The sequence below is a fragment of the Cedecea sp. NFIX57 genome, from assembly GCF_900177785.1.
Taxonomy (GTDB): domain Bacteria; phylum Pseudomonadota; class Gammaproteobacteria; order Enterobacterales; family Enterobacteriaceae; genus Cedecea; species Cedecea neteri_C.
On record NZ_FXAS01000031.1, the window covers coordinates 1 to 42750 of the forward strand.

General features: G+C 55.6%; 41 protein-coding genes and 1 tRNA gene. 19 read left to right on the plus strand and 23 right to left on the minus strand.

All coding sequences use genetic code 11. From position 1 onward, the window contains the following. Positions 1-251 precede the first annotated feature (251 nt). Positions 252-758: a G/U mismatch-specific DNA glycosylase gene (gene mug, locus B9Y90_RS20730; RefSeq protein ID WP_039289964.1), complete on the minus strand. Its 507-nt coding sequence runs from the start codon at positions 756-758 to the stop codon at positions 252-254. Positions 759-884: 126 nt separating this feature from the next. Here mug and B9Y90_RS20735 point away from each other — a divergent pair. After that, positions 885-960, plus strand: a tRNA-Ile gene (locus tag B9Y90_RS20735). A gap of 261 nt (positions 961-1221) precedes the next feature. Here the strand turns inward: B9Y90_RS20735 and B9Y90_RS20740 are convergent. From B9Y90_RS20740 to B9Y90_RS20750, 3 genes are all read right to left on the minus strand, one after another. Next, entirely contained in the window at positions 1222-1521 is a 300-nt protein-coding gene (locus tag B9Y90_RS20740) for a DUF1889 family protein (protein ID WP_039289962.1), read from the minus strand. Between the two features lie 168 nt (positions 1522-1689). Then, positions 1690-3381 carry a methyl-accepting chemotaxis protein gene (locus B9Y90_RS20745; protein ID WP_085542400.1) on the minus strand — a complete coding sequence of 564 codons (1692 nt, stop codon included), beginning with the start codon at positions 3379-3381 and terminating at the stop codon, positions 1690-1692. 297 nt (positions 3382-3678) lie between these two features. After that, a complete protein-coding gene (locus B9Y90_RS20750; protein WP_085542429.1) occupies positions 3679-4128 on the minus strand; it encodes a cupin domain-containing protein in 450 nt (149 codons plus the stop codon). A gap of 422 nt (positions 4129-4550) precedes the next feature. Between B9Y90_RS20750 and B9Y90_RS20755 the strand changes: the two genes are divergently transcribed. After that, positions 4551-5369: a creatininase family protein gene (locus B9Y90_RS20755; protein WP_085542401.1), complete on the plus strand. Its 819-nt coding sequence runs from the start codon at positions 4551-4553 to the stop codon at positions 5367-5369. Between the two features lie 27 nt (positions 5370-5396). Here the strand turns inward: B9Y90_RS20755 and B9Y90_RS20760 are convergent, their stop codons facing one another. Beyond that, entirely contained in the window at positions 5397-6296 is a 900-nt protein-coding gene (locus tag B9Y90_RS20760; protein ID WP_085542402.1) for a LysR family transcriptional regulator, read from the minus strand. A 124-nt stretch (positions 6297-6420) separates the two neighbouring features. Between B9Y90_RS20760 and B9Y90_RS20765 the strand changes: the two genes are divergently transcribed. From B9Y90_RS20765 to B9Y90_RS20790, 6 genes are read left to right on the plus strand one after another with little or no spacing between them, the layout of a single operon-like run. Continuing rightward, a complete protein-coding gene (locus tag B9Y90_RS20765) occupies positions 6421-7428 on the plus strand; it encodes a BMP family protein (RefSeq protein WP_254902723.1) in 1008 nt (335 codons plus the stop codon). Positions 7429-7442: 14 nt separating this feature from the next. Then, complete coding sequence (locus B9Y90_RS20770) at positions 7443-8999, plus strand: ABC transporter ATP-binding protein (protein WP_085542404.1); 1557 nt, start codon at positions 7443-7445, stop codon at positions 8997-8999. Beyond that, entirely contained in the window at positions 8983-10098 is a 1116-nt protein-coding gene (locus B9Y90_RS20775; protein WP_085542405.1) for an ABC transporter permease, read from the plus strand. The genes B9Y90_RS20770 and B9Y90_RS20775 overlap by 17 nt, the downstream gene beginning before the upstream one ends. Then, entirely contained in the window at positions 10095-11036 is a 942-nt protein-coding gene (locus B9Y90_RS20780) for an ABC transporter permease (RefSeq protein WP_085542406.1), read from the plus strand. The genes B9Y90_RS20775 and B9Y90_RS20780 overlap by 4 nt, the downstream gene beginning before the upstream one ends. A 3-nt stretch (positions 11037-11039) precedes the next feature. Continuing rightward, positions 11040-11468 carry a cupin domain-containing protein gene (locus B9Y90_RS20785; RefSeq protein ID WP_085542407.1) on the plus strand — a complete coding sequence of 143 codons (429 nt, stop codon included), beginning with the start codon at positions 11040-11042 and terminating at the stop codon, positions 11466-11468. Then, a complete protein-coding gene (locus tag B9Y90_RS20790) occupies positions 11468-12232 on the plus strand; it encodes a cysteine hydrolase family protein (protein WP_085542408.1) in 765 nt (254 codons plus the stop codon). Before B9Y90_RS20785 ends, B9Y90_RS20790 begins: the two co-directional genes overlap by 1 nt. A 49-nt stretch (positions 12233-12281) precedes the next feature. Here B9Y90_RS20790 and B9Y90_RS20795 read toward each other — a convergent pair whose 3' ends face one another. The 3 genes from B9Y90_RS20795 to B9Y90_RS20805 all read right to left on the minus strand — a co-directional run bounded on the left by B9Y90_RS20795 (position 12282) and on the right by B9Y90_RS20805 (position 15680). Beyond that, positions 12282-13712: a 6-phospho-beta-glucosidase gene (locus B9Y90_RS20795; protein WP_085542409.1), complete on the minus strand. Its 1431-nt coding sequence runs from the start codon at positions 13710-13712 to the stop codon at positions 12282-12284. Between the two features lie 10 nt (positions 13713-13722). Beyond that, positions 13723-14616: a beta-glucoside kinase BglK gene (gene bglK / locus B9Y90_RS20800; protein WP_085542410.1), complete on the minus strand. Its 894-nt coding sequence runs from the start codon at positions 14614-14616 to the stop codon at positions 13723-13725. A gap of 356 nt (positions 14617-14972) precedes the next feature. After that, the gene (locus B9Y90_RS20805) at positions 14973-15680 is read right to left on the minus strand and encodes a GntR family transcriptional regulator (protein ID WP_039289953.1); all 708 of its coding nucleotides are present in this window, start codon (positions 15678-15680) and stop codon (positions 14973-14975) included. A gap of 195 nt (positions 15681-15875) precedes the next feature. Between B9Y90_RS20805 and B9Y90_RS20810 the strand changes: the two genes are divergently transcribed. The 3 genes from B9Y90_RS20810 (at position 15876) to B9Y90_RS20820 (ending at position 19409) form a co-directional block, all read left to right on the plus strand. Then, positions 15876-16190, plus strand: coding sequence for a PTS sugar transporter subunit IIB (locus B9Y90_RS20810; protein WP_039289950.1), 315 nt, complete (start codon positions 15876-15878; stop codon positions 16188-16190). 133 nt (positions 16191-16323) lie between these two features. Then, entirely contained in the window at positions 16324-17646 is a 1323-nt protein-coding gene (locus B9Y90_RS20815) for a PTS sugar transporter subunit IIC (RefSeq protein ID WP_039289947.1), read from the plus strand. Positions 17647-17735: 89 nt separating this feature from the next. Further along, positions 17736-19409: a carbohydrate porin gene (locus B9Y90_RS20820; protein ID WP_085542411.1), complete on the plus strand. Its 1674-nt coding sequence runs from the start codon at positions 17736-17738 to the stop codon at positions 19407-19409. Between the two features lie 57 nt (positions 19410-19466). Here the strand turns inward: B9Y90_RS20820 and B9Y90_RS20825 are convergent, their stop codons facing one another. Beyond that, complete coding sequence (locus tag B9Y90_RS20825) at positions 19467-20051, minus strand: histidine phosphatase family protein (protein WP_039289942.1); 585 nt, start codon at positions 20049-20051, stop codon at positions 19467-19469. 221 nt (positions 20052-20272) lie between these two features. On the opposite strand from B9Y90_RS20825, the gene B9Y90_RS20830 reads away from it, so the two are divergent. The 5 genes from B9Y90_RS20830 to B9Y90_RS20850 all read left to right on the plus strand — a co-directional run bounded on the left by B9Y90_RS20830 (position 20273) and on the right by B9Y90_RS20850 (position 23953). Beyond that, entirely contained in the window at positions 20273-21367 is a 1095-nt protein-coding gene (locus B9Y90_RS20830; RefSeq protein ID WP_085542430.1) for an adenosylhomocysteinase, read from the plus strand. A 123-nt stretch (positions 21368-21490) separates the two neighbouring features. After that, positions 21491-22081 carry a cytochrome b gene (locus tag B9Y90_RS20835; RefSeq protein WP_085542412.1) on the plus strand — a complete coding sequence of 197 codons (591 nt, stop codon included), beginning with the start codon at positions 21491-21493 and terminating at the stop codon, positions 22079-22081. Positions 22082-22097: 16 nt separating this feature from the next. Beyond that, positions 22098-22634: a tetratricopeptide repeat protein gene (locus B9Y90_RS20840; RefSeq protein ID WP_085542413.1), complete on the plus strand. Its 537-nt coding sequence runs from the start codon at positions 22098-22100 to the stop codon at positions 22632-22634. Positions 22635-22712: 78 nt separating this feature from the next. Then, positions 22713-23159 carry a sigma-70 family RNA polymerase sigma factor gene (locus tag B9Y90_RS20845; protein ID WP_039289932.1) on the plus strand — a complete coding sequence of 149 codons (447 nt, stop codon included), beginning with the start codon at positions 22713-22715 and terminating at the stop codon, positions 23157-23159. Continuing rightward, positions 23156-23953, plus strand: a complete 798-nt coding sequence (locus tag B9Y90_RS20850) for an anti-sigma factor family protein (RefSeq protein WP_085542414.1) — start codon at positions 23156-23158, stop codon at positions 23951-23953. Before B9Y90_RS20845 ends, B9Y90_RS20850 begins: the two co-directional genes overlap by 4 nt. 13 nt (positions 23954-23966) lie before the next feature. Here the strand turns inward: B9Y90_RS20850 and uxuR are convergent, their stop codons facing one another. From uxuR to B9Y90_RS20915, 12 genes are all read right to left on the minus strand, one after another. Further along, positions 23967-24749, minus strand: a complete 783-nt coding sequence (gene uxuR, locus B9Y90_RS20855) for a Uxu operon transcriptional regulator (RefSeq protein ID WP_085542415.1) — start codon at positions 24747-24749, stop codon at positions 23967-23969. Positions 24750-24823: 74 nt separating this feature from the next. Continuing rightward, positions 24824-26008 carry a mannonate dehydratase gene (gene uxuA / locus B9Y90_RS20860; RefSeq protein ID WP_085542416.1) on the minus strand — a complete coding sequence of 395 codons (1185 nt, stop codon included), beginning with the start codon at positions 26006-26008 and terminating at the stop codon, positions 24824-24826. A gap of 256 nt (positions 26009-26264) precedes the next feature. Further along, positions 26265-26477, minus strand: a complete 213-nt coding sequence (gene cspE / locus B9Y90_RS20865; RefSeq protein ID WP_008459989.1) for a transcription antiterminator/RNA stability regulator CspE — start codon at positions 26475-26477, stop codon at positions 26265-26267. Between the two features lie 571 nt (positions 26478-27048). Then, entirely contained in the window at positions 27049-28080 is a 1032-nt protein-coding gene (locus tag B9Y90_RS20875) for an NADP-dependent oxidoreductase (protein ID WP_039289912.1), read from the minus strand. Between the two features lie 86 nt (positions 28081-28166). Further along, on the minus strand, positions 28167-29012 hold the full coding sequence (citG, locus tag B9Y90_RS20880; RefSeq protein WP_085542418.1) for a triphosphoribosyl-dephospho-CoA synthase CitG: 846 nt from the start codon (positions 29010-29012) through the stop codon (positions 28167-28169). After that, positions 28990-29529 carry a citrate lyase holo-[acyl-carrier protein] synthase gene (gene citX, locus B9Y90_RS20885; protein WP_085542419.1) on the minus strand — a complete coding sequence of 180 codons (540 nt, stop codon included), beginning with the start codon at positions 29527-29529 and terminating at the stop codon, positions 28990-28992. Before citX ends, citG begins: the two co-directional genes overlap by 23 nt. Before the next feature lie 5 nt (positions 29530-29534). Beyond that, positions 29535-31058 (minus strand): citrate lyase subunit alpha, encoded by a 1524-nt coding sequence (gene citF, locus B9Y90_RS20890; RefSeq protein WP_085542420.1) that lies wholly within the window; start codon positions 31056-31058, stop codon positions 29535-29537. 10 nt (positions 31059-31068) lie between these two features. Beyond that, positions 31069-31944 carry a citrate (pro-3S)-lyase subunit beta gene (gene citE, locus B9Y90_RS20895; protein ID WP_039289901.1) on the minus strand — a complete coding sequence of 292 codons (876 nt, stop codon included), beginning with the start codon at positions 31942-31944 and terminating at the stop codon, positions 31069-31071. Beyond that, a complete protein-coding gene (gene citD / locus B9Y90_RS20900; protein WP_085542421.1) occupies positions 31941-32234 on the minus strand; it encodes a citrate lyase acyl carrier protein in 294 nt (97 codons plus the stop codon). Before citD ends, citE begins: the two co-directional genes overlap by 4 nt. A 24-nt stretch (positions 32235-32258) precedes the next feature. Then, a complete protein-coding gene (gene citC / locus B9Y90_RS20905; protein ID WP_085542422.1) occupies positions 32259-33302 on the minus strand; it encodes a [citrate (pro-3S)-lyase] ligase in 1044 nt (347 codons plus the stop codon). A 4-nt stretch (positions 33303-33306) separates the two neighbouring features. Next, positions 33307-34176 (minus strand): fumarylacetoacetate hydrolase family protein, encoded by an 870-nt coding sequence (locus B9Y90_RS20910; RefSeq protein WP_085542423.1) that lies wholly within the window; start codon positions 34174-34176, stop codon positions 33307-33309. A gap of 23 nt (positions 34177-34199) precedes the next feature. Continuing rightward, on the minus strand, positions 34200-35564 hold the full coding sequence (locus B9Y90_RS20915) for a 2-hydroxycarboxylate transporter family protein (RefSeq protein ID WP_008460515.1): 1365 nt from the start codon (positions 35562-35564) through the stop codon (positions 34200-34202). A 304-nt stretch (positions 35565-35868) separates the two neighbouring features. On the opposite strand from B9Y90_RS20915, the gene B9Y90_RS20920 reads away from it, so the two are divergent. Both B9Y90_RS20920 and B9Y90_RS20925 read left to right on the plus strand, forming a co-directional pair. Further along, positions 35869-37485, plus strand: a complete 1617-nt coding sequence (locus tag B9Y90_RS20920) for an ATP-binding protein (protein ID WP_085542424.1) — start codon at positions 35869-35871, stop codon at positions 37483-37485. Between the two features lie 11 nt (positions 37486-37496). Continuing rightward, positions 37497-38186: a response regulator gene (locus B9Y90_RS20925; RefSeq protein ID WP_085542425.1), complete on the plus strand. Its 690-nt coding sequence runs from the start codon at positions 37497-37499 to the stop codon at positions 38184-38186. A 121-nt stretch (positions 38187-38307) separates the two neighbouring features. Here B9Y90_RS20925 and B9Y90_RS20930 read toward each other — a convergent pair whose 3' ends face one another. Together B9Y90_RS20930 and B9Y90_RS20935 are read right to left on the minus strand one after the other, a co-directional pair. Continuing rightward, complete coding sequence (locus B9Y90_RS20930) at positions 38308-38802, minus strand: hypothetical protein (protein WP_085542426.1); 495 nt, start codon at positions 38800-38802, stop codon at positions 38308-38310. 244 nt (positions 38803-39046) lie between these two features. Then, a complete protein-coding gene (locus B9Y90_RS20935) occupies positions 39047-40567 on the minus strand; it encodes a methyl-accepting chemotaxis protein (protein WP_085542427.1) in 1521 nt (506 codons plus the stop codon). 304 nt (positions 40568-40871) lie between these two features. Between B9Y90_RS20935 and proP the strand changes: the two genes are divergently transcribed. Continuing rightward, a complete protein-coding gene (gene proP, locus B9Y90_RS20940) occupies positions 40872-42377 on the plus strand; it encodes a glycine betaine/L-proline transporter ProP (protein ID WP_085542428.1) in 1506 nt (501 codons plus the stop codon). Positions 42378-42750 lie beyond the last annotated feature (373 nt).

Here is a 42750-nt window from a genome sequence, read left to right on the forward strand (position 1 = left end):
TTAAACTCTTCAGGATAACGCTTACCGCTCATGGGCACCTCTCTTTAAGTCATCTTAAATGACTCTGAGGTGTCTGTTAAACCTGTGGCGATTCATCCAAACACAGCTGCTCTCCCTCTGGGAGCTTCTTTTAATTCCCTCTCTCCCTCCGGGAGCTTCCTTTAATTCCCCCTCTCCCTCTGGGAGCTTCTTTTAATTCCCCCTCTCCCTCTGGGAGAGGGCCGGGGTGAGGGAAAACGGCAACACCTTATTTACCGCCCACGCACCGTCAGCGACTCATTCAGCTCTCTATAAGCCTCCACCAGATTATCCACCGTGATGCGGCTCAAGCCGCTCGGGTTAGGCAAAATCCATACCTCGGTATCACCCAGAGTAACTTCCTGCCTTCCCCACTTCGCACCACGCTGCCGGAAAGCCTGCTCAAACGCCTGCTTGCCCAGGATCGCCAGCGCTCCCGGCTGGTACTCCTGCATCTTTGTGATCAGCTCTCGCCCACCGTCACGCAGCTCCTGTAGCGCCACTTCGCTTGCCTGAACCGTTGGCCGCTCAACCAGTTTCGTCACGCCGCAGCCGTAGGAAAGAAGCAATTGCGCCTCCTCAGGCTTAAGCTGTCGGTCAGTAAATCCCGCGAGGTGAAGCACTTTCCAGAAGCGATTGGCAGGATGCGCAAAAGGCAGCCCGAGATGAGCGGATGATTTTCCCGGATTAATACCGCAAAACACGACCCGAAGGTCAGGCTGAAGGATATCGCTAACCATTGTATTTCTCAGCTGAATGAATGGAGTAGGAAGTATAAGGGATTGATTAGCCATTGTTTATAAAACAAGCACACGTCACTTAAGCGCTGGATCGTCACCGCCAGTTACATTATAATTCAGCGCCACGGCCCCTTAGCTCAGTGGTTAGAGCAGGCGACTCATAATCGCTTGGTCGCTGGTTCAAGTCCAGCAGGGGCCACCAAATTTTAGCTTCAAAATCATATGATTAAGCCACTTTTAACGAAGTGGCTTTTTTGTTTCTGTTTTTCAGTGGCGCTGAAATGACGATAGATATTTAGCGCAACTTCCCTGATAAACATAAAAAACCCGCACAAGGCGGGTTCTTTTACATCCAGAGCGGGCTTGACTGTAAGCATAACTGTTTTAGTTTCACCCACTTTTTTAGATTTTCGGATATTCAGTCGTCAGCCTTTTTGCTTACCATGATGACGAAGTAGCCAGCTCACACCAGCGCCCGCAGCTCTTCCTTCATGTAGGCAGAAAAGTATTCAGGGTTTTTAATCACGAGGCGGTTACCGGACTCAACCTTGTCCGCCCAACCGGCAACTTTTTTCGTGAAGTCGGTGTTCCATCCCTCCTGAACACCACGAGCCGTAACGTCGGCAGCACTTGCCGGGACGCCCAGTTGCTTCAGATACCTAAACATTCCCTTCGCGGTGCTCTCATCCATAGGGTGTGGCACGGAGGCCGAAGTGTTCATACCGCCAATGAAGTCTAATGCTTTATCAATCGCTGCTTGCATAATTTATCCTTAAAATTAAGCACTTAATTAATAAGACTCTAGATCGCGATATTCAATGTACCACCAATTTTGATTCATTTTTTCAGGGTCAGTCACGTTTAAGGCCTCTTCTCGCCTCACCCATATTCGGATTTGGCTGCTCTGCGTCCTGCAGGCAGCCAATGAAGATCAGAACTGTTCCCAGTTATCTGCACCGCCATCGTTCGTGGCAAGCTCAGGCCTGCGAGTGGCAGAAGCCGGTACGGGCTTAGCCTGGCGGGCGTTTGCCGCGGCAATGACCTGTCCGGTATTAAAGATACTCATCAACTGCACCAGACGAGTAGCCTGATCGCTGAGGCTCTCAGCTGCGCTGGCAGATTCCTCCACCAGCGCCGCATTCTGCTGGGTGACCTGATCCAGTTGAGTAATGGCCACGTTGATCTGAGCAATCCCCTGCCCCTGTTCTTCCGTCGTCACGCCGATTTCAGAGATCAGCCCGGCCACGCGGTGGGACTGTTGCACCAGGTCATCGATCGTCGTTCCCGCCGAACTCACCATATCCGATCCTTTTGTCACAGTACGCATGCTGTCCTCAATCAGAGCTTTGATCTCACTGGCTGCCGAAGCGGAGCGCTGTGCCAGCGAGCGAACTTCCCCGGCAACGACCGCAAAACCGCGCCCGGATTCCCCTGCACGAGCGGCTTCCACGGCAGCATTCAGCGCCAGAATGTTTGTCTGGAATGCGATGCCGTCAATAACGCTAATGATGTCGCCAATTTTCTGTGAGCTTTCGCTAATTTCACGCATCGTCAGCACCAGGTTATTAACAGCATTCCCGCTTTGCGTGGCCGTTTCGCTGGCCGAGTTGGCCAGGCGAGTCGCAGTACGCACCGTCTCGGCATTCTGCTGAATGGTCTGGCTCATTTGTTCCATCGAAGCGGCCGTTTCCTGCAGGCTGGCCGCCTGCTCTTCGGTGCGTTGGCTGAGGTCGGTGCTACCAGCCGCAATCTCGCTGGCACCCACAGAGATAGAATGGCTGCTGTCTCGCACTTCACGCACAACCCCGAGCAGACGGCTACGCATCTCATCCATAGCCGCGAGCAGACTTCTGGTGTCCCCTTGCTTCAGTTCAACGGCGGTATTGAGCTGACCCTCAGAAACTTGTTTGGCCACGGAGACGGCATAAACTGGCTCTCCGCCAAGCTGGCCTTTCACCGCTCGCCCGATGCCCCAGGCAATTAAAGAGCCAATCACGGCGCTGATAATCGTAATAATCAACAGCAGGTTACCGGCAAAATGCGCTTCTTCAACATAACCACGGGCCATGTTTACCGTGCTACCGGAATGATCGCTGATCATCTCGCTGAGCGCATCGAGTACCCTGGCCTGTGGACCCACCACCTCGCTGATGACTAACGCACGGGCGGCATCATACTGCCCCGCCGCGCTGACGCTCATCACCTTGCGCAGCGCCTGGGAATAGGCCGGGCGAACATTGTTCAGGTTGTCGAACAGCTCGCGAGAACGCTTGAGCCTCAGCGCCTTATCCAGCTGCTTCAAGAGGGCGTTGTTGTCCACGATACGCTTTTCGAGTACCTGGTTAGTTTTTGTAATGTAGTCCCGGCTCTCGGCTTCGGTATGCGGCAGCGTGGTGAACAACGCCATATCACGAATATCGTGGGCATTGTCCGTAATATTATCCTTAATCTTTACGATCAGCAGTAAATTCACCAGCCGGACATTAGCGGCGTAATTAAGGTTATTTCCAACAGAAACCAACTGCATTCTGGCAAATAATGCGACAAAGAATCCAATGGCGATGACCAGCGCAAAGCCAGCCCCCAGCATGGTACTGAGGCGCATATTCTTCAGTTTGTTCATAAATCCCTCTGAGCTTTCATGGTTATATCGCAGGCAATAAGAGGAGGTAATCGGGAGAAATCACATCAACGGTTGCGACGGTATCTTTGATAGTTATCGGATTTTCTATCGGCAGATGGGAAGACTTCTTTAGTCATTATTTATCACTCACGGACAACAGAAAACAATGACATCGAGATGACAAACAATGATCAGTTTAATATTTTAAATAAAATTAAAACTACTATTTTTAGGGGTGGCAGCCCCGTCCATTCTGTGATTAACGGGGCTGAAATTAACGTTTTATCTGTGCAGAAATTATTTATCCGCGATGAAGTGATCGTCTTCACCTACCGGAATATAAACTCGTACCCACTCCTTGCCATCAACGATATCCCAGCTGTGTCCTTCGCCTGCGGTATCGGCCGCAAGCAGTACGGTGCCTGGCTCGATGATGAATGTAGAGCCGTCGCTAACCTTAAACTTCAGCTTGCCTTTCAGGGTAACCACATACTGTTTCTTCGGTGCCGGATGAACCCCTTTCTGCCACTCTTCAAAGGTATTGCTAAAATAGAGGTTTTCAGAAGAAAGTTTTGCCAGCGAGGGAATTGAGCCTTTTACAAACGCAGAGTGATTATCAGCCGTGTTAATTAATTTTACCGCCGGAATACGGTGTTCACTGGCATCCGTTTTTGTGACTTCGGCATGTCCAAGCATTGAAATAAACAAGCCTGCGGTGGCCAACATAAGCCGTGTTATTTTTTTCATAATCGTGTCCAGAGTTAATTTCAGCCAGCAATTTTCCGGGGAATAAATCACCGTAACAAAATTCCAGGTTAGTACATCAGAGGCAATCAATTTCGTCAATATCACGCACAGCAAGTTTATTTAGTTAATAAATTAAATATACATAAAGAAAATAGCCATGTGTAAACACCAGGCTACTCCTTAATTATTTAGTTAAATCGAACACAAACTAACTTGTCTTTAAGCTAAAAAAGAATGATTAAGAACTAAATAAGCCAAATACAGCCTGTGATAACCGCAATTTAGCTTACGGCCAGGGAAAAATAGTTTTCGTCGTCATAACTGATCAAAATTCCGTTCTCAAAAAGGCAACGCAACGCGCCATTTTTGCTGCTTTAACGATACCGCTGAGTATGGCAGCTTAAAGGAAAAGGAGACGCCCTATGAAACTGCCCTCTTCCCCCTGGTGGTGGGATCTTTCCACCCGCGAATTCAGCGAGCTGGAGATGCACAATATTGTCGCGGTGTTACCTGTTGGCGCCGTGGAACAGCACGGCCCCCACCTTCCGGTGCGGGTCGATGCCGCCATCAATGCCGGTATTATCCAGCGAGCGGTAGAACATCGCCCCGCAGGTCTGCCCGTACTGTTTATGCCCGCGTTACCCATCGGCAAGTCTGACGAACATCTGGCTTACCCCGGCACACTCACGCTGCCTTACGAAGTGCTGGGCCAGGTGTGGTTTGACGTGGCCAAAAGCGCATGGCGCGCGGGCGTCCGCAAAATCATTTTCTGGAATTCCCACGGCGGGCAGCCACAGCTGATGGAAATCGTCTGCCGTAAGCTACGTGTGGAGTTAGGGATGTTAGCCGTTGGCGCCAGCTGGTTTCGCACCATCGATACTGCCGATCTTTACAGCGAAGCAGAACGCCAGCACGGCATTCACGGTGGGGAATCCGAAACCAGCGTGATGCTGCATCTCCACCCTGATTTAGTGCACATGCAGCATGCGGATAATTTTGTCTCGGCTTCCGTAGCGATGGAAGCCACAGGAGGCATCCTCACGCCAGAAGGCGGTGTGAGCTTTGGCTGGATGGCCCAGGATCTGCACCCTTCAGGCACCACAGGAAATGCCGCCGCCGCCGATGCAGAACGAGGCGAAATTGAGGTTGAGCGCGCCGCCCATGCCCTGCTGCAGCTGGTCGAAGAGGTCAGCCAGGCCGATATCAACCTGCTAACCCCACACACCGCTTTTAGTCGCTGAATACGCCGCCCGGCTTCCCGCCGGGCGCTACTCCATCTGCAGCATCATGCCTTTTAGCGTTTCGGCCAGTACGCTGCCGATGGCGCTGGTGCCCCTATCGTGGCCTATCAGCATCAGGGTTTGCGTTTGCTGGCCCAGCTCCCGCACCGGAATATAGATCAATCGTCCACTCCGCAAATCGGTTTCGATATCAAACGGCGTCAGGAACGTCAGCGCCTGGTCCATCATCGCCGACTGGCGCATCACCTCAATAGAGTTGGTTTCAATCACCGGCTGCAGCGCCACCATCGCGCGGGCAAACACGTCGTTCAGGTAAGGCCGAATCACCGTTGAATCATCAGCGATGACCATGGGGTGCGGCATGCAGTCGCTTAACCGCAGGTTACTTCTGTCCGCCAGCGGATGCCCCGGCGCAACAACCGCGCCCAGCCTGCCCGTCACGCTGGCAATGCTGCGCAGCGCCGAGCGCATTTCAAAATCAAAACCAAGCCCCAAATCTACATCGCCAGAGGCCACCGCACTGGTAATGTCCTCGCCGCGTGTCATCTGCTGCAGGTGCAGCTTTACCCGTGGGTTAGCGCGGCGGAAATCAGCGGCCGCCCTCGGGATCAGGTTAGCCGCCAGCCCGCTCATCATCGCCACCGTCACTTCCCCACGCCGCAGCCCCTTTAGCTCCTCAATTTTAATCTGCGCCCATTCAAGCTCTTTAAAGCTCTGACGGACATGGTGAATCAGCGTTTCACCCGCGGCCGTGAGGATCATTTTACGCGGCAGACGCTGGAACAACGGCGTGCCCAGCTCTTCCTCCAGCGCCAACAACTGACGGTTGATCGCCGAAGCGGAAATATGCAGGCGCTCTGCGGCCTTGCGGATCGAACCGCTGCGCGCCACCTCATCAAGATAAACCAGTAAACGATATTTCAGCATCAGGGCTCCTGCGTTGCCTAAAAGGCATCGGTGAGTACGAAAATACGTGCTTTTAAGATATCGCTAAGCGCGGCATAACTGAAGCCATCAGCACGTCTCCATCAACCCTTTTGGGAGAGAAATAATGGCAGGCATCACCCGCAGAAACTTCGCAAAAATGCTGGCAGGCGCCGTGGTATTACCGGTCCTCGCCCCCGTCATGTCACGCTCTGCCCTGGCGGCGGCAAAAGAATTCAAAGTGGCACTGCTGCTGCCGGGCACCATTTCAGACGGCGGCTGGAATTCTCTGGCGTACCAGGGCCTGCAAAGCCTGAAAAAATCCGGCATCAAAGTGGCCTGGAGCGAAAGCGTACCGCAGGCACAAATGGAACAATCGATCCGCGGCTATGCGGACGATGGCTACAACCTGATTATCGGCCACAGCTTCGAGTACGGTGCGGCGTTTACTGAAATTGCGCCGGACTACCCCGATACCGACTTTTTTGCCTCCACTTTTAAACCCGCAGAGGCAGCACCAAAGAACGTCGAGTACATCAACCTGGCCTATATCCAGGCCGCGTATGCCGCAGGCGCGCTAGCCGCATTAATTTCTGACAAAGGCAAAGCCGTAGGCTTTGTTGGCGGCGGCGATAACCCAACCCAGCAGGGCATGATGCGCGCCTTTATCCTCGGGGCGGAAAAAACACGTTCCGGCATCAAGGGACTTGGCGTTGTGACCGGCGATTACGGCAACGCGGCAAAAGGGCGAGAGGCCGCCACGGCCATGATCACCAATGGCGCAGACGTTATCTGGCATGCCGCTGACGTCACCGGCCTCGGTGCGCTTCAGGGTGCGATTGCCGCGAATGTCAAAGCCATCGGCTGCTACACCGATCAAAAAGCGGTCTCCCCGGCCCACATCGCCTGCAGCTTCAAGCAAAACGTCGACTGGGTTGTGGAGCAGGTCGGCAGCGCGGCGGCAGGCCACGCCTTTAAAGGTGGCGAAGAGTGGGCGCCCAGCGTCGCCAAAGCCTGGTCGGTTATTTACGGCGATGCCTCCCACAACGCCAGCTTAGTGAGCGACAGCGCCTGGCAAGCCTTCCAGAAAATCTGGCAACAGCTTGATACTGGCGCGTTATCCGCCACAGCATGACCTGGAGCCAACAGATGAACATAGCTGCGCCAGAGGTGCGGGTGGCGTTAAATCGCATCACCAAGAGGTTTGCCCGCGTTACCGCCAACGACAACGTCTCGATGACCATCGAAGCCGGTGAGATCCACGCCCTGCTGGGCGAAAACGGCGCAGGAAAAAGTACCCTGATGCAAATCCTCTACGGCCTTTATCAGGCCGATGAGGGCGACATTGTGGTGGCGGGCAAAAGCGTGAAGTTTCGCGACCCGAGCGACGCCATCGCCTGCGGCATCGGCATGGTTCATCAGGAATTTATGCTGGTGCAGCCGATGACGGTGGTCGAAAACGTGGTGCTCGGCCTGAAGGAAAACGCCAGCGGCGTGCTCAACCTGAAGGCCGCCGCCGCCAAGCTGCAGGCGCTGTCGGATAAGCATGGCCTGGCCATTGATCCCTGGGTGCAGGTGCAACACCTTTCCGTTGGCGTGCAGCAGCGGGTTGAGATCCTCAAGCTGCTGTACCGTGACGCGCAGGTGCTGATTCTGGATGAGCCCACGGCCGTGCTCACGCCGAAAGAAAAAGAAGGCCTGTTTGCCACGCTGAAATCGCTCTGTACCGAAGGACGATCCGTGGTGATCGTGACCCATAAGCTCTATGAAATCATGGCGATTGCCCACCGTGTTTCCGTGATGCGGGCGGGAAAAATGGTGGAAACCGTGTCGGTATCTGACACCTCTGAAACCGATCTGGCTCGCCGCATGGTTGGCCGAGACGTTGTACTGCGCGTCGAGAAAACGCCCTGCAATCCAGGCCACAACGTGCTGCACGTGGACAGCATCGCCCTGCGCGACGAAACCGGGCAGCAAAAAATCTGGCGCGCATCGCTTAAAGTCGCGGCGGGTGAGATCCTCGGTATTGCGGGCGTGGAAGGCAACGGTCAGTCGGAGCTGGCAAGTGCCCTGCTCAACCTGATGCCGATAGAAGCCGGGCGTATTCTGCTGGAAGGGGAAGATATCTCCGACGCTACGCCCGCCCAACGCCGTCAGAAAGGCATCGGTTTTATTCCCGCCGACCGCCGGGAAGTGGGCTCGTTTATCACACTTTCGCTGGAAGAAAACGCCATGCTGGGCTCCCAGCGCAGCTTCACCAAAGCCAAAGGCTGGCTGCTGGATCGCCTTAAAATAGCCCGCCACGCCAAAGAGATCATTGCCCGTTTTGACGTTCGTGCCCCGGACGCCCAGTTCGAAGCGGGCAAGCTTTCAGGCGGCAACCTGCAAAAGCTGATCCTCGGGCGCGAAGTTGCGCAGAACCCCAAATTACTGATCGTTGAACAGCCAACCCGTGGGTTGGACGTCGGCGCCGTTGAAGCGGTTTGGGCGGGTCTGTTGGCAGCGCGGGATAGCGGCTGCGCGATTGTGCTGATCTCCGCCGAACTCGAAGAAATTATCAATCTCTCGGACCGTATTGCCGTGATGTACAACGGGCAAATTGCGGGCGAGATGGAGGCGGCACACGCCACGCCAGCCCTCCTTTCTGAACTGATGGCCGGTGGCAGCCCGACTCACGCGGAACCGCAGCATGACAAAGTGGCTTGAACGACGCCTTTCTCCGGCACAATCCCCTTCGGCGCTGGCGCTGACCAGCTTCGGCGGCATTCTCGCGGCGTTTATCGTCGGCGGGCTGCTGTTTTTGCCCTTCGGCGCGAATCCCTTTACCGCTTATGGCTTCCTGTTTAGCGAGGCCTTTGGCTCCGCGCGCGGCTTCGGCCTAAGCCTGGTGCAGGCCACGCCGCTGATGCTTATCGCGCTGGCAACGCTGGTCATCTGGCGCGCGGGGCTGGGCTACATCGGCTTTGAAGGCTGCTTCCTTGTCGGCGCAACGGCGGCAAGCTGGATAGCGCTTTCCGGTACGCCGCAGGGTCTGCCCTGGAAACTGCCGGTCGAACTTTACTGGCCGATTGTCCTGCTGGGGACGTTTATCGCCGGCGCGCTTTGGGCTGGCTGGGTAGGCGCTCTGCGGGTTCGCTTTGGCGGCAACGATGTCCTGATTTCGCTGATGGCGAATTACGTCGCCATTTTTTTAGTGCAGTACCTGGTGTCCGGCCCGATGCGTGCCCCGGGCGACCTGCCGCAAACGCCCCGCCTGCCGCAGGACACCTGGCTGCCGTTTGTGCTCAGCGGGATGAAAACCCACTGGGGCATCGCCATCGCCATTATCGCCACGCTGTTTACCTGCTGGCTGATGCGAAGCACGCCTGCAGGCTACGAAATCAGCCTGGCCGGACTGAATCCAAAAGCGGCCCGCTACGGCGGCGTAGACGTTGCCCGTCGCCAGATGAGCGCGGTTTACCTGGGCGGCGGCTTTGCGGCATTTGCCGGGCTGTGCGCAGTACTTGGCGTACAGCACCGCCTGATGGATGGCATTTCCGGCGGCGTCGGCTTTATCGGTGTGGTGGTGGCTCTGCTGGCGCGGCTGAACCCGCTGCTGGTGATCCCTACCGCCATTTTGTACGGCGGGCTACAGGTGGGCGGCGGCGCCATGCAGCGTGAAACCGGTTTGCCCACCTCGGTGGTGCTGATTCTGCAAAGCCTGGTGGTGCTGATGATTCTGGCGGGCGACGTCCTGCGCTATTACCGCCTTCGCTTACCCGTTCGAACCCTCGGGCAGGATGCTTTAGTGGAGAAAAAATCATGAGCGCCATGACACACCTTGATACCGCCTTTTTCATCGGCTGGCTGGCCGCGGCTATTCGCCTTGCAGGCCCGGTCTTACTTGCGGCTCTCGGTGAGATCTACGCCGAACGCGCAGGCGTCCTTAACATCGGGCTGGAAGGCACTATTTTGCTGGGTGCGCTCAGCAGCTATCTTGCAGCCGCCTATACCGGCTCGACGCTGCTCGGCTTTTTTGCCGGTGGCATGGGCGGGCTGCTGGTCGGCGTATTACTGGCCGCCCTGTATTTACGCGCCCACGCAAGCCAGATTGTGGTGGGGATTGTCTTTAACATTCTTGCGGCGGGCCTGGCCTCCTGGATTTATTCCCTGGCAATGGGCAGCAACGGCACGGCGGCGATCCCGATGTTTGCTGCCTGGCCGGTGCCGCTGCTATCATCCCTGCCGTTTATCGGCCCGATACTTTTTACCCAGCCCTGGCCGCTCTATCTCACTCTCGCCCTGGTGTTTGTCGCTCACTTTGGCCTGTTCCATACCCGCTTTGGCCTGGCGCTGCGCGCCGTGGGTGAAAACCCGAAAGCCGCCCATGCCGCCGGGCTTAACGTGCTGAAACTGCGTACCTGGGGGGTGCTGTTTTCCTGCCTGGGGGCGGGGCTTGCCGGCAGCTATCTGGTTACCGCGCAAATCGGCCTGTTCCGCGACAACGTTGTCAGCGGCCAGGGATTTATCGCCTTAGCCATCGTGATTTTTGGCCGCTGGAGTCCGCTGAAAGCCCTGCTGGCCGCCTTTATTTTTGGCGCTGCCGATGCGCTGCAGCTCTCTTTGCAGATCTTTGAAAGCTCGCTGCCGCCGCAGGTTCTGCTGGCGCTGCCGTACCTGCTCACTATTCTGGCGATGTCCGGCGTGGTGGGGCGAACCATTCAGCCTCGCGCCCTGACGCAGCCTTACCGCAAGGAGTCATAATCGATGAATCATTTCCGCCTTACCGACGTGTCCAGCGCCCAGGCTTTTCGCATCAGCCCGACGGACAGCAACTACTTTGCCGTGCTGTTCGACAAGCATCAGGACGGCATCGAAAACGTGTTTGTGGTTGAAATTTTTACCCCCGGCGGTGCCACGCCGCCTAACGTACACGCCGAGGCGCACGAGTTTTTCTACGTGCTTTCCGGGGAAGGTATCGCCCGCTGCAACAATGAAGAAACCGCAATCCGCAAAGGCGATGCTCTTCTGCTGCATCCGGGCAACGAACACGCTATCCGCAACACCGGCGCAGGAAAGCTGTATACGCTGACGGTGATGACACCCAACGAAGGTTTCGCCGAACTGATCCGCCGCGGTATCCCCGTTACGCTGGATGAGGAAGACTTCCGGGTGCTGCAAGGGGAAGCGAAGTAATGGCTGGTTATCCCCTCGGCAGCGCCCCACATAATCAATGGCGGGTGACAAGGAAAAGCGTGAACATGGTGCGAACTGGCCGCGCTTCAAGGCCGGTCTCTCTGGAAAGCCGTGGGCGCGAGATCTCGTTCGATCTGGCACACAGCGCGCTGATCGTTATCGATATGCAAAATGATTTCTGCCACCCCGAAGGCTGGCTGGCGCACATTGGCGTGGACGTGACTCCAGCTCGAGTGCCGATTGCCCCTCTGAGCAAACTGCTGCCCTCGCTGCGCACAGCCGACGTGCCGGTGATTTGGCTTAACTGGGGTAACCGCCCGGACAGGCTTAATCTCAGCCCCGCGCTGCTGCATGTTTATAACCCGGACGGCACCCAAACGGGCCTGGGCGATCCGCTGCCTGAGTCCGGCGCACCGGTGCTTCAGGCGGGCAGCTGGTCGGCAGAAGTCGTGGAAGAGCTCACGCCCGCCACCGACGACATTCGCATTGATAAATACCGGATGTCCGGTTTTCAGGATACGGTGCTGGACAGCGTGTTGAGGAACCTCGGCATCACGACCCTGCTGTTTGCAGGCGTGAACCTTGACCAGTGCGTGCTGTGTACGCTGCAGGACGCCAACTTCCACGGCTACGACTGCTTGTTGCTGGAGGATTGCAGCGCCACAACCTCGCCGGAATACTGCGTGGAGGCCAGCCTGTATAACGTGCAGCAATGCTTCGGCTTTGTGGTCAACTCCGGCGAGTTGCTGGGTAAGCTGAAATAAAAAACGCTGGTGTTTAAACCAGCGTTCGTTCAGTCAGCCACAGGCGCTATCAGAGCTTTTCGCCGTTGCTCTCAATCACGTCTTTGTACCACTGGAAGGACTTCTTACGGCTGCGGCTCAGGCTGCCGTGGCCTTCGTTGTCTTTATCGACGTAGATAAAGCCGTAGCGTTTTTTCATTTCGCCCGTTCCGGCAGAGACCAGGTCGATACAGCCCCACGGGGTGTAGCCCATCAGGTCAACGCCATCTTCCACTACCGCTTTTTTCATTTCTGCGACGTGCGCCGAAAGATAATCGATGCGGTACTGGTCGTCCACGAAGCCGTCGGCCTGCGCCACGTCAATCGCCCCGAAGCCGTTTTCCACAATAAACAGCGGCAGCTGATAGTGATCCCAGAACCAGTTCAGGGAGTAGCGCAGGCCCACCGGATCAATCTGCCAGCCCCAGTCGGATTTTTGCACGTACGGGTTAGAGACCAGGCTTTTTGATTCGTCGTAGTCGAACTGCGGGTTGTCGGCGCTGGCTTTGGTGGCAAACGACATGTAGTAGCTGAAGCCGATGTAATCAACGCAGCCTTCTGCCAGCGCAGCGAGATCTTCGTCAGTAATATCCAGCTCAAAACCACGGCGCTCGAAGTAGTTCAGCAGGTGCTGTGGATACTTGCCACGCACGTGCACGTCGGTGAACCAGTAGCGGCGGTGCATCGCGTTCATCGCCATCATCATGTCGCCCGGCGCACAGGTCAGAGGGTAAATTGGGCACATGGCAATCATGCAGCCGACCTGCAGGGCAGGGTTGATTTCACGGGCCGCACGCACTGCCAGGGCGCTGGCAACCAGCTCATAGTGCGACGCCTGGTACATCACCGGCTCGCGATCTTCACCCGGCTGATACTTCAGGCCCGAGTTGGTGAACGGCGCGAAGTCTTCGTGGTAGTTGGCCTGGTTGTTGATCTCGTTGAAGGTCATCCAGTACTTCACTTTGTGCTGATAGCGAGTGAAGACCACTTTTGAGAAACGCAGGAAGAAATCAATCAGCTTACGGTTGCGCCAGCCGCCGTATTCGGTGACCAGATGGTAAGGCATTTCGAAGTGCGACAGCGTAATCACCGGCTCAATGCCGTGCTTCAGGCACTCGTCAAACAGATCGTCATAGAACTGCAGGCCAGCTTCGTTCGGCTCCAGCTCGTCACCCAGCGGGAATATACGCGTCCAGGCGATGGAGGTACGGAAGCATTTGAAACCCATCTCGGCAAACAGCTGGATGTCTTCTTTGTAGCGATGGTAGAAGTCAATCGCTTCATGGTTAGGGTAGTTTTTGCCCTGCAGCACACCGTTAGTAATTTCACGCGGGATGCCGTGAGCGCCTGCCGTCATCACATCCGCAACGCTAACGCCTTTGCCACCTTCTTTCCAGCCACCTTCCAGCTGGTGCGCCGCAACCGCGCCGCCCCACAGAAAACCTTCTTTGAATCCAGACATATTCTCTCCCTTACTTAGAGATCGCATGCTGCGACCGATAGTGCTGATTAAAATGGTAGACCGCGCCAATGAGTCCGGCATCGTTGCCGTGGCTGACGGTATCGATATAGTCGTCAATGGTGAACCAGGCCAGGTGTTCGCGCAGCAGCGCCAGGAAGCCATGACGTTCCACAATGCCGCCGCCGAGCAGGATTTTTTCCGGGTCGAACAAATTGACGAGGTTATAAAGGCCGGTGCCGAGATCGTTGAAGAACGCATTCACCATGCGCTGGCAGGCCACGTCACCGGCGTCAAAGCGGTCGAAAATCTCTTCTCCGCTGACGGCCTCAAGCGGCTTGCCGACATACTCCGCGTAGTCTTTGCGCAGGGTTCTCAGGGTGCAGGTATCGTTCATCGTGTAGCGGCGAACATCGCGCGGGCCGGGGCGTTCGGTCAGCATGTAACCAAATTCTCCCGCCCGGAAGCGCGCGCCGTGTACCAGTTGGTTATTGCAGAAAATCGCCCCACCGATGCCGGTGCCGATGGTCAGCACCAGGAAGTTGCTCATCCCCGCTGCTTTCCCCTGCCAGCGCTCGGCCAACAGGACGCAGTTAGCGTCATTTTCGATGGCAACGGGCAGCTGCGTGCGTTCTTCCAGCCATTCTTTGATGGCAAAGTTGTCGAAGCGGCGGATAGCCCCGCCCATTTCGATAAAACCGGTGTGCGGATTGACATAGCCAGGGGCGCTGATCGCCACGCCTTCACAGCCGGGGTGCGCGGCAATCCACGCTAAAATGGCCTGTAAAATTTGCTCGCCATCGCTGCCGTCGATCGTCTCTTTGCCTTTTGCCAGTATCTCGCCCTGCGAGTTGACGATCCCCATTTTTAAAGCCGTACCACCGATATCAAATGCGGCGATATTCATACGCTAATTCCTCCTGCATATTTCCGGCTCATCGTTTATTTCCACTGAAACAAGGAAATTATTTCGCACCGGTCATATTCATGCCTGGTAAAAGGAATACAAAAATTGACGAGTTCAATTTTTAATTATCGGTTCTGAAAACGAAGAAAATCTTAATCAATGGGAGGTGCATCAGGCAATAGAAGGGGGATAACACATTGAACAACTTTTGAACCTGTTAAAAGAGATGATATACAGTGAGTTAACGCTGATATTCCCCTTTCATAAGCGACAGGTTCACTTTCATTAACATTGTTGAACCTCTTTTTAAAGCAGAACTGTGACCGACGTTGCGAATGCAAGGCCAGCCACAGCGTTTAGCCCGCCTTGCGAGGCAAAAAGTACTTCACCTGGAACTCGAACACGTTGGTGTAGAGGATCGAGTAATCAATCGGGCTGTGGCTGGCGTCAACGGACTGGGTTTCCATGCGGATAATCGGATCGCGAGTGCTGATGTGCAGCATTTTGGCAATCTCGGTTGACGGCAGAATGGGCTGAAACGCCTCGTAGCAGCCGTGAATTTTGACTCCGCATTCATCTTCGATGTAGGAAAATTTCGAACGCTTCATGTGGTTGACCGTCAGGTCAGGGAAGCGGTTCACCGACAGCCAGGTCTCTTCCAGCTGCATCGGCACGTTGTCGATGTGGCGCAGTCGTTTGGCGTAATAGACCGGCTCGCCGATGGCCAGTTGCAGGCGGCTGGCAATCTCTTCCGACGCCTGCTGCAGCTCAAATCTCAGCACCTGGCTGGACGGTTTTTTCCCTTCACTTCTGGCAATCTCGGTGAAGCTGTCCAGATGCGTAACCGAAGCCTGAAAATGTTTGTTTCGCACATAGGTGCCAGACCCGTGCCTGCGCTCAATCAACGCCTCATCTTCCAGAACTTTCAATGCCTTACGCAAAGTATTGCGCGACACGTTATAGAACTCAGCCAGCTCTTTCTCCGAAGGGAGGATGTCGCCGATATGGTAGGTTGGGCTGCTGATCCTGCTTTTTAGTAAATTAACAACATCTTTGTATACCACTTTTGAACCTCCTTAATTCATTTAAAAACAGTCAATTACCCTGCCATTCCTATTAAAAGTCCAATATACGTTCACTTTCACTCTATTTTTTGCACCACTCGGCGGTGACTAACTGTGATCGAAATGGCAGATGAAGGCATTGATATTCATTAAGTTAGCCGCAGGTTGATTATCTACAAAGCGTTAAGGGTAAAAATGAAGAATATATTATTAGTTTGTGCCGCCGGGATGTCTACCAGCATGCTGGTGAAAAGAATGCAGGATCACGCCGAAGCAGGAAATATTTCGGTCAATATTAACGCACTGGCGATTGCCGAGGCGAAAGAAAGAATTAAAAGAAATGAAGCAGATGTTGTTCTGCTGGGGCCTCAGGTTCGCTTCCAAAAAAGTGAAATAGAAGAAATCGCCCAGGGAAGAATTCCGGTAGCGGTGATCGACATGAAGTATTACGGGCAAATGGACGGAAAATCAGTTCTTGATTCAGCACTGAATTTACTTGGCGACCATTAATCCTTTCCAGCCGAAATAATAACCCAATGGGTCATTGATTTGGTTTATCATCACGCGGCTAAATATTGCAAATATATCTCGCCGATAAACTTAAATCCCCAGTCAATATCTCTCTAATGATAAAGGGCGCATCATGAGTATAATGAATGCCTTTGAGCGCGGTATGGAAAAGCTCCTTGTTCCTATTGCGATTAAATTAAACTCTCAGATACACGTGTCGGCCATCCGCGATGCTTTTATTTTGTCATTCCCTATCGTCATGGCCAGCTCGCTGATCGTGCTGATTAACTTTGCCATCCTTTCACCGGATGGTTTTATTGCTTCACTGCTGCATCTCGGCGTGTTATTCCCTAACTTAGCCGAAGCTCAAAATATATTCTCCCCGGTAATGAACGGGTCGGTGAATATCATGTCGATCATGATTGCTTTCCTGGTCGCACGTAATATCGCCATCAGCTATCAGCAGGACGATTTGCTGTGCGGCCTGACCGCTATCGGCGCGTTCTTTGTGGTCTATACCCCTTATCAAATGATGGGCGGGCAGTCGTATCTGACGACGCAATATCTGGGGCCACAGGGGCTTTTTGTGGCGGTGATTGTTGCGCTGATTACCGGGGAAATCTTCTGCCGCCTGGCGCGCAACCCGAAGATCACCATCACCATGCCGGACGCCGTACCGCCTGCGGTTGCACGCTCATTTAAGGTATTAATTCCTATCTTCTTCGTGATGATTTTCTTCTCGGTGCTGAACTACTGCCTGACGAAAATCTCCCCGAATGGCCTGAACGAACTGATTTATACCCTGATTCAGGCTCCGCTGAAAAACATGGGCACCAATATCGTCGCGGTTCTGGTGCTTGGCGTGGTCACTAACTTCCTGTGGGTGCTGGGCATTCACGGGCCGAACACCACGGCGGCGATTCGCGAGACCATCTTCTCCGAAGCTAACCTCGAAAACCTCTCTTTTGCCGCTTCCAACGGCACCACGTGGGGCGCGCCGTACCCTATCACCTGGACCAGCATTAACGACGCCTTTGCCAACTACGGCGGCTCGGGAATGACGCTCGGCCTGCTGCTGGCTATTTTTATTGCCTCCCGTCGCGCCGACTATCGCGATCTGGCCAAAATGGCCTTCGTACCGGGCCTGTTTAACATCAACGAACCGGTGATTTTCGGCCTGCCTATCGTGCTGAACCCGATCCTGATTATTCCGTTTATCATGGTGCCGTTCGTTAACTCTCTGGTGGGCTACGCCTTTATCACCCTGGAGATTATTCCGCCGATTGCCTACGCCGTACCGTGGACAACGCCGGGACCGCTCATCGCCTTCTTCGGCACCGGGGGAAACTGGATGGCGTTGATTGTCGGGCTGCTGTGCCTGGCCATCTCCACGCTAATTTATTTACCGTTCGTTATTGCCGCCAATAAGGTAAATGCAGCACAGGCGGCGCAGTAATAAATAAATCGATGATAGCAATTTAATTTCCACCCGCCTCCGGTTATTAAAACCGGAGGCAAATAATAATTATACTTCTGGGACATTCTATGAATTCAAGTTTATTGAAGGTTAGCTTATTGTCTTCATCCATCCTTCTGGCGTTATCTTCAACCCACGCAATGGCAGCTAAATTAACGGTTGAGCAGCGTCTGGAATTACTTGAAAGACAATTATCAGAAAACAAATCAGAATTAAATAAAACGCAGAAAGAGTTGGCCATATATAAAGACAAGGTCGCCCAACTGCAGCCAGCCGGTAACAACGTGCAGTCTGAAACGACACCGGTCAATCAGACGGTTTATTCTCCGGTAGCCGACAACATCGAGAATGAAAATAATCATCTCGATACTAAACCGGCACCAACGCCGGTGAAAGGCACGCAAAAAGTGGCCGTGGTCAATAACGAAGGCGGCAAAACTACCGTAGAAAACGTCACCCTGAAAGACATCAGCAAATACATTAAAGATGATATTGGCTTTAGTTACGAAGGGTATTTCCGCTCCGGTTGGGCTGCGGCAAACCGCGGGTCGGCCCAAACCTACGCCGCCGGGTCGCTTGGCCGTTTCGGTAACGAAATGAGCGGCTGGTTCGACTTAACGCTGAACCAGCGCGTCTACAACCAGGACGGTAAAACCGCCAACGCCATCGTGACCTACGACGGCAACGTCGGCGAGCAGTATAACGATGCCTGGTTTGGTGATAACAACGGCAACGAAAACATCATGCAGTTCAGCGATATTTTCCTGACCACCAGAGGCTTCCTGCCGTTTGCGCCGGAAGCGGACTTCTGGGTCGGGAAGCACAAACTGCCTGAGTACGAAATCCAGATGCTCGACTGGAAGTCATTAACCACCCAGGTGGCGGCGGCCGTCGGGATCCAAAACTGGAACCTGGGCGTCGGCCAGCTTGACGCCTCCCTCAGCCGCAACGACGTCGACGTTTACTCCCGCGACTTCAGCCACACCACGCAGATGAACACCAACTCGGTTGACCTGCGCTACCGCAACATTCCGCTGTGGGAAAAAGGTTCGCTGTCGCTGATGGGCAAATATGCCTTTGCCAATAAGACCGACGACCAGAAAGACAACGAAAATAACGGCTCCTTCTTTAAGCTGAAGGATACCTGGATGGCGACCGCCATTGTGCGCCAGGATCTGCCGCGCGACACCTTCAACGAGTTCACTCTGCAGGTGGCCAATAACTCTTACGCCAGCAGCTTCGCTAACTTCTCGGGAGCCAGCAACTCAATGGCACCGGGTCGCTATTACTACGGCGACCAGACGGACGGCGTGGCCTGGCGTCTGATTTCGCAGGGCGAGATGTACCTCGCAGACAGAATTATCATGGCTAACGCGCTGGTTTACTCCCAGGGTAGCGATGTTTATAGCTATGAGAGCGGCGCCCACAGTGACTTCAGCAGCATTCGGGCCGTGATTCGCCCGGCGTGGATTTGGGATACCTGGAACCAGACCGGTCTGGAGCTGAGCTGGTTTACCCAGAAAAACAAAACCGAACAAGGGGTTAACCTGAAAGAGTCGGGCTACAAAACCACGCTCTATCATGCTCTGAAAGTTGGACCAAGCCTGCTCGGCTCGCGGCCTGAAATTCGTTTCTACGGCACGTACCTGAATATTCTGGACAACGAGCTGTCAAACTTCCGCTTTAACGAAAACAGCAAAAACGAGTTTATGGCTGGCGTTCAGGCTGAAGTGTGGTGGTAATCCTCTTTTGCTAAGTGCATAAGAAAACCCGTCTTCCAGACGGGTTTTTCTTTTCTGTCAGCTCGCGCCTGCGCAGCTGTCCGGCACGTTATTCAGCCCTTCAGCCCCGTGGGTGAAAGATTTAAATCGCTTTTGATCGTCCAGTTTGATGATGTACAGCGAATCAAAATCACTGCCCGGCCATTTAGGCACCACGGTTGGGTCGCCGCCGGTTTCCTTCACCAGCTTTTGCGCCGCTATCACCAGGTTTTTATGCTCCCACGAGACAAAAGTCAGGCGGCCGCTGCTTTGAGTTTTCAGTAAATCATCCGCCAGCTCGTCCGTCTGCTCGGCGTGGTAATTCAGATCGATGGCCTGAGAAAGGCGGATCGCGGTCGGCGTGATGGTGGTTAACGGGCGCAGCGAGCTGCCAGTTTTGTTCTCTTTCGGCGCGGCGGCGTAGATAGCATCCGGTTTGCCGTACTGGCTCAACAGAACCGACGGTAATTGCAGCGCGCGATTCAGCCCTTTGCAGGTGAGCTGCCCGCTGTTATTCGCCGGTTTCTCACCGTGACGCAGGAACACTATCGTACTGTCGGCCTTCGCTATCATCGGGGTCAATAAGGCACTGCTTAGCAACACAACAAGCGCTTTCTTGATCATATTTTTCTCGTTTTTATCAGGGGATGAAGCTTTTACTATAGAGAAGAAAGCGGGGAAAAAAACAAAACATTGGTAACCAGACGTCACACCTGCCGCGTCGGTTTCAGCGATTAACAACCGGCCATCATTTTGCTATTCTGACGCCCGTTAACGTGATGATATATTTTATAAAAACCAGTAAAAACAATTAATAAGGAAAAGACGTGAGCACCCAGAGCGAGATGTTTAACAAAGAGATTGCGTGGTCTACCCGCCACATGGTTCGCACCCTCAAACAGGTTCAGGCGCTGCCCGACTTAAGCCACGTTCGCATCGCCTGCAATATGCATCTCGACCTGAAAATGATCCCGCTGGTTGAAGGCCTGCTGAAGAAAAATGCCAAAGTCTTCCTCACCACCTGCAACCCTACCACCGTGCAGGATGACGTTGTCGCTTACCTGGTCGCCGCCGGGGCGGAAGCCAGCGCATGGCGCAATATGAACGACGCCGACTGGCACGACTCATGGGAAAAAGCCATTGCCTGGCGCCCAACGCATCTGTGCGAAATGGGTGCCGACATCACCACGCTGCTGCATCAGCGTGGCGAATTTGGCGATGTAGTTGCCTGCCTCGAAGCCACTGGTTCCGGCGTCAACCGCCTCGCGGATCTGCGCCCTGGCTACCCGATCTTTAACTGGGACGATCTGCCGGTAAAAGAAGGCCTGCATAACCGCCACATGGTTGGCCTCACTGCATGGCAAACCTTCTTCCAGACTACCCACCTCACCCTGCACGAAAAGAAAGTGCTGGTGATTGGCTATGGCCTGGTCGGCCAGGGTGTTGCTGCCGCCGCCAAAGCCTACGGCGGCCAGGTGATGGTTGCCGAGTTAGATCCGGCTCGCCGCCTGCAGGCCGCCTATGATGGCTGGCATGTGGTTGATATTCATGACGTGATTGCCACCACCGACGTTGTCGCCACCGCCACCGGGGCAAAAAAAGTCGTCAGCGCAGCGGTACTGGATGAAGCCAAAGACGGCGTGTTCGTGCTGAACGTGGGCCACGTCGCCGAAGAGATCGACTGCGGCTACCTGCAGCAATACCCGACCGAAGAAGTAATGCCGTTTATCAACGCCTACCAGCTTAACGGCAAAACGCTTTACCTGATGGCGAACGGCTCAATGCTGAACCTGACCGCGGGCTTCGGCGACAGCCTGAACGCCTTCGACGTGACGCTGGCCGTGATGGCAAGCGGCATCAAACACATCGTGACCGACGGCCAGCACGCTGAAAAAGCGGTTTATTTACTGCCGCAGTCCGTGTGGGAAAAAGCGCTGTAAGCTGCCCTTCGGCCCCGATCAAGTCAGGCCTCTGCGGAGTGCCTGGCTTTTTTTTCGTTTTCACCGAATAAAATCCCCGCCCCGATTGTTTACTCCTTACAAGAACCTGAGGAAGAGACAATCATGAGTTACCAGCCCCCCGAAGCTGCGCCGCTCCGCAAGCGCTACGATGCCTTTAGCATGACCCTCCACTGGGTTACCGCCTTCTGCGTCATATTTCTGTTTGCCAGCGCGCACATCTGGGAAGTCCTTGAACGCGGCACGCCAGTGCGTAAAGGCCTGCAATCCCTACACATTTCCTTTGGCATCCTGCTTGGCGCGGTGATTGTCGTTCGGCTGATCTGGCGCATTAGCGCCGCTTTTTCGCCGTCGAGAAAGCTGGAAAAAGTACCTATGCCCGGCGCATTTCGCATCGCCGCTCATGCCACGCATGGCGTGCTTTACATCCTGCTGCTAACCCAGGCCACGCTCGGCTTCCTGTTCCGCTGGGCGCAGGGCGAACCGTTCTGGTTCTTTAACCTCTTTGAAGTCCCGGACGTGTTTAACATCGATCCGACGCTGCGCCATACCCTGGCGATGCTGCACAACAACGTGGCTTGGGCGCTGATCCTGCTGGCGGGTGCGCATGCCGCCGCCGCCCTGCTTCACCATTATGTTCTGCGTGACGGCACGCTACGCCGCATGCTTCCCGCCTGCAAAGGCAACTCTCGCTAACCTACAGGACGACACCATGAACATGTCTTCAACCCGTAAACTGCTGCCTTTGCTGTGCCTGGTGACCAGCGGGCTTTTCTACTCCGCCACCGCCAGCGCCATGGGCGACGATGATTCCAAAACGCCGGACTGCCCGAAAGGCCAGGTGTACGACAGCAAAACCAAAACCTGTACCGTGGAAAAAAGCAGCATGTTAAGCGACGGCGATAAAACGCAATATGCTTACCATCTGGCAAAATCTGGCCGTTACCAGGAAGCGTTAAACCTGCTGGATACCCTGCAGCAGCCCAACACGCGTGAAGCCTGGAACTACCGGGGCTACGCCACAAGAAAATTGGGGCGCACCGACGAAGGAATCGGCTATTATCAGCGCTCCATCGCCCTGGATCCGCACTATGCCAAAGTACGCGAATATCTTGGCGAAGCGTGGATGATTAAGGGCCGTCCTGACCTGGCGAAAGCCCAGTTAGCGACCATTAAAACGCTCTGCGGAACCGGCTGCGAGGAGTATCGCGATTTAAAAGCCGCCATTGACGGGCACCCGGAGTCCTAAGTTGAGGACATAAAAATCACCGTCAACGAAGTTCGTCTACAGCTGGCCCAGCACCTTGCCCGTCTCTGGCGTTATGGCATGGTGCTGTCCCGCAATCGAGATGTGGCTGAAGATTTGGTTCAGTCCACCTGCGTGCGCGCTTTAGAGCGCTGCAGCCAGTTTCAGTCCGGCACGCGGATCGACCGCTGGCTGTTTGCGATTTTGTACTCTATCTGGATCAACGAAATCCGCGCCCTGCGCGTTCGCCAGGGCCAGGGTTTTGTCGACAGCGACGAACTCAGCCAACTGGCAGACAGCGAAAGCACCGAAGATAAGCATCAGTATCACGCGCTGCTGCAGCAGGTCAGCGAGCTGCCTGAAGCCCAGCGTAATACCGTGTTTTTAGTGTATGTCGAAGGCTTTACCTATCAGGAAGCAGCCGACACGCTGGCCATTCCCATCGGCACCGTGATGAGCCGCCTGGCCGCCGCGCGTCTGACGCTGGCCAAACACCTGATGCCGACGATGAAGAAGGAGCTCAAATGACACGTCAATCCTTCTCCGCTCCGTGGAGCGATGAGGCTATCCTGGCCTGGCTGGACGGCGAAATGCGCGAGGATGAGCGTCACGCCTTTGAGCAGCAGTTGAATGACGATGCCGCTCTGGCCGCCCGCGTTGAGCCCCTCATGCAAAGCAATCAACCCTGGCAACAGGCATTCGCCCCGCTTCTGGAAGAAGCGCCAGTCGATAGAATGCAGGCCAAACTCAACGTGCTGTTGCATCAGCCGGTGAACGTGAAGCCGCAGGCGAAGGGCGTCAGCCGTCGCAGCCTGATAGCCGCCTCCCTCAGCTTCCTCGCCGTCGGCGTACTTGCCGGGCGCTTTATTCGCCCCGGCCAGCAAAAGCTCAGTGGGGAACCTGAAATTCGCGACCTGATTGCACAGTACATGTCGCTCTACAGCGCCGAAACGCTGGCGGACATCAACGTCACACCTCAGGCGCTGCAAAACGGCCTGAACCGTATGCAGCAGGATATAGGCCTCAGGCTGCAGCAAGGTGAAGTTGAGCTGCCGGAAGCCGAGCTAAAAAGCGTGAGGATGCTGCGCTACGACAGCACCTCTATCGCGCAGATTGCTTATCTTCACACCAGCTACGGGCCGATGGCGCTCTGTATTTCCCGCAGCAAAGCGGATGACAGCTCCGAGCTGAAACACGAAGTCCGCCGCGGCCTCAACCTGGTCTGGTGGCGCAGCAAAGGGTATGAATATGTGCTGATAGGCCGCAATCCGCAGCAGGATTTACAGCAAAGCGGCGAGGTGCTGCAGCGGCAACTCGTGTGAAATAAGGGCCAGGTTAACGTCCAGGCTCGTTCAGCGGCCAGGACTCGAACAAATAACCGTCGAAGTTAATATCATCGACGTCGGACAGCTCCAGCAGCCGGTTTTTGACGTTTTCAAGGTGCTGCCACATCGCGTGTTTGGCCGCTTTGGCGTCTTTCTTAATCAGCGCCGCCAAAATTTGTTTATGGTCGGCAAGCCACTCTTGCCGATAGTGGTTGTTCTCCAGATGGCTGTGCAGCTGGATCCACATCGGGTTGTTTTCACGCCACTGCCAGGACTGTTTAAACAACTCCACCAGCATGCTGTTGTGGGTGGCCTCGGCCACGGCAAGATGGAACTGCCTGTCGCCGCTTTCGTTATCCCCGGCAGCCAGTTCCTGTTCTTCTATCTGCAAGGCCTGGCGCATTTTGAGAATATCTTCCCGCGTGGCCTGCTGGGCGGCAAACTCCGCGATATTGCTTTCCAGCAGCTGGCGCGCCTGCAATAGCTCAAACGGCCCGGCATCGTTGCACTGGCTCGTACTGACTGGGGGATTAACGAGTCTATCCGGCATGGCAACCACAAAAATACCCGCCCCCCGGCGGACTTCCACCAGCCCTTCAATCTCCAGCATGATTAACGCTTCGCGCACCACGGTGCGGCTCACCGACAGCAGCGCCGCGATTTCACGCTCGGGCGGAAGACGATCTCCCAGGGCGTATTGCTGCCGCGCAATCATGTCGCGCAGCATCACGCCAACTTCCTGATAAGGCCGCTGCGGCTGCGCGGCAGGTTTGTCCTGGATTTGCGGTTTCATCTTTACTCACGGCAGGTAGGGAATGAGCCGGACTATAGCATAACTGGTTGACCCATTCCCTGGCCCGGCGAGGGCTATTTACCAAAGAACGCGCGCTGGATGGCCATCTCAACGCCGCGCACTTCCGCCAGCCCTTTCAGGCGGCCAATCGCCGAATAGCCTGGATTCACCTTTTTATTCAGGTCATCCAACATTTGGTGGCCGTGATCCGGGCGCATCGGGATCAGTTCACTTTGCCCTGCTTCTTTCCGGCGCTGCTCTTCCTCCACAATGGCCTTCACCACTTCATACATGTCCACGTCACCATAAAGGTGCGCGGCCTCGTGGAAGGTTTTAGGATTGTCTTCCCGCAGCGTTGAGCGCAGGTGCGTGAAGTAGATGCGAGGCCCGAAGCGTTTAATCATGCCGACCAGGTCGTTATCGGCCCGCACGCCGTAAGAGCCGGTGCACATAGTAAAGCCGTTCGCCGGGCTGTTGACCGCATCCACCATCCACTGCATATCCTCCACGGTCGAAACAATACGCGGCAGGCCAAGGATGGGGCGCGGAGGATCGTCCGGGTGAACCGCCATTTTGATGCCAACCTGCTCAGCAACGGGGATAATGGCCTCAAGGAAGTAGGCAAAGTTTTCGCGCAGCTTCGCTTTGTCGATATCTTTGTAGGTGTCCAGTTGGGCGCGGAACTGGTCGAGTGTGTAGCCTTCTTCCGCGCCAGGCAGGCCAGCGATGATGTTGCGGGTCAGCCGCGCTTTTTCATCCTCACGCATTTCCGCGAAGCGCCGGTTTGCCTGTTCGATTTCTTCCGCGCTGTAGTCAGCTTCTGCCCCTTTGCGCTTCAGAATATGCAGCTCAAAAGCAGCGAATTCGATTTGGTCAAAGCGCAGCGCTTTGGAGCCGTCCGGCAGCAGGTATTCGAGATCGGTGCGCGTCCAGTCCAGCACCGGCATAAAGTTGTAGCACACGGTGTAGATGCCGCATTCCGCCAGGTTACGCAGGCTTTGGCAGTAATTTTCGATCCATAAATCGTATTGCCCGCGATGGGTTTTGATCTCTTCGTGGATAGGCACGCTTTCCACTACCGACCAGACCAGCCCGGCGGCTTCCACCACGGCTTTGCGTTTCAGTATTTCTTCGACCGGCCAGATTTCACCGTTCGGAATGTGGTGCAACGCGGTGACGATCCCTGTCGCCCCCGCCTGCCGGGCGTCGGCCAGACTGACCGGATCGTTTGGACCATACCAGCGCCAGGTTTGCTTCATAATATCCCCTCACAACTCAAATTGGTTGACCAATAAACACTGATGATTAAGCACCTCTTTAGGTGCGTGATATAGCGTCTAAGTTCAGCCAATTCAGCAAGCGTGTCAATCAGGAAGGGATAATTGGTTAACCAAAATCACAATTTAACACACAGCATTGTGCAATGAAGGGAAAAAGATATAGGACATCTATAAACTACAGGCACAAAAAAACCCGCCGTAGCGGGTTTCTTCACTTCTGAAACGTCAGGCTGGATTACAGCGCAACAACGTTAGCAGCAGCTGGGCCTTTAGCGCCGTTCTCGATAGAGAACTCAACTTTCTGGCCTTCGTCGAGGGTTTTGAAGCTGTCGCTCTGGATTGCAGAGAAGTGTACGAATACATCTTTGCTGCCATCGGTAGGAGAGATGAAGCCGAAACCTTTCTCAGCGTTGAACCATTTTACTAAACCAGTCATTTTGTTAGACATAGATATTACCTTTTCAGTTTCTTGAGCCACTAAACGCGGCGAACATGGTCTGTTCAGCAGAGTTGGACTTATTCGGGCACTTAGGAGGAGACTCGAGAAGAAGGGATATCTAAGATAGCGCTTGAACTGAGGACTGCTTTACTAAAACTGCTTTCATAAGGTCTGTGTTCCAAACCGGGTGCTAATCTCTCACGTCCGCCGTCATTTAGCAAGTACAGCGGGGAAATAAAAAAAATTCTCATTAAGGGAGCGTGGTTTCCCCTCACCCTAACCCTCTCCCCACAGGGGAGAGGGGATAAAGAGCCAAACCATTTCATACAGCCCCCTCTCCCCACAGGGGAGAGGGAGTAAAGAGCCAAACCATTTCATACAGCCCCCTCTCCCCACAGGGGAGAGGGAGTAAAGAGCCAAACCATTTCATACAGTCCCCTCTCCCCACAGGGGAGAGGGAGTAAAGAGCCAAACCATTTCATACAGCCCACTCTCCCCACAGGGAGAGGGAACAAACAATCTAACCATCTCTGATTTCCCCCTCTCCCTTCCAGGGAGAGGGCCGGGGTGAGGGTCAATCTTATTCCGCCACCTTCACAATCAGCTTGCCGAAGTTCTTCCCGGCCAGCAGCCCCTGGAATGCCTCCACGGTTTTTTCCAGCCCATCCACGATATCCTCGCGGAACTCAATCTCTCCGGCGGCGATCCACTCGCTCATCTGCTTGTAGAATTCGGGATAGCGATGGCCGTAGTCCTGGCTGATGATAAACCCTTCCACACGCATACGTTTTTTCAGGATAGTCGCCATTAGCTCCGGCAGACGATCATGCTCAAAGGCGCTGTTGTTGCCGTTGTACTGGCTGATCACGCCACAAACCGGGATACGCGCTTTAGTATTCAGCAGCGGGAAGACGGCATCAAACACCGCCCCGCCTACGTTTTCAAAATAGACGTCGATGCCGTTCGGGCAGGCTTTGGCAAGCTGTTCAGCGAAATCGCTGGCGCGGTGATCGAGGCACTCATCAAACTTCAGCGTTTCTTTCACATAGCGGCACTTATCTTCACCGCCGGCAATGCCGATAACTCTCGCCCCTCGCAGGCGAGCCGTTTGCCCCACAACCGAGCCTACCGCGCCGCTGGCCGCAGCAACCACCACGGTTTCGCCCGGCTGCGGGTTACCGATGTCCGTCAGCCCCATGTAACCGGTAAAGCCCGGCATGCCGAGCAGCCCCAGCGCCCAGGAAGGGTGAGACATATTTTTATCCAGCTTCTGCAGGCCTTCCCCGTTGGAAATCGAATAGTCCTGCCAGCCAGAGTCGGCAAGCACCAGGTCACCAGGCTGATAATCAGGATGCTGTGAGCTTTCCACGCGGCTGACAGTTCCCCCCACGATGACTTCACCGATGGCAATGGGTGCCGAGTAAGATTTGGCATCGCTCATGCGCCCGCGCATATACGGGTCAAGGGACAGGAAAAGCGTGCGCAGCAGCACTTCGCCTTTTACCGGCGTGGGAACAGCGACTTCTTCCAGATGGATATCTTCGCGGGTAGGCATTCCCTGCGGGCGCTTCGCCAGCACAAAACGACGGTTTTTCTCTGCGGTCTGAGCCATGAGGTACTCCTTTTATTATCAAGAGTGAAAACCTCAGACTAGACAAAAACGGGCCGAATTAGCATGAAATTCGTGCTGCGTAGCCTTCACACCGCAATTTCCGCTAAAACGGCACTAACCGCCAGCAGATCTGCGCTTCCGCCTGGGCTGAGGTTACGGGTGATAAGGTCGGCATCCATCTGCCGCAAGTCGTCCTCATGCCAGCCTTGCTGCAGCAGGCGCGCAGCGTAACGCTGCACATAGCGCAGTCCGTTTAGCCCGCCGCGCGACACAAGATTGGTGTCCGGGTTGGCGGCCATAAGACGTAACATCGCTGCAAGCAGGCGGCGTTTCGGGCAGCTCTCCGTCTGCCAGTAGGGCAGCACATGCTGGCGCACCGTCAGGAATCCGCTTTCCGCCTCGCCGCGTGCGCCGGTCAGGCCAAACTGCTGATACAGCCTTTCGCCAACTGAAGAAGACTTCCGGGCCGCGACCAGTTCTCTTTCCACAATCCCGCTGCAGATCTCACTCACCGTGGCACACACCGCCGAGGCAGTTAGCTCTTTACCCTGCCCCTGCAGGCGGCCAGCAGCGGTAGAAAGCAGCCCCAGCGAGAACACGCCACCTTTGTGCGTATTCACGCCCTGAGTGGCCTGATACATCGCCTGTTCGCAGGCGATACCTGCTGGGCGGATCAGCCGCAGCATCTCACAGGCACCTCGCCCGGCATGTTCCCGCCCCAGCCCGTGGAACGTACTGAACCAGGGGCCAATGGCCGCAATGCTGCCGAGAAACATCGGCAGATCCATATCCCGGTGCGAGCCGTTGTTGGCGGCATCCACCAGCCCCGGCTTTGGCGTTAGCCATACCTCGTCCAGCAGCGCCTGACGCGCCAGAGCTGGCACATCCGGGGCGGCGGCAGAACTCGACTTAATCCCTGGCAAACCAGCCATCTATCAGCCTCTCAACGCGCGCGGTCACTTCATCCATGGGGTGGCGGCGGGAACGAGCACAGGCGTGCGCGGGCTCGTTGCACACCAGGCAGCGTCGGCCAGACAGGTCCAGCGAAGTCCGCCCGACCGGGCCATTGTCCGGGCAAATCACATCCGCATCCCACAGCCTGCCAAGCGGATGGGTTTGCTCCAGCCCGACCGTGGCCGCCTTAAGTTCGCTGGCCGAATGCGCCACGCTCCACATTGCTTCGGCCCCGGTCGGCAGCCACAGTACCTGCCGCTCGAGCACCGGCCAGCGGTTGCCCCACAGCAGCTGGTCGCAGGCCTGCAGCGCTACCGCCATACAGTTGCGGTAGCGAATGCTGTCCTTTACCGAGCCGGGCGTCACCAGCGTCAGGGAAAGTACCGGCTGGCGGTGCTTTACCAGCCACTCATGCTGCCGGTGCGCCCGCCGCTCTCTCGCCTCAAGCAGAGCCTCAAGGGTAACACCCTCCGCTTCCACAAGCGTTTCACTCATTTTGCTTACTCCTCTTTGACCTGACGCACCACGTCGATCACGCTGCCGTCGCGGTAGCGGATCACGCCGACGATGCGCGGCGTAAATTCGATCGGCTTCGGCTCGCCGGTCAGGGAAATAGCGCGCTGGTAAAGATCTTCTATGCTCACGATCTTCATTCCCGCGCTCTCAAGCCGTTCGCGGATCTCCGGGCGAGCGGGATTCACCGCCACGCCGTGATCCGTCACCAGCACGTCAATGCTTTCACCCGGCGTAACGCGCGTGGTCACCCGCTTAACAACGGTTGGAATACGCGTACGCAGCAGCGGTGCAACCACAATGGTCAGGTTTGCCGCACTCGCCACGTCGCAGTGCCCGCCGGAAGCGCCGCGCATTACACCGTCGGATCCGGTGATCACGTTGACGTTAAAGTCGATGTCGATCTCCAGCGCGCTAAGGATCACCACATCAAGTTGGTCGCAGCTCGTGGCCTTCGCACCGGGGTTGGCATAGACGTTGGTGGAGATCTCGACGTGGTTCGGGTTACGCGCCAGCGAGGCCGCGGCCTGGCCGTCAAAGCATTGGGTATCGAGCAGTTTTTCGATCAGCCCTTTTTCATGGAGATCCACCAGGCTGCCGGTGATCCCCCCGAGGGCAAAGCGAGCGACGACGCCATTGCGCTCCATTTTTTCTTCCATAAAGCGCGTGCAGGCGGTTGCCGACGCGCCGGAGCCGGTCTGCATGGAGAAGCCGGAGCGGAAGTAGCCAGAATGTTCAATCACTTCCGCAGCGGTGCGGGCAATCATCAGCTCACGCGGGTTGCTGGTGACGCGTGCCGCCCCGACGCTGATTTTGGCCGGATCGCCCACGGTGTCGACCTGAACGATGTAGTCCACCTCATCCTGCATCAGGCTGGCGGGCATGTTGGGGAACGGCACCAGCTCTTCGGTTAACAGCACCACTTTGCGGGCAAAATGGGCGTCTACTTTGGCGTAGCCCAGCGAGCCGCAGCAGGATTTACCGTGGGTGCCGTTGGCGTTGCCGTATTCGTCGCTGCACGGCACGCCGAGAAACGCCACGTCGATTTTTAGCTCGCCGTCCTGCAGCAGCTTCACGCGCCCGCCGTGGGAGTGAATTTGTACCGGCTCGGCCATCAGGCCTTGAGAGATAGCCTCCGCAAGCTTGCCGCGCATCCCGGAGGTGTAAATTCGGGTAATCACCCCGTTGCGAATCGGCTCGATCAACGCCTCGTTGCAGGTCATCAGCGAACTTGAGGCCAGCGTCAGATCTTTAAATCCAAGGCGAGCCAGCGTGGCAACCACATGATTAATCACCCTGTCGCCTTCCCGGAAAGCATGATGGAAGGAGATGGTCATCCCGTCCTGAAGCCCGCTTTGAGCAATCGCCTGCTCCAGCGTGTCGCAAAGCTTGCGGGTTTTCTTCGCCTCGGCATCCGCCAGCCACGGCGTGGTTTGATGAGCCCCGTCGAAGCTTCGCAGATGGGCCAGATGCGGGTACTCAAGGTGTAAAAGTTCGGTCATATTGCTCATTGTTTTATCCTTAACGGCGCACGCCGGAAGCCGCGGCGCGCTCAAGCACCACCTGCGCATGGTTAATAATTGGCGCATCGATCATCTTGCCGTTGAGCGACACCACGCCCAGGCCGTTACGCTCCCCTTCGTCGGCGGCGGCAATCACCCGGCGGGCATAATCGACTTCGTCCTGGGTTGGCGCATAGGCGTTATGCAGCAACTCAATCTGACGGGGGTTGATCAGCGATTTACCGTTGAAGCCCATCTTGCGGATCAGCTCGACTTCCCGCAGGAACCCGGCTTCGTTATTCACGTCAGACCAAACCACGTCGAACGCGTCAATCCCGGCGGCGCGCGCGGCATGCAGCACCGCGCAGCGGGCATAGAACAGCTCCGTGCCGTCGCCGCGCTCGGTTTGCATATCCATCACGTAGTCAAACGCCGCCAGCGCAATGCCGATAAGGCGCGGGGAAGAACGCGCGATGGCGACGGCGTTGATCACGCCCACGGCGGATTCAATCGCCGCCATCAGTTTGGTGGAGCCCGGTTCGCGTCCGCACTCTTTCTCAATACGTTCGAGATGGGATTCCAGCAGGAAGATATCTTCTGGCGTGTCGGTTTTTGGCAGGCGCACCACGTCCACTCCTGCTCGTACAACGGCCTCGAGATCGGCCAGGCCAAACGGGGTGTTAAGCGGGTTAATGCGCACCACGGTTTCGATGTCGCGGTACATCGGGTGCTGCAGAGCATGAAACACCAGCACGCGGGCTGTGTCTTTCTCACGCAGCGCCACGGCGTCTTCCAGATCGAACATGATCGAATCCGGGCGGTAAATAAAAGCGGTGGAGAGCATGGCGGCGTTAGCGCCGGGGAGGAACAACATGCTGCGACGGAGTTTTTTCATTGTAGTTTTCCCCAGTCAATCTGTTCGCCATCGGCGGCACGGAGTACCGCGCTTTGCAGACGGGCGCGGATCACGCAGTCCAGCGCCCCTTTGTCTTCCAGAATAAAAATCCCCTCTTTCACGCCGAGCTGAGCGAGCGTTTGCTCCGCCACGCGGCGAATCTGGTCGCCAAACTGCTTTTGTACTTCGCTGTGTATCATCAGGCTGAACTCACCTTCGGCGGGGGCGACTCTGACCAGCAGATCGCTGGACTCCAGCGTCCCGGCTAAGGCTTGCTTTACGATTCTCATAAGGCTTTGTCCTGGTTAAAAAATTCAGGCCACATCCCGCGCGTAGTGCCGCTGGAGATGGCTAAAGGTACTGTCCGGGACTATGTCCCGGATGCGGGCCATTTGCTGGCTCTTGAGTAAGGCTCGCACTTCAGAGGCAGAAATCTCTCGTCCGGCGGCATGGCATTTTCGCGGCAGCTCGACCACCTGGATCGACGCCGCGCTGTGGTGGCGGTGCACTTCCAGCCAGTAGCGCATGGCCTGGTTATATTCCCGGGTCACCGCACAGAACGGCTCGTTGCCGACGAAGCGGTGCGTCACGCCCAGCGCCGGGGCAACGTAATCACGGAAAATCATCAAATCCATTGCGCTCCAGGTTTTGTCGATAAGCCCGCTTTCTTTCAGGAAATAGCCCGGAAAGGTGGCGCGGGAGATCAGGTAGTCGGACCCCGGATGCACAATCACGTTTGGCAAGTGGGCCACTCCCTGGCGAACCATCTCCCACCGTTCCTCGAACGGAAAAAATGAAGCGTCCTCACGCACCACAAACAGATGCAACCAGTCGCAGCGCTGCGCCGCCTGCTCTGCCAGATAGCGGTGTCCGAGGGTGAACGGGTTAGCGTTCATCACGATGGCGCCGATCCGGTTGCCCGGTTTCCGCAGCTTCTCCAGCCCGGAGCAGTAGCGGCTGATGCCGACGGGCGTGTTTTCCATCAACACCGCCGCCTCATCCACCTGCACCAGTGGCCAGAAGCCGCTCTGGCGAAACCTGTCGAGGTTGTAGGGGCGGGTGAACAGGAACAAATGCGCCTGCCCGCGTTCCATCGCGATATGCTGGATTTCCCCCAGCAAACGCACGCTAAGGTTGTCCCCGCGCCAGGCTTCATCCACCGCCACGCATTTGATGGTGCGCCACGCCAGTCCGGCACAGCCGACAATTTTTGTCCCTGAAAGGGCGACGACGAACAGCTGAATGTCGCCGTCCAGCCCGAGCTGGTTCCGCTCCAGCAGATCCCGTATTGCCGCCAGCGCCTGCGGCTGGCGTAGCGGATCGACGGTACTGAACTCGATAGGATTGGGCTGGAACATAGCGTTAGTGCGCCACCGCCCCGGAAGCCTGAGGCTCGCGGGCCGCAACGATCACGTTGCTGAGATGGCCAATTCGCTCGATTTCAACTTCGATGCGGTCGCCCGGCTGCATGAACAGCGGCGGCGTGCGCTTTTTACCCACGCCACCGGGAGATCCGGTAATGATCACGTCCCCCGCGCTGAGCGAAGTGAAGGTCGAGATGTATTCGATAAGCTCGGCGACCTTGTGGATCATGCTGCTGGTGTTGTCTTCCTGCACCATGCGGCCGTTCAGCCAGGTGCGGATCGCCAGATCGTGCGGATCGCGAATTTCATCCGACGTGGTCATCCACGGGCCAAAAGCCCCGGTCTGCGGCCAGTTTTTCCCGGCGGTAAACCAGGTGTGCTGCCAGTCGCGCGCCGACCCGTCCATATAGCAGCTGTAGCCCGCGACGTGGTTCAGGGCATCCGCCGCAGAAATATTTACCCCGCCTTTGCCGATGATCACCGCCAGCTCGCCTTCATAGTCGAACTCGCTGGAGTGATGCGGTTTCACCACCGGAGAATCGTGCCCGGTCTGGGAGTCGGCAAAGCGCACAAACAGGGTCGGGGCCGGGTTGTGCTGGTCGAACTCTTTGCGCTTGTCGGCGTAGTTCATGCCGACGCAGAGGATTTTTTCCGGGCGTTCGATGACCGGCAGCCAGCGGACGTCTGACGCCGCCACATCGGCCTTCAGCCCGGCAAACGCCAGCGCTTCATGCACCGCGTCCGCAGCCAGCAAAGCCTTTAAGTCCGCAAAACGCGAGCCTAAACGGCGGCCCAGGTCAACGATACCTTCCGGCGTTACCACGCCGTAGCTCCGCTGGCCCTGAAGTACATAACTTGCGAGTTTCATAACAGTTCCTGGTTAATCAAAAGTCAGACAAGAAAGTTGCCAAGCACCAGCAGCGCCACCGAGACGTTGATCGCCCCGCCGATGCGGGTTGCAATCTGGGCGAACGGCATCAGCGACATACGGTTACCGGCGGTCAGAATAGCGACGTCGCCGGTGCCGCCCTGCCCGCTCTGGCAACAGGACACAATGGCCACATCGATAGGATGCATACCGATTTTTTTACCGACGAAGAAACCGGTCGCCACCAGCGCGCTGACGGTGCTGACGATGACCAGCAGGTTGGTAATCGTGAAAGCGTCAACCAGCTCGTTCCACGGCGTAATGGCAACGCCCACGGCAAACAGAATTGGGTAGGTCACCGCGGTCTGGAAGAATTTATAAACCACCTGCGAGCCCGCCAGCATGCGGGGGGAAACGCCGTGGCAAAGCTTGATCAGTACCGCGACAAACAGCATCCCGACCGGGGCCGGCAGGCCAATCAGTTTGTGCAGCAGCATGCCCACCATGTAGAGCAGCACCGCCAGCAGCGCGCCGGACGCGATAGTAGTGACGTCTGCTTTACCGTTGAACAGGGCGGCGGTTTGCTCTTTTTCACCGCCGTTGGTTTTGCCCGGCATCAGTTCGCCTTCGCCGGTCAGGTGCGGGAAGCGTTTTCCCAGCTGATTCAGGCAGCCGGAGATAACGATCGCCGTCAGGCTGCCCAGCATCACGATAGGCAGAATGCGGCCCAGCGCCACGCCCTGATCCATATGCAGCAGCGTGGCGTAACCGATGGAAAGCGGGATCGCCCCTTCCCCGACGCCCCCGGCCATGATCGGCAGGATCAGGAAGAAGAAGATCTGGAACGGCTCAAGGCCCAGCGCCAGGCCAACGCCCATGCCGACAATCATGCCCACCACTTCGCCGCACAGCATCGGGAAGAATATGCGCAGGAAGCCCTGAATCAGCGTGGTGCGGTTCATGCTCATGATGCTGCCGACGATGATGCAGCAGATGTAGAGGTAAAGGATGTTGGTGGATTTATAGAATTTGGTGGTGGACTCCACCACCACGTCCGGCAGCAGGCCGTAATAAACCAGCGCGGACGGGATGAAGGTGGCGCAGATAGCGGCGGCACCCATTTTGCCGATCACCGGCAGGCGTTTACCAAACTCGCCGCAGGCAAAGCCGAAGAAGGCCAGCGTCGCCACCATCACCACGATATCGCTCGGCAGTTTGCCGCCGAGGCAGTCGATGGCGATCAGCGCCCCTGCCAGTACAAACAGCGGCAGCGGGATGATCCCCACTTTCCAGCTGTCGAGAATATGCCACCAGCGCTCTTTAAGCGTCGGCTTATTAATATCAATGGATTCAGGAATGATGTTGTAGGAATCATCGGTCGTGCTCATATCAAGCCCCTTTTTTTAATTTGTCGGGGCAGACTAAAAGATTAAATACCCCTGTAATGTGAGGGGTGGCAGATTAAAACCGTTAATTTAAAGGCATCTATGACGTTAATGGTTTTTATTCTTCCGTGGTTTTTATGGTTTTTATTCCAGGCTTAGACAAACCTTAAGAGGGTGAGAAAAATTCGCTGAAATTAACGAAAAGTGCCGTTGCGTGAGGTTGTTCAAACTTTCGTTCAAAGCCGCGCAGCCAGCGGGCTATCGGTGTTAAGCTGCCGTTTTGCCTCAGTGAACACACGCCTGGCCTATGAAAGTTTCCTTTCAGATACGCTTATTTATCTACCTGGTTGCCTTTTTTTCCGTGCTCTTTGCCATGCTCGGAACCTATTACTATTTTGACGTTGGCCGCCAGCTTTATCAGGAAATGAGCACCCGAGCGAGAATTCAGGCGGAAGAGATTGCCTTAATTCCTACCCTGCAGGAGTCGGTGGAAAAAAAAGATATTCCGGCAATACACAACTTTATGCAAAAGCTGGTCGTGCATAGCGATGCCAGCTTTATCGTCATCGGCGATGAGCACGGCATTCATCTTTATCATTCTGTGCATGCCGACCGCGTGGGCAAAACGCTGGTCGGCGGCGATAACGAGGAAGTGCTGCAGGGCAAAAGCATCACCACGCTGCGCAAAGGCGGCCTCGGCCTGTCGCTGCGCAGCAAAGCCCCCATTTTCGACCAGCACGGCAAGGTGATTGGCATTGTGTCGGTGGGCTACCTGAAGAGCTACCTGGATGACGTCACGTCCGGCAAGGTGATCAACATCCTGCTGGCGGCGATCATCTTGCTGCTGGCGCTGTTTATCTTTTCCTGGTACTTCACCCGCAGTATCAAAAGGCAGATGTTCTCGCTGGAGCCGCGGCAGATCAGCCTGCTGGTACGCCAGCAAAAAGCGATGATGGAGTCGATCTACGAAGGCGTGATCGCCATCGACAGCCATTCGCAGATCGAGGTGATCAACAAGGCGGCGAAGAAACTGTTGGGCCTGAAACAGCCCTCGCGAGAGATCCGTGGGAAGCAGATCTCCGAGGTGATCCAGCCGGTGACGTTCTTCGATCCCGAAGTCATGCTGGCGCGAGATACCCACGATGAAATCTGCGCCTTTAACGATCTCAGCGTGCTTGCCAGCCGGGTTCGCATCGAGCTTGAGGGCGTTTTGCAGGGCTGGGTGATCACCTTCCGCGACCGCAAAGATATTGATAGCCTGAGCTTCCAGCTCAGCCAGGTGAAACGCTATGTGGACAACCTGCGTATCATGAGGCACGAGCAGCTTAACCGCATGGCAACGCTCGCCGGGCTGCTGCATATGGCCCGCTACGATGACGCCAAACGCTATATCAAAGCGCAGTCCGAGCACGCGCAAGAAGTGCTGGATTTTGTCTCCGCGCGCTTCTGTTCCGCCACGCTGTGCGGCCTGCTGCTGGGGAAATACGCCAGAGCGCGCGAGAAAGGCGTGTCGCTGGCGTTCGATCCGGCCTGCAGCATGACAAGGATGCCGACCAACGTGCCGGAATCCGAGCTAATTTCGATTATTGGTAATCTGCTGGATAACGCCATCGAAGCCACCCAGCGCGCCGAAGGCGAGCACCAGCCGGTGGAAGTCTATATCGTGATAAACGACCGGGAGCTGGTGATAGAAGTGGCCGACCACGGCGTCGGCATTGCGCCTGAGCTGCGTGACCACATTTTCACGCCGGGCGTCACCACCAAAACCCACGGCGACCACGGGCTCGGCCTGCACCTCATCGCCAGCTACGTCGCGCTGGCGAAAGGCACCGTGGAGGTTTCCGATAACCTGCCAAGCGGCACCGTGTTCTCAGTATTTATTCCAGATGTTGTCGTTCCGGGGAGCGACCTCAGCCCAACGTAAGGCTTTTGAGTATGCAAAATGAAATGATTAATGTGCTTATCGTGGAGGATGAGAGCGAGCTGGCCGAACTTCACGCGGAGCTGATTGATAAGCACCCCCACCTGCACCTGGTGGGAATAGCCAACAGCCTGGCGGCCGCCCAGCGCCTGATGCTGGAAAAGCAGCCGCAGCTTATCCTGCTGGATAACTATCTACCGGACGGAAAAGGCATCACGCTGTTTGGCAGTGACCTTTTAAAACAGCACGCCTGCTCGGTGATCTTCATCACTGCCGCCAGCGATATGGACACCTGCAGCCAGGCGATTCGCAGCGGCGCGTTCGACTACATCCTCAAGCCGGTCTCGTGGAAACGCCTGAGTCATTCGCTGGAGCGCTTCGTGCAGTTCAGCCAGCAGCAGCGTGAATGGAAGGTGGTAGATCAGCAGAACGTCGATAAGCTTTACGAGCTGCAGGCGCGCAACGCCCCGCTGGATGCGGGCAGCAAAGGCATCGAGGAGAATACGCTGGAGCTGGTCCAGCGCCTGTTTCGCGAGGCCGAGGCCCAGCGCTGTTTCTCGGTAGACGATGTAGTTAGCGAAACCAAACTCAGCAAAACCACCGCCCGCCGCTACCTTGAGCACTGCGTTGAGAAAGGCTTTCTCAGCGTCGAAATGCTGTACGGCAAGATTGGTCATCCTCGCCGCCTGTATAAGCGGAGCTAACCGTATATCCCCTGAAATAAAAAAGCCTGCATCAGAAAAATGCAGGCATAATTAGGCGCTAACAATAGCCATGACGATCGTCACTACCGTCCCCTTCGGCTATTGACTGAATAACAACTAATTATTTAATGATCTTAATGAAATTGCAGACCTGTTTAATTAACACTATTTCTTCATTAGTAACAATATGGCTTTTCATTTCCAGGAACGCTGTCTTTTCACCGTTTTGACTGGTATTAATATAATAACCAAAAGTAACACCATTTCCGAGCAACTCAGTTTTGTCTGGGTCGATAGCATAAACTGTAAATTTCGTTTTTTTAATACCCTGACCAAAATGACTAAGCTCCCGTGGTGTATCAACAATGGTTCCATTTTCAGAACCACGATAATACAGTGATGTAATATTACCCGGAGGCTGATGATTGTCGATATTCCATTGCCCGGCATGATTATTACCTACTGGCGTGGCGGGATAAATTAACTGACACATCGGACGACCCGCTCGGTTAGATAATTTAAAGTCCATACCAAACTGGTAATCTCCCCCGTGATTATCATGCTGAGTAATAAGTTTGTAGTATATTTCAAATGTACCAATAATTTCTGTTGGCATAACCTTTCCTCGTTGATGTATAAGTAAAAGTCAGTGGACCTACAGGGTTTCTCATCATCTGATGAAAAATATTATTTCATCTGATGCGAAAAAATCTTACAGAGCATCTCATCGCTTTTCAGCTTCCATAGGGATTCATGGAGCTGACTGCAAATATAGTTCAAATATTCATAATTGATGTGTTAAAAAAATAAACCCGCGATTTAATAAGCGGGTTTATTTGGTCAGAATTCGTTGAAATCTCTTAACCCAGAACCGTGACCGCATCCTGCAGGCGAGTGGCGCGGTGCTTCACCATCGCCGATACCTGCGCGCTCTCTTCCACCAATGCGGCGTTTTTCTGCGTGATGGCGTTCAGTTCCGCTACCGCGCGGGTGATGTCCGCCAGGCCATCGGCCTGCTCTGACGTGGCATGACTTATCTGCCCCAGAAGCTGGGTGACGTTCTGCACCTGTGCCACAATGTCCTGCATGGTGCGCCCTGCCTCGTGCACCTGCACCGTGCCCGACTGCACCTTGCTGGCGCTGGCGTCAATCAGCTTGCGGATATCGTTGGCCGCACTGGCGCTGCGCTGCGCCAGGTTACGCACTTCCCCCGCCACCACGGCAAACCCTTTACCCTGTTCACCGGCGCGAGCCGCTTCTACTGCCGCATTAAGCGCCAGGATATTGGTCTGGAAGGCGATATCGTTAATCAGACTGGTGATAGAACCGATGCGCTGCGTGCTGTCGGCAATGTCGTCCATGGTGGTGACCACGGTTTCCATCGCCTGGCCACCCTGCGCCGCCGCGTCGCTGGCGGAGCTGGAAAGTTTGTCTGCCGCCGAGGCGGTTTCCGAGTTGGTCTGTACCGACGCCGCCATCTGGTTCATGGTCGCCACCGTTTGCTGCACGTTAACCACCGTCTGGCGGGTACGCTCGTTCAGATCGTCATTCCCTTTCGCCATCGCCTCGCTGCCGCTGCGCACGTTCGCCACCTGACTGCTGACGTCGTTGATAAGCCAGCGGCACATCAGCCCAAGCTGGCCGATGGAGCGCAAAATCACCCCGATTTCATCGCTACGCTGGAGATGCTTCACGCGGTGGCTGTTGCCGGTAGCTACTTCCAGCGCCTGACGGGCGACATTTTCCAGCGGTCGAGCAATCTGCCACTCCAGTAATACGCAGGCGAAGGCGGTGAATGCCGCGATGGCTAACATTTGCAGCGGGCTTTGTCCGAGGGCAAACGCCGAAGCCATCAGCAGGACGAACAAACCACTCATTAACCCACGAATACGCCAGCGCAGCGACAGAGTCGGCAGCTTGCCGAACAACCCTTTACGCAGCACCAGACCTTTATAAACGATCTTGTTGCTGCGGCCTTCGTTCAACGCTTTGTAGAGCGGCTCAGCGGCGGCAACCTCTTCCGGCGAGGCTTTGGTACGAATAGACATATAGCCGGTAGTTTTACCGTGACGCACCACCGGCACCGCGTTGGCGCGAACCCAGTAATGGTCACCGTTTTTACGGCGGTTTTTCACGATGCCCGTCCACGGCTCGCCCTGCTGCAGGGTGAACCACATATCGGCAAAGGCCGCTTTAGGCATGTCGGGATGTCTCACGAGGTTGTGTGCGGCGCCACTTAACTCATGTAGCGAGTAGCCACTGACCTGTACGAAGGTATCGTTCGCGTGCGTAATGTAACTTTTCAGATCGGTGGTGGACATCAGGGTCGTATCGTCATCAAGCGTGTATTCACGCTGGGTGACCGGCACATGGGCGGACATAGCAACTCCCTTTGAGAGGTTATCCAGATGTTAATTCTTTGGTGGTATGCATGTTATTTCGGCGTAGCGAAATTTTACTTTAGTTAAAAAATTTGATATTGATCACAGTTCTAAGTATTAGCCACATAATTTATGAGACTAGTTTAAGCATTGCATTTCACATAGTTTCAACAGGTTATTACTTTTCACTTCGCTTCATTGCCGCCTCATCTGAGTGCTGCAGTTTTCACCAGCGCTTATTGCGCGGCGCACTACACTTACAGAGGGAATTTTTACCCCCGCAAGGAAAACACGAGGATAAAGAATGCTAAAAAGGAAAAAGAAAGTCAGACCGATCAAGGTCAGTGACGTCACTATCATTGACGATGCGCGTCTGAAAAAAGCCATCACTGCCGCTTCACTGGGCAACGCGATGGAATGGTTTGATTTCGGTGTTTACGGTTTTGTTGCTTACGCGCTGGGTAAAGTTTTCTTCCCGGACGCCAGCCCTAGCGTGCAGATGGTTGCCGCCCTGGGGACCTTCTCTGTTCCTTTCCTGATCCGTCCGCTCGGTGGTCTGTTCTTCGGGATGCTAGGGGATAAATACGGTCGTCAGAAAATCCTGGCTATCACCATTGTCATCATGTCGCTCAGTACGTTTGCTATCGGGCTTATCCCGTCCTACGCCACTATTGGCATCTGGGCACCTATCCTGCTGCTGCTGGCAAAAATGGCCCAGGGCTTCTCGGTCGGAGGGGAATATACCGGGGCGTCTATTTTCGTGGCCGAATACTCTCCGGACCGTAAACGCGGCTTTATGGGCAGCTGGCTGGACTTCGGTTCGATAGCCGGGTTCGTCTGCGGCGCGGGCGTGGTGGTGCTGATTACCGCCATCGTCGGCGAAGAAAACTTCCTCGACTGGGGCTGGCGTATTCCGTTCTTCCTCGCCCTGCCGTTAGGCATCATCGGGCTTTACCTGCGCCATGCGCTGGAAGAAACCCCGGCGTTCCAGCAGCATGTTGAGAAAATGGAGCAAGGCGATCGCGAAGGCCTGGCCGAAGGGCCCAAAGTCTCGTTCAAAGAGATCGCCACTAAGCACTGGCGCAGTCTGCTGGTCTGTATTGGTCTGGTTATTTCAACCAACGTGACCTACTACATGCTGCTGACCTACATGCCGAGCTACCTGTCCCACAACCTGCATTACTCGGAAGAGCACGGGGTGCTGATCATCATCGCCATTATGGTGGGGATGCTGTTTGTGCAGCCGATGATTGGCCTGCTTAGCGACCGCTTTGGCCGCCGCCCGTTCGTGTTCCTCGGCAGTATTGGCCTGTTCTTGCTCTCTATCCCGGCCTTTATGCTGATCAACAGCGGCGCTATTGGGCTTATTTTTGCCGGTCTGCTGGTGCTGGCCGTGGTGCTGAACTTCTTTATCGGCGTGATGGCTTCGACCCTGCCGGCGATGTTCCCCACCCATATTCGCTACAGCGCCCTGGCGAGCGCCTTTAACATTTCGGTGTTAATTGCCGGCCTGACGCCAACACTTGCCGCATGGCTGGTCGAGAGTACGCAAAATCTGATGATGCCGGCTTACTACCTGATGGTGGTGGCGGTTATCGGCTTGATTACCGCCGTGACCATGAAAGAAACGGCGAACAAACCGCTGAAAGGCGCGACGCCAGCGGCGTCCGATATTGCCGAAGCGCGTGAAATCGTGCAGGAGCATCACGACAATATCGAGCAGAAAATCGAGGATCTGGATAAGGAAATCGAAGAGCTGCAGGCGAAGAGAACGCTGCTGGTGCAGCAGCATCCAAGGATTAACGAGTAATCTTCCCCTCACCCTGCCCCTCTCCCCGTGCGGGAGAGGGGATAAATAGAAAAGCCCTCACCAGCGCGTGGGGGCTTTTTTTTGGCCTTTTCCTGTTCGGCCTCTTCGTGGCAAATATTCACGATAATGCAGCGGCAGATGAGATTCCGTTCACTTCCAGTTCTGTTTTATCTGCCGCTACCGAGCATGTGAACGTCTCGGCTGGTATTACGCTATGCCCCTCACCCCGGCCCTCTTCCCAGAGGGGCGAGGGAGAAAACAAGTTACGGGGAACGTGGTTTATCCCCTTGTATGTTTAAAGTCACTTCAGTTACCCGCCGTCAGGCGGGTACACTGTCAAAGCGTTTGACCTGATGCCACAGCCCGTTTCCCC

Coding starts and splice junctions, on each gene's coding strand:
- mug (WP_039289964.1), bottom strand. CDS start 758: ATGGTTAGCGATATCCTTCAGCCTGACCTTCGGGTCGTGTTTTGCGGT.
- B9Y90_RS20740 (WP_039289962.1), bottom strand. CDS start 1,521: ATGCAAGCAGCGATTGATAAAGCATTAGACTTCATTGGCGGTATGAAC.
- B9Y90_RS20745 (WP_085542400.1), bottom strand. CDS start 3,381: ATGAACAAACTGAAGAATATGCGCCTCAGTACCATGCTGGGGGCTGGC.
- B9Y90_RS20750 (WP_085542429.1), bottom strand. CDS start 4,128: ATGAAAAAAATAACACGGCTTATGTTGGCCACCGCAGGCTTGTTTATT.
- B9Y90_RS20755 (WP_085542401.1), top strand. CDS start 4,551: ATGAAACTGCCCTCTTCCCCCTGGTGGTGGGATCTTTCCACCCGCGAA.
- B9Y90_RS20760 (WP_085542402.1), bottom strand. CDS start 6,296: ATGCTGAAATATCGTTTACTGGTTTATCTTGATGAGGTGGCGCGCAGC.
- B9Y90_RS20765 (WP_254902723.1), top strand. CDS start 6,421: ATGGCAGGCATCACCCGCAGAAACTTCGCAAAAATGCTGGCAGGCGCC.
- B9Y90_RS20770 (WP_085542404.1), top strand. CDS start 7,443: ATGAACATAGCTGCGCCAGAGGTGCGGGTGGCGTTAAATCGCATCACC.
- B9Y90_RS20775 (WP_085542405.1), top strand. CDS start 8,983: ATGACAAAGTGGCTTGAACGACGCCTTTCTCCGGCACAATCCCCTTCG.
- B9Y90_RS20780 (WP_085542406.1), top strand. CDS start 10,095: ATGAGCGCCATGACACACCTTGATACCGCCTTTTTCATCGGCTGGCTG.
- B9Y90_RS20785 (WP_085542407.1), top strand. CDS start 11,040: ATGAATCATTTCCGCCTTACCGACGTGTCCAGCGCCCAGGCTTTTCGC.
- B9Y90_RS20790 (WP_085542408.1), top strand. CDS start 11,468: ATGGCTGGTTATCCCCTCGGCAGCGCCCCACATAATCAATGGCGGGTG.
- B9Y90_RS20795 (WP_085542409.1), bottom strand. CDS start 13,712: ATGTCTGGATTCAAAGAAGGTTTTCTGTGGGGCGGCGCGGTTGCGGCG.
- bglK (WP_085542410.1), bottom strand. CDS start 14,616: ATGAATATCGCCGCATTTGATATCGGTGGTACGGCTTTAAAAATGGGG.
- B9Y90_RS20810 (WP_039289950.1), top strand. CDS start 15,876: ATGAAGAATATATTATTAGTTTGTGCCGCCGGGATGTCTACCAGCATG.
- B9Y90_RS20815 (WP_039289947.1), top strand. CDS start 16,324: ATGAGTATAATGAATGCCTTTGAGCGCGGTATGGAAAAGCTCCTTGTT.
- B9Y90_RS20820 (WP_085542411.1), top strand. CDS start 17,736: ATGAATTCAAGTTTATTGAAGGTTAGCTTATTGTCTTCATCCATCCTT.
- B9Y90_RS20825 (WP_039289942.1), bottom strand. CDS start 20,051: ATGATCAAGAAAGCGCTTGTTGTGTTGCTAAGCAGTGCCTTATTGACC.
- B9Y90_RS20830 (WP_085542430.1), top strand. CDS start 20,273: ATGTTTAACAAAGAGATTGCGTGGTCTACCCGCCACATGGTTCGCACC.
- B9Y90_RS20835 (WP_085542412.1), top strand. CDS start 21,491: ATGAGTTACCAGCCCCCCGAAGCTGCGCCGCTCCGCAAGCGCTACGAT.
- B9Y90_RS20840 (WP_085542413.1), top strand. CDS start 22,098: ATGAACATGTCTTCAACCCGTAAACTGCTGCCTTTGCTGTGCCTGGTG.
- B9Y90_RS20845 (WP_039289932.1), top strand. CDS start 22,713: ATGGTGCTGTCCCGCAATCGAGATGTGGCTGAAGATTTGGTTCAGTCC.
- B9Y90_RS20850 (WP_085542414.1), top strand. CDS start 23,156: ATGACACGTCAATCCTTCTCCGCTCCGTGGAGCGATGAGGCTATCCTG.
- uxuR (WP_085542415.1), bottom strand. CDS start 24,749: ATGAAACCGCAAATCCAGGACAAACCTGCCGCGCAGCCGCAGCGGCCT.
- uxuA (WP_085542416.1), bottom strand. CDS start 26,008: ATGAAGCAAACCTGGCGCTGGTATGGTCCAAACGATCCGGTCAGTCTG.
- cspE (WP_008459989.1), bottom strand. CDS start 26,477: ATGTCTAACAAAATGACTGGTTTAGTAAAATGGTTCAACGCTGAGAAA.
- B9Y90_RS20875 (WP_039289912.1), bottom strand. CDS start 28,080: ATGGCTCAGACCGCAGAGAAAAACCGTCGTTTTGTGCTGGCGAAGCGC.
- citG (WP_085542418.1), bottom strand. CDS start 29,012: ATGGCTGGTTTGCCAGGGATTAAGTCGAGTTCTGCCGCCGCCCCGGAT.
- citX (WP_085542419.1), bottom strand. CDS start 29,529: ATGAGTGAAACGCTTGTGGAAGCGGAGGGTGTTACCCTTGAGGCTCTG.
- citF (WP_085542420.1), bottom strand. CDS start 31,058: ATGAGCAATATGACCGAACTTTTACACCTTGAGTACCCGCATCTGGCC.
- citE (WP_039289901.1), bottom strand. CDS start 31,944: ATGAAAAAACTCCGTCGCAGCATGTTGTTCCTCCCCGGCGCTAACGCC.
- citD (WP_085542421.1), bottom strand. CDS start 32,234: ATGAGAATCGTAAAGCAAGCCTTAGCCGGGACGCTGGAGTCCAGCGAT.
- citC (WP_085542422.1), bottom strand. CDS start 33,302: ATGTTCCAGCCCAATCCTATCGAGTTCAGTACCGTCGATCCGCTACGC.
- B9Y90_RS20910 (WP_085542423.1), bottom strand. CDS start 34,176: ATGAAACTCGCAAGTTATGTACTTCAGGGCCAGCGGAGCTACGGCGTG.
- B9Y90_RS20915 (WP_008460515.1), bottom strand. CDS start 35,564: ATGAGCACGACCGATGATTCCTACAACATCATTCCTGAATCCATTGAT.
- B9Y90_RS20920 (WP_085542424.1), top strand. CDS start 35,869: ATGAAAGTTTCCTTTCAGATACGCTTATTTATCTACCTGGTTGCCTTT.
- B9Y90_RS20925 (WP_085542425.1), top strand. CDS start 37,497: ATGCAAAATGAAATGATTAATGTGCTTATCGTGGAGGATGAGAGCGAG.
- B9Y90_RS20930 (WP_085542426.1), bottom strand. CDS start 38,802: ATGCCAACAGAAATTATTGGTACATTTGAAATATACTACAAACTTATT.
- B9Y90_RS20935 (WP_085542427.1), bottom strand. CDS start 40,567: ATGTCCGCCCATGTGCCGGTCACCCAGCGTGAATACACGCTTGATGAC.
- proP (WP_085542428.1), top strand. CDS start 40,872: ATGCTAAAAAGGAAAAAGAAAGTCAGACCGATCAAGGTCAGTGACGTC.